The organism is Streptomyces blastmyceticus, from assembly GCF_039521185.1.
In the GTDB taxonomy this organism is placed as follows: Bacteria; Actinomycetota; Actinomycetes; order Streptomycetales; family Streptomycetaceae; genus Streptomyces; species Streptomyces blastmyceticus.
This window is the reverse complement of sequence record NZ_BAAABW010000008.1, coordinates 113,307-170,977: the sequence shown is the minus strand read 5'-3', so window position 1 is coordinate 170,977 and position 57,671 is coordinate 113,307. Positions and strand designations below refer to the sequence as shown.

General features: G+C 71.9%; 47 protein-coding genes and 1 tRNA gene (2 of these 48 cut by a window edge). 30 read left to right on the top strand and 18 right to left on the bottom strand.

Translation table 11 applies throughout. The features are described from left to right. The 5 genes from ABD269_RS07015 to ABD269_RS06995 all read left to right on the top strand — a co-directional run. Positions 1–512, top strand: the 3' portion of a protein-coding gene (locus tag ABD269_RS07015; RefSeq protein WP_344116978.1) for a resuscitation-promoting factor. 979 nt of this gene lie to the left of the window's left edge; only the last 512 of its 1,491 coding nucleotides appear in the window; the start codon falls outside the window, past its left edge; the stop codon is at positions 510–512. Then, positions 509–1,381 carry a 16S rRNA (adenine(1518)-N(6)/adenine(1519)-N(6))-dimethyltransferase RsmA gene (gene rsmA / locus ABD269_RS07010; protein WP_301886915.1) on the top strand — a complete coding sequence of 291 codons (873 nt, stop codon included), beginning with the start codon at positions 509–511 and terminating at the stop codon, positions 1,379–1,381. Before ABD269_RS07015 ends, rsmA begins: the two co-directional genes overlap by 4 nt. A 380-nt stretch (positions 1,382–1,761) precedes the next feature. Further along, entirely contained in the window at positions 1,762–2,676 is a 915-nt protein-coding gene (locus ABD269_RS07005; RefSeq protein ID WP_344116977.1) for a 4-(cytidine 5'-diphospho)-2-C-methyl-D-erythritol kinase, read from the top strand. A 108-nt stretch (positions 2,677–2,784) separates the two neighbouring features. Then, on the top strand, positions 2,785–3,594 hold the full coding sequence (locus ABD269_RS07000; RefSeq protein ID WP_344116975.1) for a helix-turn-helix domain-containing protein: 810 nt from the start codon (positions 2,785–2,787) through the stop codon (positions 3,592–3,594). Beyond that, positions 3,591–3,782 carry a DUF397 domain-containing protein gene (locus ABD269_RS06995; RefSeq protein ID WP_344116973.1) on the top strand — a complete coding sequence of 64 codons (192 nt, stop codon included), beginning with the start codon at positions 3,591–3,593 and terminating at the stop codon, positions 3,780–3,782. The genes ABD269_RS07000 and ABD269_RS06995 overlap by 4 nt, the downstream gene beginning before the upstream one ends. 55 nt (positions 3,783–3,837) lie before the next feature. On the opposite strand, the gene ABD269_RS06990 is transcribed toward ABD269_RS06995, so the two are convergent. Together ABD269_RS06990 and ABD269_RS06985 are read right to left on the bottom strand one after the other, a co-directional pair. Further along, the gene (locus tag ABD269_RS06990) at positions 3,838–5,634 is read right to left on the bottom strand and encodes an ABC-F family ATP-binding cassette domain-containing protein (RefSeq protein ID WP_301886920.1); all 1,797 of its coding nucleotides are present in this window, start codon (positions 5,632–5,634) and stop codon (positions 3,838–3,840) included. A 219-nt stretch (positions 5,635–5,853) separates the two neighbouring features. Further along, complete coding sequence (locus ABD269_RS06985; RefSeq protein ID WP_344116972.1) at positions 5,854–8,364, bottom strand: ABC transporter permease; 2,511 nt, start codon at positions 8,362–8,364, stop codon at positions 5,854–5,856. A gap of 399 nt (positions 8,365–8,763) precedes the next feature. On the opposite strand from ABD269_RS06985, the gene ABD269_RS06980 reads away from it, so the two are divergent. Further along, positions 8,764–10,521: an outer membrane protein assembly factor BamB family protein gene (locus tag ABD269_RS06980; protein WP_344116971.1), complete on the top strand. Its 1,758-nt coding sequence runs from the start codon at positions 8,764–8,766 to the stop codon at positions 10,519–10,521. A 322-nt stretch (positions 10,522–10,843) separates the two neighbouring features. Continuing rightward, on the top strand, positions 10,844–11,584 hold the full coding sequence (locus ABD269_RS06975; RefSeq protein ID WP_344116970.1) for a response regulator transcription factor: 741 nt from the start codon (positions 10,844–10,846) through the stop codon (positions 11,582–11,584). Here ABD269_RS06975 and ABD269_RS06970 read toward each other — a convergent pair. Together ABD269_RS06970 and ABD269_RS06965 are read right to left on the bottom strand one after the other, a co-directional pair. Next, positions 11,541–11,774: a hypothetical protein gene (locus tag ABD269_RS06970; RefSeq protein ID WP_301886924.1), complete on the bottom strand. Its 234-nt coding sequence runs from the start codon at positions 11,772–11,774 to the stop codon at positions 11,541–11,543. The two genes, ABD269_RS06975 and ABD269_RS06970, sit on opposite strands and share 44 nt — an antisense overlap. Positions 11,775–11,790: 16 nt before the next feature. Next, entirely contained in the window at positions 11,791–13,461 is a 1,671-nt protein-coding gene (locus tag ABD269_RS06965) for a sodium:solute symporter family protein (RefSeq protein WP_344116969.1), read from the bottom strand. Between the two features lie 116 nt (positions 13,462–13,577). Here ABD269_RS06965 and galT point away from each other — a divergent pair, with 116 nt between their 5' ends. The 4 genes from galT (at position 13,578) to ABD269_RS06945 (ending at position 17,825) form a co-directional block, all read left to right on the top strand. Then, positions 13,578–14,621 carry a galactose-1-phosphate uridylyltransferase gene (gene galT, locus ABD269_RS06960; RefSeq protein WP_344116968.1) on the top strand — a complete coding sequence of 348 codons (1,044 nt, stop codon included), beginning with the start codon at positions 13,578–13,580 and terminating at the stop codon, positions 14,619–14,621. Beyond that, positions 14,618–15,580, top strand: a complete 963-nt coding sequence (galE, locus tag ABD269_RS06955) for a UDP-glucose 4-epimerase GalE (RefSeq protein ID WP_301886927.1) — start codon at positions 14,618–14,620, stop codon at positions 15,578–15,580. The genes galT and galE overlap by 4 nt, the downstream gene beginning before the upstream one ends. Next, positions 15,577–16,731 (top strand): galactokinase, encoded by a 1,155-nt coding sequence (gene galK / locus ABD269_RS06950; protein ID WP_344116967.1) that lies wholly within the window; start codon positions 15,577–15,579, stop codon positions 16,729–16,731. The genes galE and galK overlap by 4 nt, the downstream gene beginning before the upstream one ends. A 317-nt stretch (positions 16,732–17,048) precedes the next feature. Continuing rightward, complete coding sequence (locus tag ABD269_RS06945) at positions 17,049–17,825, top strand: response regulator transcription factor (RefSeq protein WP_344116966.1); 777 nt, start codon at positions 17,049–17,051, stop codon at positions 17,823–17,825. On the opposite strand, the gene ABD269_RS06940 is transcribed toward ABD269_RS06945, so the two are convergent. Beyond that, a complete protein-coding gene (locus tag ABD269_RS06940) occupies positions 17,784–18,281 on the bottom strand; it encodes a MarR family winged helix-turn-helix transcriptional regulator (RefSeq protein WP_301886931.1) in 498 nt (165 codons plus the stop codon). The genes ABD269_RS06945 and ABD269_RS06940 overlap by 42 nt on opposite strands. Positions 18,282–18,441: 160 nt before the next feature. Here ABD269_RS06940 and ABD269_RS06935 point away from each other — a divergent pair, with 160 nt between their 5' ends. Further along, the gene (locus ABD269_RS06935) at positions 18,442–19,266 is read left to right on the top strand and encodes a trans-aconitate 2-methyltransferase (RefSeq protein ID WP_344116965.1); all 825 of its coding nucleotides are present in this window, start codon (positions 18,442–18,444) and stop codon (positions 19,264–19,266) included. Positions 19,267–19,383: 117 nt separating this feature from the next. Here the strand turns inward: ABD269_RS06935 and ABD269_RS06930 are convergent, their stop codons facing one another. Beyond that, a complete protein-coding gene (locus ABD269_RS06930) occupies positions 19,384–20,076 on the bottom strand; it encodes a TetR/AcrR family transcriptional regulator (protein WP_162890253.1) in 693 nt (230 codons plus the stop codon). Then, entirely contained in the window at positions 20,073–21,053 is a 981-nt protein-coding gene (locus ABD269_RS06925) for an acyl-CoA desaturase (protein WP_344116964.1), read from the bottom strand. Before ABD269_RS06925 ends, ABD269_RS06930 begins: the two co-directional genes overlap by 4 nt. Positions 21,054–21,265: 212 nt before the next feature. On the opposite strand from ABD269_RS06925, the gene ppc reads away from it, so the two are divergent. Further along, a complete protein-coding gene (gene ppc / locus ABD269_RS06920) occupies positions 21,266–24,019 on the top strand; it encodes a phosphoenolpyruvate carboxylase (RefSeq protein ID WP_301894451.1) in 2,754 nt (917 codons plus the stop codon). A gap of 77 nt (positions 24,020–24,096) precedes the next feature. Here ppc and pth read toward each other — a convergent pair whose 3' ends face one another. The 6 genes from pth to ABD269_RS06890 all read right to left on the bottom strand — a co-directional run bounded on the left by pth (position 24,097) and on the right by ABD269_RS06890 (position 28,940). Continuing rightward, positions 24,097–24,687 (bottom strand): aminoacyl-tRNA hydrolase, encoded by a 591-nt coding sequence (gene pth, locus ABD269_RS06915; protein ID WP_301886934.1) that lies wholly within the window; start codon positions 24,685–24,687, stop codon positions 24,097–24,099. Positions 24,688–24,769: 82 nt separating this feature from the next. Beyond that, positions 24,770–25,345, bottom strand: coding sequence for a 50S ribosomal protein L25/general stress protein Ctc (locus ABD269_RS06910; RefSeq protein ID WP_344116963.1), 576 nt, complete (start codon positions 25,343–25,345; stop codon positions 24,770–24,772). A 182-nt stretch (positions 25,346–25,527) separates the two neighbouring features. Then, on the bottom strand, positions 25,528–26,505 hold the full coding sequence (locus ABD269_RS06905) for a ribose-phosphate diphosphokinase (protein WP_116212181.1): 978 nt from the start codon (positions 26,503–26,505) through the stop codon (positions 25,528–25,530). Between the two features lie 74 nt (positions 26,506–26,579). Continuing rightward, on the bottom strand, positions 26,580–28,046 hold the full coding sequence (gene glmU / locus ABD269_RS06900) for a bifunctional UDP-N-acetylglucosamine diphosphorylase/glucosamine-1-phosphate N-acetyltransferase GlmU (RefSeq protein WP_344116962.1): 1,467 nt from the start codon (positions 28,044–28,046) through the stop codon (positions 26,580–26,582). Positions 28,047–28,161: 115 nt separating this feature from the next. After that, positions 28,162–28,233 (bottom strand) — tRNA-Gln (locus ABD269_RS06895). A 29-nt stretch (positions 28,234–28,262) separates the two neighbouring features. Then, the gene (locus tag ABD269_RS06890; protein ID WP_344116960.1) at positions 28,263–28,940 is read right to left on the bottom strand and encodes a hypothetical protein; all 678 of its coding nucleotides are present in this window, start codon (positions 28,938–28,940) and stop codon (positions 28,263–28,265) included. A gap of 155 nt (positions 28,941–29,095) precedes the next feature. Here ABD269_RS06890 and ABD269_RS06885 point away from each other — a divergent pair, with 155 nt between their 5' ends. Continuing rightward, positions 29,096–30,466 (top strand): sensor histidine kinase, encoded by a 1,371-nt coding sequence (locus tag ABD269_RS06885; protein ID WP_344116959.1) that lies wholly within the window; start codon positions 29,096–29,098, stop codon positions 30,464–30,466. Between the two features lie 99 nt (positions 30,467–30,565). On the opposite strand, the gene ABD269_RS06880 is transcribed toward ABD269_RS06885, so the two are convergent. Further along, a complete protein-coding gene (locus ABD269_RS06880; protein WP_344116958.1) occupies positions 30,566–31,072 on the bottom strand; it encodes an SUKH-3 domain-containing protein in 507 nt (168 codons plus the stop codon). A 4-nt stretch (positions 31,073–31,076) separates the two neighbouring features. Beyond that, positions 31,077–31,616, bottom strand: coding sequence for a YwqJ-related putative deaminase (locus ABD269_RS06875; protein ID WP_116212176.1), 540 nt, complete (start codon positions 31,614–31,616; stop codon positions 31,077–31,079). Positions 31,617–31,981: 365 nt separating this feature from the next. On the opposite strand from ABD269_RS06875, the gene ABD269_RS06870 reads away from it, so the two are divergent. From ABD269_RS06870 to ABD269_RS06860, 3 genes are all read left to right on the top strand, one after another. After that, on the top strand, positions 31,982–32,959 hold the full coding sequence (locus ABD269_RS06870) for an HNH endonuclease (RefSeq protein ID WP_301886941.1): 978 nt from the start codon (positions 31,982–31,984) through the stop codon (positions 32,957–32,959). 7 nt (positions 32,960–32,966) lie between these two features. Continuing rightward, positions 32,967–35,639: an SUKH-4 family immunity protein gene (locus tag ABD269_RS06865; protein WP_344116957.1), complete on the top strand. Its 2,673-nt coding sequence runs from the start codon at positions 32,967–32,969 to the stop codon at positions 35,637–35,639. Between the two features lie 260 nt (positions 35,640–35,899). Continuing rightward, positions 35,900–36,727: a coiled-coil domain-containing protein gene (locus tag ABD269_RS06860; protein WP_344116956.1), complete on the top strand. Its 828-nt coding sequence runs from the start codon at positions 35,900–35,902 to the stop codon at positions 36,725–36,727. Positions 36,728–37,028: 301 nt separating this feature from the next. Here the strand turns inward: ABD269_RS06860 and ABD269_RS06855 are convergent, their stop codons facing one another. Beyond that, a complete protein-coding gene (locus ABD269_RS06855; RefSeq protein ID WP_344116955.1) occupies positions 37,029–38,750 on the bottom strand; it encodes a lytic transglycosylase domain-containing protein in 1,722 nt (573 codons plus the stop codon). Positions 38,751–39,248: 498 nt separating this feature from the next. Between ABD269_RS06855 and ABD269_RS06850 the strand changes: the two genes are divergently transcribed. The 6 genes from ABD269_RS06850 (at position 39,249) to mfd (ending at position 48,055) form a co-directional block, all read left to right on the top strand. Further along, positions 39,249–40,037 (top strand): ABC transporter ATP-binding protein, encoded by a 789-nt coding sequence (locus tag ABD269_RS06850; protein ID WP_301886946.1) that lies wholly within the window; start codon positions 39,249–39,251, stop codon positions 40,035–40,037. Beyond that, positions 40,034–42,598 (top strand): ABC transporter permease, encoded by a 2,565-nt coding sequence (locus ABD269_RS06845; RefSeq protein WP_344116954.1) that lies wholly within the window; start codon positions 40,034–40,036, stop codon positions 42,596–42,598. The genes ABD269_RS06850 and ABD269_RS06845 overlap by 4 nt, the downstream gene beginning before the upstream one ends. 839 nt (positions 42,599–43,437) lie before the next feature. Further along, positions 43,438–43,707 (top strand): hypothetical protein, encoded by a 270-nt coding sequence (locus tag ABD269_RS06840; protein WP_344116953.1) that lies wholly within the window; start codon positions 43,438–43,440, stop codon positions 43,705–43,707. A 61-nt stretch (positions 43,708–43,768) separates the two neighbouring features. Next, positions 43,769–44,128 carry a hypothetical protein gene (locus ABD269_RS06835; protein ID WP_301886950.1) on the top strand — a complete coding sequence of 120 codons (360 nt, stop codon included), beginning with the start codon at positions 43,769–43,771 and terminating at the stop codon, positions 44,126–44,128. Then, positions 44,121–44,384, top strand: coding sequence for a hypothetical protein (locus tag ABD269_RS06830; RefSeq protein ID WP_116212166.1), 264 nt, complete (start codon positions 44,121–44,123; stop codon positions 44,382–44,384). Before ABD269_RS06835 ends, ABD269_RS06830 begins: the two co-directional genes overlap by 8 nt. 140 nt (positions 44,385–44,524) lie before the next feature. After that, complete coding sequence (gene mfd / locus ABD269_RS06825) at positions 44,525–48,055, top strand: transcription-repair coupling factor (protein ID WP_344116952.1); 3,531 nt, start codon at positions 44,525–44,527, stop codon at positions 48,053–48,055. A gap of 6 nt (positions 48,056–48,061) precedes the next feature. On the opposite strand, the gene ABD269_RS06820 is transcribed toward mfd, so the two are convergent. Both ABD269_RS06820 and ABD269_RS06815 read right to left on the bottom strand, forming a co-directional pair. Then, positions 48,062–49,528 (bottom strand): DUF2079 domain-containing protein, encoded by a 1,467-nt coding sequence (locus tag ABD269_RS06820; RefSeq protein ID WP_344116951.1) that lies wholly within the window; start codon positions 49,526–49,528, stop codon positions 48,062–48,064. Between the two features lie 228 nt (positions 49,529–49,756). Then, the gene (locus ABD269_RS06815; RefSeq protein ID WP_344116950.1) at positions 49,757–50,449 is read right to left on the bottom strand and encodes an Rv1352/Rv1906c domain-containing protein; all 693 of its coding nucleotides are present in this window, start codon (positions 50,447–50,449) and stop codon (positions 49,757–49,759) included. Between the two features lie 193 nt (positions 50,450–50,642). Between ABD269_RS06815 and ABD269_RS06810 the strand changes: the two genes are divergently transcribed. The 7 genes from ABD269_RS06810 to ABD269_RS06780 form a co-directional block, all read left to right on the top strand. Further along, positions 50,643–52,733, top strand: a complete 2,091-nt coding sequence (locus tag ABD269_RS06810) for an N-6 DNA methylase (protein WP_344116949.1) — start codon at positions 50,643–50,645, stop codon at positions 52,731–52,733. Positions 52,734–52,867: 134 nt separating this feature from the next. Continuing rightward, positions 52,868–53,638, top strand: a complete 771-nt coding sequence (locus tag ABD269_RS06805; RefSeq protein WP_344116948.1) for a hypothetical protein — start codon at positions 52,868–52,870, stop codon at positions 53,636–53,638. 56 nt (positions 53,639–53,694) lie between these two features. Then, positions 53,695–55,182, top strand: a complete 1,488-nt coding sequence (locus tag ABD269_RS06800; protein WP_425572857.1) for a serine/threonine-protein kinase — start codon at positions 53,695–53,697, stop codon at positions 55,180–55,182. 116 nt (positions 55,183–55,298) lie between these two features. Next, positions 55,299–55,922 carry a SurA N-terminal domain-containing protein gene (locus tag ABD269_RS06795; RefSeq protein ID WP_301886960.1) on the top strand — a complete coding sequence of 208 codons (624 nt, stop codon included), beginning with the start codon at positions 55,299–55,301 and terminating at the stop codon, positions 55,920–55,922. A gap of 58 nt (positions 55,923–55,980) precedes the next feature. Continuing rightward, positions 55,981–56,940, top strand: coding sequence for a nucleoside triphosphate pyrophosphohydrolase (locus tag ABD269_RS06790; protein ID WP_344116946.1), 960 nt, complete (start codon positions 55,981–55,983; stop codon positions 56,938–56,940). 64 nt (positions 56,941–57,004) lie between these two features. After that, positions 57,005–57,439, top strand: coding sequence for a DUF6479 family protein (locus tag ABD269_RS06785; RefSeq protein ID WP_301886962.1), 435 nt, complete (start codon positions 57,005–57,007; stop codon positions 57,437–57,439). A gap of 134 nt (positions 57,440–57,573) precedes the next feature. Beyond that, positions 57,574–57,671, top strand: the 5' end (the start) of a protein-coding gene (locus ABD269_RS06780) for a cytochrome P450 family protein (protein WP_344116945.1). The gene runs 1,156 nt beyond the window's last position; 98 of the gene's 1,254 nt are visible here — the first part of the coding sequence; its start codon is at positions 57,574–57,576; its stop codon lies off the right edge, out of view.

The following is a 57,671-nucleotide window of genomic DNA, read 5'->3' as shown; positions in this document are numbered from 1 at the left end:
TCTCCGTCATGCGGATCACCGGGAGCGAGGAGGTCCGCGAGACCCCCATCGAATTCGACACCGAGCGCCACGAGGACCCCACGCTCTACAAGGGCACCGAGGTCGTCACCCAGCGCGGCGAGGAGGGCGTCGAACGCACCACGTACGCGCTGCGCATCGTCAACGGCGTCAAGCAGAAGCCCAAGAAGATCGGCGCCGAGACCGTCCGCGAACCCCGCACCGAGATCGTCAAGGTCGGCACCAAGCCCCGCCCCACCGGCGTCCAGGGCGCCGAGGGCCTGAACTGGCACGGGCTCGCCCAGTGCGAGGCCGGCGGGCGGCCCGACGCCGTCGACCCGTCCGGCACCTACGGCGGCCTCTACCAGTTCGACGTCCACACCTGGCAGTCCCTCGGCGGCGCCGGCCGGCCCCAGGACGCGCCCGCCTCCGAGCAGACCTTCCGGGCCAAGAAGCTGTACGTCTCCCGGGGGGCGAGCCCGTGGCCCGTGTGCGGCCGTAAACTTCACGGGTGAGCTCCAGCCCCAGCACAGACGATTCCGGCGCCCTGCTCGGCCCCGCAGACATCCGCGAGCTGGCCGCAGCCTTGGGGGTACGCCCCACCAAGCAGCGCGGCCAGAACTTCGTGATCGACGCCAACACGGTCCGGCGCATCGTCCGGACCGCCGAGGTGCGGCCCGACGACGTCGTCGTCGAGGTCGGACCCGGGCTCGGGTCGCTGACCCTCGCCCTGCTGGAGGCCGCCGACCGGGTCACCGCCGTGGAGATCGACGACGTGCTCGCCGCCGCCCTCCCTGCGACCATCGCCGCCCGGCTGCCCGCCCGTGCCGACCGCTTCGCACTCGTGCACAGCGACGCCATGCAGGTCACCGAGCTGCCCGGCCCCGCGCCCACCGCGCTCGTCGCCAACCTGCCGTACAACGTCGCCGTCCCCGTCCTGCTGCACATGCTGGCGCAGTTCCCCAGCATCGAGCGCACCCTCGTCATGGTCCAGGCCGAGGTCGCCGACCGCCTCGCCGCCGCCCCCGGCTCCAAGGTCTACGGCGTTCCGTCGGTGAAGGCCGCTTGGTACGCGCATGTGAAGCGGGCCGGGTCCATCGGGCGGAATGTTTTCTGGCCTGCGCCGAATGTCGACTCCGGGCTTGTGTCTCTTGTGCGGCGTGAGAAGCCGATCGAGACGACGGCGAGCCGGGCGGAGGTCTTCGCGGTGGTGGATGCGGCGTTCGCGCAGCGGCGCAAGACGCTGCGCGCAGCGCTGTCCGGCTGGGCGGGGTCCGCTGCGGCGGCGGAGGCGGCGTTGGTCGCCGCCGGTGTTTCGCCGCAGGCGCGCGGCGAGGCGCTGACGGTGGACGAGTTCGTGGCGATCGCGGAGCACAAGCAGTAGCCGTCGGGTGCGGGTGTGTCGTGCTTTCGGTGGGGTGGCCTCAATCGCCGGCCGGGCTGGGGTGGTGGCTGGACCGGGGGCGGGTCCTCCGGGCCGGGAACCTGGAACGCGGTGCGTGTGCGGTGAGGCGTATTGCGTGCCGTGACGACGCACCGCGTTCCAGAACCCCACCCTCCGGCCCCACCCCCTCCGCCGGATCCAGCCCGTCCGGCGATTGAGGACGCGCCCGCAGGGCGCTGGGGGTCCGGGGTCTCCCCGGTTTCGGGAAGGGGCGGGGTGGGGGAAAGCCCGCCGCAGGCGCCAACCCACCCGCACCCGAACGGGCCGGCCCCCAGGGGCCGTCGTAACATCGCCACGCCACCGACCCGAGGAGCCCACCCGTGACCGTCACCGTCCGCGTACCCGCGAAGGTCAACGTCCAGCTCGCCGTGGGCGGCGTGCGCCCGGACGGATTCCACGACCTCGCCAACGTCTTCCTCGCAGTCGGCCTGTACGACGAGATCACCGTCACCGAGGCCGACGAGCTCACGATCACCTGCGCGGGACCGGACGCGGCGCAAGTTCCCCTCGACGCCACCAACCTCGCGGCGCGCGCGGCGCTCGCCCTGGGCGCGCGCCACGGCCGCGAGCCCAGGGTGCACATCCATATCGCGAAGGACATCCCCGTCGCGGGCGGCATGGCGGGCGGCAGTGCCGACGGCGCGGGCGCGCTGCTCGCCTGCGACGCGCTGTGGGGCACGGGCGCGCCCCGAGAGGAACTGCTCGACATCTGCGCGGAGTTGGGCAGTGACGTGCCGTTCAGCCTGGTCGGCGGGGCGGCGCTCGGGCGTGGCAGGGGCGAGATCCTCACGCCCCTCCCCGTGGGCGGCACTTTCCACTGGGTCTTCGCCGTCGCCGACGGCGGGCTCTCCACGCCGGCCGTCTACGCCGAGTGCGACCGCCTGAGGGTCGCCTCCGGCACGGGCGCCACGTCGGCCGACGTGCCCGACCCCGAGCCCTCGCCCGCCCTCCTCGAAGCCCTCCGCACGGGCGATCCGCTGGCCCTCGCAGCCTCCGTCTCCAACGACCTCCAGGCCGCGGCGGTCTCCCTGCGCCCCTCCCTGACCGCGACGCTGTCGGCGGGTACGGAAGCGGGCGCGCTGGCCGCGATGGTCTCCGGCTCGGGCCCGACGACGGCATTCCTGGTACAGGACGCCGAATCCGCGGAGAAGGTGGCTGCCGCGCTCAGCGCCTCCGGTACGTGCCGGGCCGTACGCGTTACGTCCGGACCGGTGGCGGGTGCGACCGTGCTGTAACCCCGTTCACCCGTGCGGGGAGAATTCCTTCGAATTGGGCTTGTATGCGGCTTGCCCGGCCTAGCCTCCGTTGGTACCGACAGAGGTACGAAGGGCAAGGGTGCCGTGATGGGCGAACTCTCCCAGCCGCCGATGGCGTGGCGGCTGTCCGGAAACCAGGTCAAGCTGTGGCGGACCGAAGCGAATGTCTCTCGCGAGGAGCTCGCGGAAGAGGCGGGGTACGGGCCGGAAACCATCAAGTCCATGGAGCAGGGGAGGCGGCGGCCGACCAGGCATCTCCTTGAGATCGCCGACGAAATGTGCGGCGCGAAGGGGAAGTTGGTGGCCGCGCATCCGTATCTGGAGCCGGATCGGGCTCTGGTGCGCACGGACGAGTACATGGCCATCGAGGCTGAAGCGATCGCATTCGACTGGTACGAAGTGCTACTCATCCCCGGCCTGTTGCAGACCGAGGAGTATGCGCGCGTTCTCATGTCCAGTCACTGCCCGCCTGTGGACGACAACACTGTCGAGGCGCGAGTGGTTGCCCGTCTGGAGCGCCGGGAGCTGCTGAAGAAGACGACGACGCTGTTCAGTTTCGTGATCCACGAGGCTGCGTTGAGGGGCATGGTGGGTGGCCCCGAAGTGATGAGGGGGCAACTCCACCACCTCGTGGGAGTCGGCGAGTTGCGCAACGTATCGATCCAAGTGCTGGGCATTGGGCAAGGTGCCGTCCCGGGGATCGATGGCCCGTTCATCCTGCTGGAGACTTCCGACCACAGGCATTACTGCTACGGAGAGGCGCAGGTGGGCAGCATGCTGCACGCGGACCCGGAGAGGGCGAGTGCGCTGAGGAAGCGCCATCCCATGATCCGCATGCGCGCTCTCGACGAAGTGGACTCGGCCCGATTCATCAGAAGGGTGGCAGAAGAACTATGAGCACCGAGCTGGCATGGTTCAAATCCAGCTACAGCGGCACCGAGGGCAGCGTGTGCGTCGAAGTTGCCGCCCTCTCCCACGCCGTCCACATACGTGACTCCAAGCGCAAGGACGGCCCCAGAATCACCATAGGCCCCCACGCCTGGGAAACCTTCATAACCTACGCCGCCACCACGGCCGGAGCGTAGGCCGCCGCCTTCGGTGCGGGTGCGGACCCGCACCCGCACCCACTCCGGCAAAAAACTACGCGTCCTCCGCCAACTCCAGCCAGCGGAGCTCCAATTCGTCGCGCTCCCCCGCCAGCTCGCGCAGCTCCGCGTCGAGCTTCGCCACCGCCGAGAAGTCCGTCGCCTGCTCCGCGATCTTCGCGTGCAGCTTCGTCTCCTGGTCGCTGATGCGGTCGAGGCGGCGCTCGATCTTCTGGAGCTCCTTCTTCGCCGCGCGGGAGTCACTGGCCGAGGAGACCTTCTGGGGCACCGGAGCGGCAGCGGGAACCGCAGCCTCGATGACCCGCTGCCGCCGCTCGAGGTATTCGTCGAGGCCGCGCGGCAGCATCCGCAGGGCCTGGTCGCCGAGCAGGGCGTAGACGCGGTCGGTGGTGCGCTCGATGAAGTAGCGGTCGTGGCTGATGACGACCATGGAGCCGGGCCAGCCGTCGAGGAGGTCCTCGAGCTGGGTCAGCGTCTCGATGTCGAGGTCGTTGGTGGGCTCGTCGAGGAAGAGGACGTTGGGCTCGTCCATCAGCAGGCGCAGGATCTGGAGGCGGCGGCGCTCACCGCCGGAGAGGTCGCCGACGGGCGTCCACTGCTTCTCCTTGGTGAAGCCGAACTTCTCGCAGAGCTGCCCGGCCGTCATCTCCCGGCCCTTGCCGAGGTCGACGCGGTCCCGCACCTGCTGGACGGCCTCCAGGACCCGCTTGGCGGGGTCGAGTTCACCGACCTCCTGCGAGAGGTAGGCGAGCTTCACCGTCTTGCCGACGACGATCTTCCCGCCCGCGGGCTGCCGCTCGCCCTGCGTACGGGCCGCCTCGGCGAGCGCGCGCAGCAGCGAGGTCTTGCCCGCGCCGTTGACGCCGACGAGACCGATGCGGTCGCCGGGGCCGAGCTGCCAGGTCAGGTGCTTGATCAGCTCCTTGGGCCCGGCCTGCACGGAGACGTTCTCCAGCTCGAAGACGGTCTTGCCGAGCCGGGAGTTCGCGAACTTCATCAGCTCTGCGGTGTCGCGCGGCGGCGGCACGTCGGCGATCAGCTCGTTGGCCGCCTCGATGCGGAACCGCGGCTTGCTCGTACGCGCCGGGGCGCCGCGCCGCAGCCAGGCGAGCTCCTTGCGCATCAGGTTCTGCCGCTTGACCTCCTCGGTCGCGGCGATGCGCTCGCGCTCGGCCCGGGCGAAGACGTAGTCGCTGTAGCCGCCCTCGTAGTCGTGGACGTCACCGCGCTGCACGTCCCACATGCGGGTGCAGACCTGGTCGAGGAACCAGCGGTCGTGGGTGACGCACACCAGCGCCGAGCGGCGGGCCCGCAGGTGGGAGGCCAGCCAGGAGATGCCCTCGACGTCGAGGTGGTTGGTGGGCTCGTCGAGGACGATCATGTCCTGCTCGGCGATCAGCAGCTTCGCGAGCGCGATCCGGCGCCGCTCACCACCGGAGAGCGGGCCGATGACCGTGTCCAGACCCTGCTCGAAGCCGGGCAGGTCCAGCCCGCCGAACAGCCCCGTGAGCACGTCGCGGATCTTGGCGTTGCCCGCCCACTCGTGATCGGCCATGTCGCCGATCACCTCGTGCCGGACGGTGGCCTTCGGGTCGAGGGAGTCGTGCTGCGTGAGCACGCCGAGGCGCAGGTGTCCCGCGTGGGTGACGCGGCCCTTGTCGGCGGTCTCCAGCTTGGCGAGGATGCGGATGAGCGTGGTCTTGCCGTCGCCGTTGCGGCCGACGACGCCGATCCGGTCACCCTCATTGACACCGAGGGAGACGCCGTCGAGGAGTGCACGGGTGCCGTACACCTTTTCGACGGCTTCCAGATTGACGAGGTTGGTGGCCATTCCGCTCCTGCTCTTGCGCTTATGGGTGATCGGCTTCCCAGGGTAGTCGGCGCCGTCTGGTGCGGGTCCGTCGCGCCTGCGGCGGGCTTTCCCCCACCCCGCCCCTTCCCGAAACTGGGGCTCCGCCCCAGACCCCGGTCCTCAATCTCCCCCAGCTACCGCTGGGAGGTGCCCCCACGGGCTGGAAATTCAGCCCGTCCGGCGATTGAGGACGCGCCCCTACACGCCCGCCGCTTCCACCGGCCGGGAACGAAGCGCCACCCACGCCGGCACCAGCGTCGCGACCAACGTCACGCCGAGCCCCGAAGCGACCACCGTCATGAAGATCGACGCCGGGCCCGACGGGAGCCAGGATCCCGACACCGCCATTCCGAAGGGAACCAGCGTCGTCGCCGCCGCGACGGTCCCGAGCAGCAGCCCGACCACCGCCACCAGCGCACCCTCCACCGTCATCATCCGCAGCACCTGCCCCCGCGTCGCGCCCGTGAGGCGCTGGAGGGCGAACTCCCCCTTCCGGGAGCCCACGGCGACGGCGGTCGTGTTCACGACGGAGAGCACCGTGTAGCCGACGAGCATCGCGATGATCAGGTAGTTGACCGACGCCTGGGTCCGGCTGTCGTGCGCGTGGGCCGTGGTCACCGCGTCGCGGCCGCTGATCTTCATGCCCGGCCCCGCCACGGCGGCGAGGTCCGCTCCGGCCCCGCCCCGGACCAGGATCTGCGTGGGCAGCCCCGTGGTCGTGTGCGGAGCGAGCAGTTCCGCGCTGGTGAGCGCCGTCTCGAAGCCCTCGCGGCCCTTGAAGAGGGCGACGACGCGTACGTCCACGACGGCCCCGTCGCCCAGCTGCAGCCGCATCGCGTCGCCCACCCCGCGGTGGATCCGGTGCGCGACGCTCTCCGGCAGCGCGACCGCCGCGCCACGCAGAGCGGTCAGGCTGCCCGCGCTCGGGGTGATCGCGAGGGTCTGTGCGACGCCGTCCGCGCTGACGCCCTGCAGGGGCAGGCCCTTCTTGGGCTCGTCGCTGTCGTGCGGTTCGGTGTAGCCGGTGCCGGTGACGTACGCGCTCGCCGCGGTGACACCCGGCAGTGCGCGCACCCGGTCGAGCAGCGCCGGGTCCACGCCGCCCGCCGCCGAGGTGATCACCGCGTCGGCCCGCAGGTTCTCCGTGAACGCCTTGTCGGTCGCGGCGGCCGTGGTGGTCTGGAGGTAGAGCATGCCGGTGGCGATGCCACTGGCCAGCATGACCGGGGTCGCGACCGCCGCCATCCTGGCCGCACGGGCACGGCAGTTGAGCGCCGCCAGCCTGCCGGGGGCGCCGGTCAGGAGGCGTACGGGCCAGTGGAGCAGCACGGTCACCGCCTTGGTGAACCACGGGCCCAGCAGGGCCAGCGCGATCGCGCAGCACATCACCGTCGGTCCCGCCGTGCTGGCGGCCATCGGGCCGTGCAGGACGAGCGAGGTGACCAGGGCCAGCGCGGCCGTTCCCGCGAGGAACAGCAGCCCGGCGACGACGCGTACGGGATGCAGCCGGTCCTTCTGCACGGCCGCCTCGCCCAGCGCCTCCACCGGCTTGGCCTTGACCGCCCGCGCGCTGCCGAGGAGCCCGCCGGCCACGGCGGTCAGCAGCAGCGCCCCGTACGCGGGCATGGCCGGGATCCAGCCCTGGCTGAATTCGACGGTCTCGGCGATCATGCCGCTGTCGACCAGCGTGTCGTAGAGCCACCGCCCCGCGACCGGTCCCGCGGGCCAGGCCGCCGCGGCGGCGAAGGCCATGACCATGAGGGTCTCGCCCAGCAGCATGCGCCGCAGTTGGCGCGGGCTCGCGCCGATCGCCCGCAGCAGGGCGAGTTCCCGGCTTCGCTGCTGTGCGGACAGGGCGACGGTTCCGGCCACGACGAACGCCGCGACCAGCACGACCAGTCCGCCCACGGCCCCGGAGAGCGCGATCAGGTCCTCGCCGCCCTGGAGCACCTCGGGGTGCTCGACGGCGCCCCGGTCGTCGCCGGTCAGCAGGGTGACGTGCTGACCCGCGAGGGCCTCGGCGACGCCCTTGCGTACGGTGCCGAGGTCCGCGCCGGGCGCGAGGGTGACCGCGATGTCGGCGACGGAGTCCGCCCGGCCGGAGAGCGCGGCCGCGTCCGAAGCGGAGAAGAACAGCGTGGGCCGGGGCACGTTTCGCGCGGTCGCGACACCGCTCACGCGGTACTCGGCGGAGCCGCCGTGCGCGACGATCCGTACGCGGCCCCCCGGGCCGACCCCCGCGCGGCGGGCGAGCCCGGCGTCGAGGGCGACCTCTCCGCCGGCCGGCGCGCGGCCCGAGGAGAGCGCGTACGGCGTGAGCGCCGCGGACTCCCACCCGTGCGCTTCCGCCTTCGCGGGCTCCCCGCCGCCGAGCACCGCCGCGTCGAAGGTGCGCTCCCCGACGGCCGTACGCACCCCGGGCACGGCCCGCACCTTGTCGGCCGACCCGGCCGGAAGCCCGACCCGTTCGGGGAGCGGCGTGGTCTTCTTCTTGTGCTTCTTGCCCGTCTGCACCACATGCGTACGGTCACCGGTGACGAGGATCTGCGCGCCCGCGAGGCGCTGCGGCGGGACGTTGTTGCGAATGCCGGTCTCCATGAGACCGCCGCACGCCATGACCAGCGTGGCGCCGATGAAGAGCGCGAGGAACGTGGCGGTGAAACCACCGATCCGATACCGCAGCGAACGCGCTGCGAGCTTCCCCATCATCGACGGCCACGCCCCTTTTTCCCACTGTCCGGGTTACGGCTCCACGCTAGGGAGACACGACGCTCCGTGACATGGGAGCAGCGGGTCGATGGGGGGTGGGGCTATCCCTACCTCTTCCGCTGGGTGCGGTTGTTCTGTCGGGTGCGGGCTCGTCGCACCTGGCCGGAAAGCGCCGCAGAAGAGCAGCGCGCAACGGTCTCGTCACGGCCTGCCGCAAACCCCCAATCCGCGTCTGTCACCTCGGAATCTGGTGATACAAAAGACATCCGCTCGCCTGCCGCCCGACTGGCGGGATGCGCGTCCGATTCGCTCCTTCCCGGTGGATTTTCGGTCATTTTCGGCCACCGGGAGCGCGGGGGAGACCGGCCGGACGCCGCACCCGCGTAAAGAGGAAAGCTGATGTCACAGCCGCCCCAGCCGCCCAACCAGCCGCCAGGGGTTCCCCCGGCGCCGCCGGGCGGAGGCTTCGGAGCGCCGAACCCCTCGTACGGCTACCCGCCCCAGCAGCCGCCGCAGGTCCCGCCGCCGGGGTACGGCTACCCGCAGACCCCGCCGCCCCCGCCGGGGGCACCGGCGACCCCGCCGCCCCCGCAGGGCGCACCCCAGGGCCCGCCGCCCGGCTACGGCTACCCCGGCCGGCCCGGCCCCGCCCAGCCCGGTCAGGGATTCGGCGCGCCCGGTCAAGGCTTCGGCGCGTACCCGCCCGGTCCGCCCAGCCCGGCTGGCCCCGGCAGCGGCAACGGCCGTGGCAAGCAGCGCATGGCGATCATCGTGTCCGCGGCCGTCGCGCTGGCGCTCGTCGTCGGTGGTGGCATCTGGTACGCCACCTCGGGCGGCGGCAAGGACGACACGGCCGGCAAGGACAGCAGCAACACCCAGGGCGGCGGCAAGGGCGGCGACAGCGGTCCCAAGCCCAAGGCCGTCGACGGCAAGCTGCTGTTCAGCGTGCCCCAGCAGGACGTCAAGGACATGGTCAGCGCCAAGGGCCTGTGGGCCACCGACCAGGTCGTCGCCAAGGCGGACGTCTACAAGGTCACCGGCTACGGCCTGTCCGGCGGCAAGAAGTGGGAGATCCCGGTCGACGGGGCGATCTGCTGGGCCAACCCGCAGGCCACGGCCGACGGCAAGGCCGTCATCCTGGTCAGCGACGGCAAGCAGACCGACGACAAGCCGTACGGCGGTCCCTGCACCCAGGTCGTCGCCCTCGACCTGAACAAGGGCACCAAGCTCTGGCAGAAGTCCGCCAAGACCGGTGACAAGGACCTCACCTTCAGCGAGGTCACCATCGGCGGCGGCACCGTCGCCGCGGGCGGCATCGGTGGCGGCGCCGCCTGGTCGCTGGACGACGGCAAGGAGCTGTGGAAGCCCAAGGCCGACGGCGACGACTGCAAGGATGCCGGTTACGGCGGTGGCGGCAAGCTCGTCGCCGTGCGCCGCTGCGGCGACTACCAGCGGCCGCAGCTCAGCATCCAGACCCTCGACCCCAAGTCGGGTGCGGTCAAGTCCGAGTACAAGATGCCGTCCGGCCTCAACTACCCGCACATCGCGTCCACCGACCCGCTGATCGTGGCCGTCTCCGCGGGCGACTCCACCGGCAACGGCGCCTCGGACTTCATGGTGATCGACGACAGCGCCAAGGAGGGCAGGCTGAAGTCCAAGATCTCCACGGGCAACGGCACCTACGAGCCCAAGTGTCCGGCCACCGAGGTCGAGGGCTGCACCAAGGTCTCCATCACCAAGGACGCGCTCTACCTGCCGACCAAGCAGCACGCCTCCGGCGACTCCGACCAGCCCGGCCAGGTCAACGAGATCGTCGCCTTCGACCTGGCCAGCGGCCAGACCAAGGGCAAGACCGAGGGCGTGCCCGGTGCCCAGCTGACCCCGCTCGGCACCGACAAGGACGGCTACGCGATCGGCTACCAGAACGCTACGTACAAGGGCGGCGGGCAGGTGCTGCGCATCGACCCGAAGACGTACAAGGCCGATGTGCTGCTGAAGAACGCCGACGACTCGGCCAAGTTGGAGCAGGACCTCTCGCCGCAGTTCAAGGAGGGACTGTGGGCGCAGGGCCGGCTCTTCCTCGGCTCGGACTACGTCCACAAGCGGTCGCTCGGCCTGGACCGCGAGAATCTGCTGGGCGTCTTCGGCGGGAACTGATCCCACCGTGCGGAACGGCCGGTACCGGAAGTTGACGCCGGTACCGGCACCCACGCGGCCGACCCGCTGGCGTCGTGTTGACGCCGTAGCCGTTTCCGACCGGTTGACGCACGATGAAGCACGCCGAAAGTCGTATCCCTGCCCGTCACGCCTCCGTGCCTGAACGATCCGTTTCAGTCTCGAAGTACACGTGATTGGCAGGGATTTCGGCATTCCGGGGGACTTCTCACCGGTAAGGGGCGCGGAACGTCGAACAAGCGTGTAGCTTCCGGGGAACAAGAGGGCCGATGAGAGACGTACGCGGGCGACAGGGGGCAAGCGCATGGGCGTGCGGCTCATGGTGGTCGACGACCACCGACTGCTGGCCGAGGCGCTCGCCTCGGCGCTGAAGCTGCGCGGGCACCGGGTGCTGGCCGCCGCGGCGCCGAGCGCGGGCGCGGCCGACCTGGTGGTCAGCCGCGCCCCCGAGGTGTGCCTGCTGGGCACCGCCACCCCCGCCGAGCCGGGGGCCTTCGACCCGGTCGTCCGGATCAAGCGCGAGCGCCCGCAGGTGGCCGTCGTGGTGCTCGGCCCCGTGCCGAGCCCGCTCGGCATCGCCGCAGCCTTCGCCGCGGGAGCCTCGGGCTATGTGCGGCACAACGAACGCATCGAGGGCGTCGAGCGGGCCATGATGAAGGCCCGCGCCGGAGAGGCCGCGGTCGACCCGCAGCTGCTCCAGGGCGCCTTCGCCGAGCTCCTCAACCCCGCGGCGCAGCCCGACGACGAGGGCGCCCGGCTGCTCCAGCTGCTCACCCCGCGCGAGGTCGAGGTGCTCGTGCGGGTCGCCGAGGGCGAGGACACCCGGCTGATCGCGGCGGGCATGGGAATAGCTCCCAGCACCGCGCGCACGCACGTGCAGCGCGTCCTGATGAAGCTGGGCGTGGGCTCCCGGCTGGAGGCGGCGGCCCTCGCGGCCCGTACGGGACTGCTCGACCGCGCCGCGGGCGCCGCGGCCGCGGCCACCGCCGCCGCGGCCCGCGTCATCGCTCCCCGCCCTCCGGCGGGTCCGCAGGGCGGAGCCTGAACCACAGCAGGAAGAAGGCCCCGAGCGCGAGCATGCCCAGGCCCGTCCAGAGGTTGATGTTGATGCCCTGGGCCTTCTCCAGGTCCGCGTCAGAGGCGGCGATCCCGGCGCCGGTGACGATGACGCCGTACACCGCGAACAGCGCGCCGATGATCAGCCGCAGGTCGAACAGCCGGTGCTTGCCTTTCACGACAACTCCCTGGAGATCAGAAGGAGAACGGGACGTAGCAGACGGCCGCGAGGACGACCGCGCCCCAGCCGAGCAGCGCGGGCCTGCGGTACCACGCGTCGTCGCCCTCGGCGGGCGGCTCCGCGGCGCCGGGCGCGGCCGTGCCGTAGACCAGCCCCGCCAGCGAGGCGACGGGCTTGGGCGCGGTCGCGTACGAGACGGCGACCGTCACCACCGCGCCGACGGCGAACGCGACGATCGCGGAGACGAAGTTGGCGCCCTGGTCGGAGGGGATCGCGACGACTCCCTGCTTGTACAGCCAGAAGTAGTTGACCATCGCCGCGACCGTGCCGGACAGCAGCCCCCAGAAGCCCGCCGCGGCCGTGGCCCGCTTCCAGAACATGCCGATGATGAACACGCAGAACAGGGGCACGTTGAAGAAGGAGAACAGCGTCTGGAGGTAGTTCATGATGTTGCCGAACGACGAGGCGATGAACGCCGTCCCCATGCCGGCCAGCACCCCGATCGCCGTGACCCACCGCCCGGTCGCCAGATAGTGCGCGTCCGGGCGGTCCTTGCGCACGTAGGCGGCCCAGATGTCGTTGGTGAACACGGTGTTGAAGGAGGAGATGTTGGCCGCCATGCCCGCCATGAAGGCGGCGAGCAGCCCGGTGACCGCGAGCCCCAGCACGCCGTTCGGCAGCAGGTCGCGCATCAGCACCGGTATCGCGTCGTTGTAGCTCAGGCCGCTGCCCGCCCGGCCCAGCGCCGGTTCCATGGCGACCGCGATCAGGCCCGGCAGCACGACGGCCAGCGGGATGAGGAGCTTGGGGAACGCGGCGATGAGCGGGGTGCGCCGGGCGGCGCCGAGGTTCTTCGCGGACAGCGCGCGCTGCACCTCCGCGAAGTTGGTGGTCCAGTAGCCGAAGCTGAGGACGAAGCCCAGCCCCAGGACGATGGTCAGCCAGTTGGCGCCCAGCGGATTGGCGTGGCCGATGCCCGTGCCGCCCCAGGCGCTCAGGAAGTCGTCGCCGTGGCTGTCCGAGAGGGTGTGGGACAACCCGTGCCAGCCGCCGACCCGTTGGAGGCCCACGACCGTCAGGGGTATCAGCGCGGCGAGGATGACGAAGAACTGCAGCACCTCGTTGTAGATCGCCGAGGAGAGCCCGCCGAGGGTGATGTACGCGAGGACGAAGAGGCCCGCCACCACGATCGCCACCCACTGCGGCCACCCCAGCAGCGCCTGGAGCACCAGCGCCAGCGCGTAGAGGTTGACCCCCGCGATCAGCACGGACGACACCGCGAAGATGACGGACGACAGCAGGTGCGAGGACGGCCCGAAGCGGTGCAGCAGGAACTCCGGCACGGAGCGCACCTTCGAGCCGTAGTAGAACGGCATCATCACCAGGCCCAGGAAGACCATGGCCGGTATCGCGCCGATCCAGTACCAGTGGACCGTGTAGGCCCCGTACTGTGCCCCGTTGGCGGCCATGCCCAGGATCTCCGTGGCGCCGAGGTTGGCGGCGACGAAGGCGAGGCCGGTCACCCAGGCGGGCAGCGAACGGCCCGAGAGGAAGAAGTCCAGGCTGGTGCGGACCGTGCGGCGGGCCGCGACCCCGATGCCCAGGACCACGGCGAAGTACAGGACGAGGATCGTGTAGTCGAGCCCGTTGACGGGAAGGCGCAGCCCTTCGGCCAGTTCGCGCATGGGTCTACCTCATCGCTCGCTGTTGACGGCGTTGTTGGGTCATGCTTCCTTGTGTTGAGTTGTGTGTGAAGGTGTCTGGTAAAGGTGTTCGGACTGTTCGGTGAGAGAGGTTCCGGATGAAGCGGACGGCTACCCGGCTCGCGGACGGGCGCGAGCTCTTCTACTACGACCTCCGCGACGACACCGTGCGCGACGCCCCCGACCTCCGGCGCCCCGCCCCCGTCGCCACCACCTCCGAGGTCCGCAGGGACCCCCTCCTCGGCGACAGCGTCGTCATCGCCTCCCACCGCCAGGGGCGGACGTACCACCCGCCGCCCGACGACTGCCCGCTGTGCCCCTCGCGCGCCGGCCGGTCCACCGAGATCCCCGAACCCGACTACGACGTCGCCGTGTTCGAGAACCGCTTCCCCTCCCTCGCCGGGGACTCCGGCCGCTGCGAGGTCGTCTGCTTCACCCCCGACCACCACGCCTCCTTCGCCGACCTCGACGAGGAACGCGCCGCGCTCGTCCTCGCCGCCTGGACCGACCGCACCGCCGACCTGGCCGAACTCCCCACCGTCGCCCAGGTCTTCTGCTTCGAGAACCGCGGCGCCGAGATCGGCGTCACCCTCGGCCACCCGCACGGCCAGATCTACGCCTATCCGTTCACCACCCCGCGCACCGAGCGCATGCTCGACTCCGCGGCCGGGCACCACCGGCGGACCGGCGGCGAGAACCTCTTCGACGCCACCGTGGCCGCCGAGCGCGCCGACGGCCGCCGCGTCGTCCTCGACACCGCCCACTGGACGGCCTTCGTGCCGTATGCCGCGCACTGGCCGTACGAGCTCCACCTCTACCCACGGCGCCGGGTCCCCGACCTGCCCGCGCTGGACGACGCCGCGCGCACAGAGTTCCCACAGGTCTACCTGGAACTCTTGCGGCGCTTCGACCGGATCTTCGGCCTGCCGGAGCCCACGCCGTACGTCTCCGCCTGGCACCAGGCGCCGTTCCGTCACCCCCACAGGAGTGAATTCGCCCTTCATCTGGAGCTTTTCACCGTCCGCCGGGCTCCCGGCAAGCTGAAGTTCCTCGCCGGTTCCGAATCCGGCATGAGTGTGTTCATCAACGACGTGCCGCCCGAGGCCGCGGCCGAGCGACTGCGAGAGGTAGCGAGCACATGAGCACATACCTGGTCACAGGCGGTGCCGGATACATCGGGAGCGTGGTGACCGCGCACCTGCTGGCCGCCGGGCACACCGTGACCGTCCTCGACGACCTCTCCACCGGGCACCGCGCGAGCGTCCCCGACGGAGCCCGCTTCATCGAGGGCCGCGTGCAGGACGCCGGGCAGTGGCTGGACAGCTCCTACGAGGCGGTGCTGCACTTCGCCGCGTACTCCCAGGTCGGCCAGTCCGTCGCCGACCCCGAGCCGTACTGGCGCAACAACGTCGGCGGCACCGCCGACCTCCTGGCCGCCATGCGCGACGCGGACGTGCGCACCCTCGTCTTCTCCTCCACCGCCGCGACCTACGGCGAGCCCGCCACCGTCCCGATCACCGAGGACGCCCCCACCGACCCCACCAATCCCTACGGCGCCACCAAGCTCGCCGTCGACCACATGATCGGCGGCGAGTGCGCCGCCCACGGCCTCGCGGCCGTCTCCCTGCGCTACTTCAACGTCGCCGGCGCCTACGGGCACCACGGCGAGCGGCACGCGCCCGAGACCCACCTCGTCCCGATCGTCCTCCAGGTCGCGCTGGGCGAGCGCGAGTCCGTCGCCGTGTACGGCGACGACTACCCCACCCCCGACGGCACCTGCGTCCGCGACTACATCCACGTCGCCGACCTCGCCGAGGCCCACCTCCTCGCCCTGTCCGCGGCCCGCGACGGCGAGCACCTGATCTGCAACCTCGGCAACGGCAGCGGCTTCTCCGTCCACGAGGTCATCGAGACCGCCCGCAAGGTCACCGGCCACCCCGTCCCGCAGACCGCCGCCCCGCGCCGCCCCGGCGACCCCGCCGTCCTCGTCGCCTCCGCCGCGCGGGCCGCCGAGACCCTCGGCTGGCGGCCCCGCCGCACCGAACTGGCCGAAATCATCGCGGACGCCTGGGAGTTCGCCCGCCGGGCCGCGGCCGAATGAGCGCCGGCGCCTCGGCCGACGCCTTCCGGCAGGCCTTCGGCCACCCGCCCGCCGGGGTCTGGGCCGCCCCCGGCCGGGTCAACCTCATCGGTGAATACACCGACGTCAACGAGGGGTTCGTGCTCCCGCTCGCCCTCCCGCACGCCGTACGGGCCGCGGTCGCGCCCCGCGCCGACGGCCTGCTGCGCCTGCACCGGGGCGACGACCCGCGCGCCGGATGGCTGGAACTCTCCGGCGCCGACCTGCGACCAGGACAGACCGAGGGCTGGGCCGCCTACCCCGCCGGCGTGCTGTGGGCCCTGCGCGAGGAGGGCCACGACCTCGGCGGCGCCGACCTCCGGATCGACGGAGACGTGCCGCAGGGCGCCGGACTCTCCTCCTCGGCCGCCCTGGAGTGCGCCGTCGCGCTCGCCCTCACCGAGGCGGCCGGCCTCGCGCTGTCCCGGCAGGAGATCGCCAGGATCTGCCGGCGGGCGGAGAACGACTTCGTGGGCGTCCCCTGCGGGATCATGGACCAGACCGCGTCCGCCTGTTGCGTCACCGGGCACGCCCTGTTCCTGGACACCCGCGACCTCGCGCGGCGGCACGTACCACTGGACCTGGCGGCCGCGGGGCTGCGGCTGCTGGTCGTCGACACCCGCGTGAAGCACGCGCTGGCCGACGGCGCGTACGCGCAGCGGCGCGCCGGTTGTGAAGCAGGGGCACGCGCGCTGGGCGTACGCGCGCTGCGCGATGTGCCCCACAACCGGCTGGGGGACGCCCTCGACCGGCTGCCGGACGCGGACGCACGGGCCCTGGTGCGCCATGTCGTCACCGAGAACGAGCGCGTCCGCCAAGTCGTCGCGCACCTCGACGCGGGCGACATCCGGGCCGTCGGCCCCCTCCTCACGGCCGGGCACGCCTCGCTCCGCGACGACTTCCGGGTCTCGTGCCCGGAGCTGGACCTGGCGGTCGCGGTTGCGAATTCCTCGGGCGCGCTGGGGGCGCGGATGACCGGGGCGGGGTTCGGGGGATCGGTGGTGGCGCTGGTGCCGTCGGAGCGGGCGGCGGCCGTGGAGCGGGCCGTCACGGACGCCTTCGCGGCGGCGGGGTTCGCGCGGCCGCGGGTGTTTCCGGTGGTCGCGGGTCCGGGCGCGCGCCGTGAGGCCTAGGCCCGGCCTCAAAACCGGCGGGTACATGGACAACATCGAGTCGTTCCGTGTCGTTCACTGCCCCAATACTGAACAGAAAGCTCACCATAAACACGCGGGTCAGGCAGTTTTGCCAATCGGCTCCCGTCGCCGGACCCCCGCCGTACGCTGATGCACAGCGCCGGTGGGGGCCGACGCTGATCAGGGGGCGAGACAGTCAGGTACGACGCCCGGGGGCGGGGTAGTTGTCATGGCACGGCGGCGGCCGTGCGCGCGTGGCGACCCCGGCACCGGGCGCCGTACCCGCACTGCCCGCCTCCCGGAATATGGGGGTGGCTGTGGCACGAATTCGGGTTCTGGTGGTCGACGACCACCGCATCTTCGCCGAGTCGCTCGCCGCTGCCCTCGCGGCCGAGCAGGATGTGGACGTCTCGGCGGCCGGCAGCGGTCCGGCGGCGCTGCGCGCCCTGGAGCGCGCGGCGGGCGAAGGGCGCCGCTTCGACGTGCTCCTGGTCGACGCGGACCTGGGCACGGTGGCCGCGGACGGCGTGCCGGGGCAGCGCGTGCCCGTCCACGACGGCGCGCACGCCGAGGGCGTCGTCGACGGGATCTCCCTGGTGGCGGGCGTCCGCACCGGCCAGCCCGCCGTGCGGACGGTGGTGCTCGCCGAGCGGGACGACCCCAGACGGGCCGCCGCCGCGCTCCAGGCGGGCGCCAGCGGCTGGGTGGCCAAGGACTGCTCGCTGTCCCGGCTGCTGGCCGTCATCAGGGGCGTGCTGAGGGACGAGACGCATCTCCCGCCGGCCCTGCTGACCGGGGTGCTGCGGGAGCTCACGGCCGCGCGCAAGCACCGCACCGAGAGCGAGCGGCTCGTGGAGTCGCTGACCCCGCGCGAGCGCGAGGTGCTGCGCTGCATGGTCGCCGGGCTCGGCCGCAAGGCCGTCGCCGAGCGCCTCTACCTCTCCCCGCACACGGTGCGCACGCACATGCAGAACGTGCTGGGGAAGCTGGGCGTGCACTCCACGCTCGCCGCGGTCGCGCTGGCCCGCCGGGCCGGGGTGGGGCCGGTCGACCTAGCCGGGCACATTGTCGAACGGGGCGGTCAACTGACGTAGCAGATCGGCCAGTTCGCTGCGCTGTCCGCCCGACAGGCGGGCGAGGATGGCGCGCTCCTGGGCGAGCAGTCCGGCGAGCGCCTCGTCGGCGCGGTCGCGCCCCTCGGCGGTGAGCCGCACCAGCACGCCCCGGCGGTCGTTGGGGTCGGGCAGCCGCTCGACGAGGCCGCGCTTGGCGAGCCGGTCGATGCGGTTGGTCATGGTGCCGGAGGTGACCAGTGTCTGGGTGAGCAGCTGGCCGGGGGAGAGCTGATAGGGGTCGCCCGCGCGGCGCAGGGAGGTCAGCACGTCGAACTCCCACGGCTCAAGCTGGTGCTCCGCGAAGGCCAGCCGCCGGGCCCGGTCGAGGTGGCGGGCGAGTCTGCTGACGCGGCTGAGCACCTCGAGCGGTTCCACGTCGAGGTCCGGGCGCTCGCGGCGCCACGCTGACACAAGTCGATCGACCTCGTCCTCCATGGCGATCAGTGTAGTTGGTCTGTCGACATGAAGTCTCTTGACGTCAAGATAGTTGGGGTGGATGCTGGATGTACAGGCGCGCGCATCCTGTAAGCGCCGGCCGTCGGGCGCCCTCCGACCCGGCCCGCGCGCCCCGCCGTCCCCCAAGGAGGCTCCACCGATGCACAGTGCACCCACGGCGACCGGCTGGGACCCGCGGCAGTACCTCCGCCACTCCGGCCACCGCACCCGCCCCTTCCACGACCTCCTCGCCCGCGTACTTGAGCCGCCCCGCGGCCCCGCCCGCATCGTCGACCTCGGCTGCGGACCCGGCAATGTCACCGCCCTCCTCGCCGAGCGCTGGCCCGACGCCCACATCACCGGCCTCGACAGCTCCGCCGAGATGCTCGCCGAGGCCGCGGCCCACGCCGGGCCCACCGCGGCCGGCGGCCGGCTCGACTTCGCCCGCGCGGACCTCACCGGATGGGTGCCCGAGGAGACGTACGACCTGATCGTCTCCAGCGCCACGTTCCAGTGGGTCCCCGGGCACGCCGAGCTCTTCCCGTCCTGGACGGCCGCCCTCGCACCCGGTGGCACCTTCGCCTTCACGATCCCCGGCAACTTCACGGCCCCCAGCCACGTACTGCTCCACGAGCTCTGCGAAAGCCCCCGCTGGCGCGACCGCCTCGCGGGCCTCTACCGCGCCGGCCACATCCTCGAACCCGCGGGCTACCTCGAACTGCTCGCGGGCCTGGGGCTCACGGTGGACGTCTGGGAGACGACGTACATGCAGCTGCTGAGCGGCACGGACCCCGTCCTCGACTGGGTGAAGGGGACGGCACTGCGGCCCGTCCTGACGGCGCTCGCGGACGACGCGTCCGCGACGGCGGAATTCCTCACGTCGTACGGGGCGCTGCTGCGCGAGGCGTATCCGGTGCTTCCGGCGGAGCCGGGGGGCACGGTCTTCCCGTTCCGCCGCGTCTTCGCGGTGGCGCGCCGCGACTGATCTTGTCGGTTCCTGGGTGCGGGCCGGTTCGCCGCCTGCGGCGGGAGCGGCCTGCGGCCGCGTCCTCAAACGCCGGACGGGCTGAAAGCCGCAACGTACCCGCACTCGGGGCGCGAGCTAGGCGCGCCTGTGACCCACCAGGCGCGGCTTCGGCTCCAGGCCGTCCAAGCCGTGCCACGCCAGGTTCACCAGGTGCGCCGCCACCTCCGCCTTCTTCGGCTTGCGCACGTCCAGCCACCACTGGCCCGTCAGGGCGACCATGCCCACCAGTGCCTGGGCGTAGAGCGGGGCCAGCTTCGGGTCGAAGCCGCGCGCCTTGAACTCCAGGCCCAGGATGTCCTCGACCTGGGTGGCGATGTCGCTGATCAGGGAGGCGAAGGTGCCCGTGGACTGCGCGACGGGCGAGTCGCGGACGAGGATGCGGAAGCCGTCCGTATACGTCTCGATGTAGTCCAGCAGGGCGAAGGCCGCCTGCTCCAGCAGCTCCCGGGGGTGCCCGGCCGTCAGCGCGCCCGTCACCATGTCGAGCAGCTGGCGCATCTCGCGGTCGACCACCACCGCGTACAGCCCCTCCTTGCCGCCGAAGTGCTCGTAGACCACCGGCTTGGAGACCCCGGCCTTCGCCGCGATCTCCTCCACCGAGGTGCCCTCGAACCCCCGCTCGGCGAAGAGCGTGCGACCGATGTCCAGCAGCTGCTCACGGCGCTCCGCGCCGGTCATCCGCACCCGGCGGGTGCGACGGGTCCCCGAAGCAGAGGCCCGGTTCTTGTCACTGGTGGAATTGCTGTCGATCGCCACGCTGTCAATCATGCCGCGTGAACGGCAGTTTCCTTCCGTCGGGAGTCGATGCGGTCCGCATCCGGCCAGCGCACGTCGTACGCCCAGCCGGCCTTCTCGCACCAGCGGATGATCCGGGCACTCGAATCCAGCTGCCCCTTCAGCACACCGTGGCGGGCCGAGGTCGGGTCGGCGTGGTGCAGGTTGTGCCAGGACTCGCCGCAGGACAGCACCGCCAGCCACCACACGTTGCCCGACCGGTCCCGCGACTTGAACGGGCGCTTGCCCACCGCGTGGCAGATCGAGTTGATCGACCATGTCACGTGGTGCAACAGCGCCACCCGCACCAGTGAACCCCAGAAGAACGCCGTCAGCGCGCCCTGCCATGACCACGTCACCAGTCCGCCGACCAGCGGCGGCAGCAGCAGCGACACCGCCGTCCACAGCACGAACTGCCGCGACACCCGCCGGATCGCCGGATCCTTGATCAGATCAGGCGCGTACTTCTCCTGCGGCGTCTGCTCCTCGTCGAACATCCAGCCGATGTGCGCCCACCACAGCCCCTTCAGCAGCGCGGGCACCGACTCGCCGTACCGCCACGGCGAATGCGGATCCCCCTCGGCGTCCGAGAAGCGGTGGTGCCGGCGGTGATCCGCCACCCAGCGCACCAGCGGCCCCTCCACCGCCATCGACCCCATGATCGCCAGCGCGATCTTCAGCGGCCTTTTCGCCTTGAACGCCCCGTGCGTGAAATGCCGGTGGAAACCGATCGTGATGCCATGGCAACCGATGTAATACATCGCCACCAGCAGCCCGAGATCGAGCCAGCTCACCCCCCAGCCCCACGCCAGCGGAACGGCGGCGAGCAGGGCGATGAACGGGACGACGATGAACAGCAACAGCGCGAGCTGCTCCACGGAGCGCTTGCTGTCGCTGCCGAGAGTGGCGGACGGGAGTGGGGTTTCCTGGGCCATCGGCGCTTCTTCGATCACGTCGGGGCTTGCAGTCATGAGATCCCTCAGGGGGCTCGGGACACGGCTACGGGACCGTAACCTACGGCTTCGTAAGTATGGCAGGGCAAAGCTCCGGAGCAAGAGGGCTGTGGACAACCGCGCGTCGGGCGGCGACCTATGCTGGTGACCGTCGGACAGCGCGGTCCGCAAACCCTCCAGACGTGCCAGAAACTCTGCAAGGAGCCGCACCTGTGAGCAGTGCCGACCCCATCAGCCTCGCCGCCGAGGAAACCCCGCGGAACGACGCCGAAGCACAGCGCAGCGCCGCCCTGCGCGCCGACATCCGGCGCCTCGGCGACCTCCTCGGCGAAACCCTGGTCCGCCAGGAGGGCGAAGAGCTCCTCGCCCTCGTCGAGCGCGTCCGGGCCCTCACCCGCACCGACGGCGAAGCCGCCGCCCGGCTCCTCGGCGAGACCGACCTGGAGACCGCCGCCAAGCTCGTCCGCGCCTTCTCCACCTACTTCCACCTCGCCAACGTCACCGAGCAGGTGCACCGCGGCCGTGAGCTCCAGGCCAAGCGCGACGCCGAGGGCTCGATACTCGCCCGCACCGCCGACCAGCTCAAGGACGCCGACCCCGACCACCTCCGGCAGACCGTCGAGAACCTCGGCGTACGCCCCGTCTTCACCGCCCACCCCACCGAAGCCGCCCGCCGCAGCGTCCTCAACAAGCTCCGCCGTGTCGCCGAGCTGCTCGACGCGCCCGCCGCCGCCACCGGGGACAAGCGCCGCACCGACCTGCGCCTCGCCGAGAACATCGACCTGCTCTGGCAGACCGACGAACTCCGCGTCGCCCGCCCGGAGCCCACCGACGAGGCCCGCAACGCCATCTACTACCTGGACGAGCTGCACGCCAACGCCGTCGGGGACGTCCTGGAGGACCTCGCCGCCGAGCTCGACCGCGTCGGCGTCGCCCTCCCCGCCACCACCCGCCCCCTCACCTTCGGCACCTGGATCGGCGGCGACCGCGACGGCAACCCCAACGTCACCCCCCAGGTCACCTGGGACGTCCTGATCCTCCAGCACGAGCACGGCATCACCGACGCCCTCGAACTGGTCGACCTCCTCCGCAGCGCCCTCTCCAACTCCATCCGCAACAGCGGCGCCACCGAGGAGCTCCTCTCCTCCCTCCAGCGGGACCTCGAACTCCTCCCCGAGATCAGCCCCCGCTACAAGCGCCTCAACGCCGAGGAGCCCTACCGCCTCAAGGCCACCTGCGTCCGGCAGAAGCTCGTCAACACCCGCGAGCGGCTCGCCCGCGACACCCCCCACCAGGAGGGCCGCGACTACCTCGGCACCGGCGAGCTCCTCGCCGACCTCCAGCTGATCCAGGACTCCCTGCGCGCCCACCGCGGCCGCCTCATCGCCGACGGCCGGCTGGAGCGCGCCCTGCGCACCCTCGCCGCCTTCGGCCTCCACCTCGCCACCATGGACGTCCGCGAACACGCCGACGCCCACCACCACGCCCTCGGCCAGCTCTTCGACCGGCTCGGCGAGGAGTCCTGGCGCTACGCCGACATGCCGCGCGACTACCGCCGCAAGCTCCTCGCCAAGGAGCTCCGCTCGCGCCGCCCGCTCGCGCCCATGCCGGCTCCCCTGGACGCCGACGGACAGAAGACCCTCGGCGTCTTCCACACCGTCCGCCAGGCCCTCGAACGCTTCGGCCCCGAGGTCGTCGAGTCCTACATCATCTCCATGTGCCAGGGCGCCGACGACGTCTTCGCGGCGGCGGTGCTGGCGCGCGAGGCCGGGCTGATCGACCTCCACGCCGGCTGGGCCAAGATCGGCATCGTCCCCCTCCTGGAGACCACCGACGAGCTCAAGGAAGCCGACCGGCTCCTCGACGAGATGCTCGCCGACCCCTCCTACCGCCGCCTCGTCGCCCTGCGCGGCGACGTCCAGGAGGTCATGCTCGGCTACTCCGACTCCTCCAAGTTCGGCGGCATCACCACCTCGCAGTGGGAGATCCACCGCGCCCAGCGCCGCCTGCGCGACGTCGCCCACCGCTACGGCGTACGGCTGCGCCTCTTCCACGGCCGCGGCGGCACCGTCGGCCGCGGCGGCGGCCCCACCCACGACGCGATCCTCGCCCAGCCCTGGGGCACCCTCGAGGGCGAGATCAAGGTCACCGAACAGGGCGAGGTCATCTCCGACAAGTACCTCATCCCGGCGCTCGCCCGCGAGAACCTGGAACTGACCGTCGCGGCCACGCTCCAGGCCTCCGCGCTGCACACCTCGCCGCGCCAGTCCGACGAGGCGCTCGCCCGCTGGGACGCCGCCATGGACACCGTGTCCGACGCCGCCCACGACGCCTACCGGCGGCTGGTCGAGGACCCGGACCTGCCCGCGTACTTCTTCGCGTCGACGCCCGTGGACCAGCTCGCCGAACTCCACCTCGGCTCCCGCCCCTCGCGCCGTCCCGACTCCGGCGCCGGGCTCGACGGACTCCGCGCCATCCCGTGGGTCTTCGGCTGGACCCAGTCCCGCCAGATCGTCCCCGGCTGGTACGGCGTCGGCTCCGGCCTCAAGGCCGCGCGCGAGGCCGGGCTCGGCACCGTCCTGGACGAAATGCACGAGCACTGGCACTTCTTCCAGAACTTCCTCTCCAACGTGGAGATGACGCTCGCCAAGACGGACCTGCGCATCGCGCAGCACTATGTCGACACGCTCGTCCCGGAACCGCTGAAGCACGTCTTCGACACGATCAAGGCGGAGCACGAGCTGACCGTGCAGGAGGTTCTGCGCATCACGGGGGAGGGGGAACTCCTCGACTCCAGCCCGGTGCTGAGGCAGACGTTCCACATCCGGGACGCGTACCTGGACCCGATCTCGTATCTGCAGGTGACGCTGCTGCATCGGCAGCGGCTCGCCGCGGAGCGGGGTGAGGTGGCGGATCCGACGCTGTCGCGGGCGCTCTTGCTCACCGTGAACGGTGTGGCGGCGGGTCTTCGCAACACCGGCTGACGCAAACGCCGGACGGGCTGAATACTCAGCCCGTCCGGCGTTTGAGGACACCGCGCGTCAGCGCGGTCCGGGGTCCGCTACGAGTTGTACGTCCCCTGCGCCCGCTCCAAGCCGTCCACAATGAGCGTCTCGACCGCGTCCGCGGCCCGGTCCACCTCGAACGCCAATTCCTTGCGCTCGGGCGACGAGAAGTCCTTCAGGACGAAGTCCGCGACCTGCATACGACCCGGCGGCCGGCCGATGCCGAAGCGCACCCGGCAGTAGTCCGGGCCCATCGCCTTGGTGATCGACTTGAGGCCGTTGTGGCCGTTGTCGCCACCGCCCAGCTTCAGCCGCAGCTGGCCGAAGTCGATGTCCAGCTCGTCGTGGACCGCGACGATCCGCTCCACCGGCACCTTGTAGAAGTCCCGCAGCGCGGCCGTCGGTCCGCCCGACAGGTTCATGAACGACATCGGCTTCGCGATGACCACCCGGCGGCTCGACGGCCCCGGTGCGCCCAGCCGGCCCTCGACCACCTGGGCCCGCGACTTGTGCGCCTTGAACTTCGCCCGCATCCGCTCCGCCAGCAGATCGGCCACCATGAAGCCGACGTTGTGGCGGTTCGCCGCGTACTCGGGGCCCGGGTTGCCCAGGCCCACGATCAGCCAAGGGCTCGTATCGTCCGTCATCCGAACATTCTCCTCCATAGCCAACCGCCGCCCCACTCGGGAAGAGCGGGACGGCGGCAGGAAAAAACGAGGGAAGCCTGGATCAGGCCTCGGTGCCCTCGGCCTCGGCCGGAGCCTCGGTCTGGGCGCCCATCACCTGGAGGACGACGGTGTCGCCGTCGACGGCCAGGGTGGTGCCGGCCAGCAGGACGACGTCCTTGGCCAGCACGGAGGCACCGGCCGACAGGCCCGCGATGTTCGCGACGACGGCCTCGGGGAGGTGGGTGGCCTCGGCCTCGACGGTCAGGGTGTTCAGGATGTGCTCGAGCAGGTTGCCGCCCGGGGCCAGCTCGCCCTGGGTCTGCACCGGAACCTCGACCGTGACCTTCTCGCCCTTGGCGACGACCAGCAGGTCGACGTGGACCAGGAAGCCCTTGAGCGCGTCACGCTGGACGGCCTTGGGGATGACCAGCTCGGTGCGGCCCTCGATGTCCAGGGAGAGCAGGACGTTCGGGGTCTTGAGCGCCATCATCATGTCGTGGCCCGGCAGGGTCACGTGAACCGGCTCGCCACCGTGACCGTAGACAACGGCCGGAACCTGACCGGCGACACGGGCGCGGCGGGCGAAGCCCTTGCCGAACTCGCGGCGGATCTGTGCGGGGATCTTGACCTCGGACATACGCACTCCTCGTAGGAAGAAAAAGGATCTGACGGCCGTTACCCGGCCCACGACAGACCTGCTACGAAGAGCGCGTCGATAACGGACCGCCGCACCAAAAAAGTGCGACCTCCCTCGCCGAGCAACTTGTGCAGTGTACCCGGCGGGGGAGGCCGCCCAGAAATCGATCAGTCAGGCCGTGACTACGCCTGCTCCTCGAAGAGGCTCGTCACCGAACCGTCCTCGAAGACCTCGCGCACCGCGCGCGCGATCGTCGGGGCGATCGACAGCACCGTGATCTTGTCGAGCTCCAGCTCACCCGGCGTCGGCAGGGTGTTGGTGAACACGAACTCGCTCACCTTGGAGTTCTTCAGACGGTCCGCGGCCGGGCCCGAGAGCACACCGTGCGTGGCCGTCACGATGACGTCCTCGGCACCGTTGGCGAACAGGGCGTCCGCGGCGGCGCAGATCGTGCCACCGGTGTCGATCATGTCGTCGACCAGGACGCACACGCGGCCCTTCACGTCACCGACGACCTCGTGCACCGTCACCTGGTTCGCGACATCCTTGTCACGGCGCTTGTGGACGATCGCCAGCGGCGCGCCCAGACGGTCGCACCAGCGGTCGGCCACGCGCACGCGGCCGGCGTCCGGGGAGACGACCGTCAGCTTGTCGCGGTCGACCTTCGCGCCCACGTAGTCCGCGAGGATCGGCAGCGCGAAGAGGTGGTCCACCGGACCGTCGAAGAAGCCCTGGATCTGGTCCGTGTGCAGGTCGACCGTCAGAATCCGGTCCGCACCCGCCGTCTTGAACAGATCGGCGACCAGGCGCGCCGAGATCGGCTCACGACCGCGGTGCTTCTTGTCCTGACGGGCGTAGCCGTAGAAGGGCACGACCACGGTGATGGAGCGGGCCGACGCGCGCTTCAGCGCGTCGATCATGATGAGCTGCTCCATGACCCACTTGTTGATGGGAGCCGTGTGGCTCTGCATCAGGAAGCAGTCGGCACCGCGGGCCGACTCCTGGAAGCGGACGTAGATCTCGCCGTTGGCGAAGTCGAATGCCTTGGTCGGGACCAGGCCTACGCCCAGCTGGTGCGCGACCTCCTCGGCAAGCTCGGGGTGGGCGCGGCCGGAGAAGAGCATCAGCTTCTTCTCGCCGGTCGTCTTGATCCCGGTCACAGCACAGTCTCCTTGGATGTCGCTTTGTGTGCGCTTATCACGGTACGCCCCGCACGACGCGGCCCGTGTCACGGTCACTGTTCGGCGTCGGTCTCCCGACCGTCCTGCTGAGCGTCGGAAGCGGCCTGTGCGGCTGCGCTTCCCGGGCGCTTACGAGCCACCCAGCCCTCGATATTCCGCTGCTGTCCACGTGCGACGGCCAGCGAACCCGGGGGCACATCCTTGGTGATGACCGAGCCGGCCGCGGTGTACGCGCCGTCCCCGATCGTGACCGGAGCCACAAACATATTGTCCGAGCCGGTGCGGCAGTGCGAGCCGATCGTCGTGTGGTGCTTGTTCACACCGTCGTAGTTCACGAAGACGCTCGCAGCGCCGATGTTGGTGAACTCGCCGATCGTGGCGTCGCCGACGTAGGAGAGGTGCGGCACCTTGGTGCCCTCGCCGATCACGGCGTTCTTCATCTCGACGTACGCGCCGGCCTTGGACTTCGTCCCCAGCTTCGTGCCGGGACGCAGATAGGCGTACGGGCCGACGTTCGCGCCCTCGCCGATCAGCGCGCCGTCCGCGACGGTGTTGTCCACGACCGCGCCCGCGCCGACCGTGGTGTCCTTCAGCCGGGAGTTCGGGCCGACCTCGGCGCCGGTGGCGATGTGCGTCGCGCCCAGCAGCTGGGTGCCCGGGTGGACGACCGAGTCGCGCTCGAACGTCACCGTGACGTCGACCAGCGTCGACGCCGGGTCCACGACCGTCACGCCGTCCATCATCGCCACATGCAGCAGCCGCTCGTTGAGCAGCTTGCGCGCCTCGGCGAGCTGGACGCGGTTGTTGATGCCCAGGATCTCCCGGTGGTCACCCGCCACGGCCGCACCCACCCGGTGCCCGGCCTCGCGCAGGATGCCCAGGACGTCCGTCAGATACTCCTCGCCCTGGCTGTTGTCCGTACGGACCTTGCCCAGCGCGTCGGTGAGCAGCTGCGCGTCGAACGCGAAGACACCGGAGTTGATCTCCCGGATCGCGCGCTGCGCCTCGGTGGCGTCCTTGTGCTCGACGATCGCCGTCACGGCGCCGGTGGCCGCGTCCCGCACGATGCGGCCGTAGCCCGTGGAGTCCGGGACCTCGGCGGTCAGCACGGTGACGGCGTTGCCGTCGGCGGCGTGGACGTCGCTGAGCTTGCGCAGCGTCCCGCCGGTGAGCAGCGGGGTGTCGCCGCAGACGACGACCACGGTGCCGTCCAGCACGACGCCGCTGTTGCCGAGCTCCTCCAGCCCCATGCGCACGGCGTGGCCGGTGCCGTTCTGCTCGTGCTGCACGGCGGTGCGGACGGCCGGGTCGATCTCCGCCAGGTGCGCCGAGACCTTGGCGCGCTCGTGGCCGACGATCACCACGAGGTGCTCGGGGTCCAGCTCGCGGGAGGCGGCGACGACGTGCCCGACGAGGGAGCGGCCGCAGATGGCATGGAGGACCTTGGGGGTCGCCGACTTCATGCGGGTGCCCTCACCCGCTGCGAGGACGACGACGGCTGCCGGGCGGTTGGCGCTCACGGGTGTGCCCTTCGGCTTCGGGTGGTGGACATCCGAAGGATACCGGTGCGTTTGAAGGCCGAAACGCGGGCGGGTCCTGACCTGGGGGTCAGGACCCGAGTATTCGAACTTTGAGCTCCCCTGCCAGGACTCGAACCCGGAAAGACGGCACCAAAAGCCGCAGTGTTGCCAATTACACCACAGGGGATGGTAAACCGGGCCAAACTGGACATTCCGTCAAGCTGGCCGCTTGGCACACAACACTATGCCGTACCACCAGCCTTCGATGCGACGGTATAGATCGGCGCCCTTCAGGACTCGCACGACGAGGCATCCCCGGTAGTTCTCCCCGACGTTTTTGCGGACGGTCTTCGGGTTGTGTTTCTTGAGCGTGGTTTTGTCGAGGCTCGTGACGTCGATGCCGACAAGGTCCGCCCAGAATTTCTCGGCGCCCGCTACGTCGGCGGACTCGTGGATCATCACGCGGTACCGCAGGCGCTCCGGCTCGATGTGCAGCAGCTCGAGCCATGCGAGGTAGACGGTGATCATGCTGGGGTCGCTGTTGATGAAGACGGTCACTTCCTGGGGCCGGTGCGCTTTGCACTTCGAGCCCTCCGACCAGTACAGCCCGACGCCCACCAGGAACAGCTCCCGGTCGGTCATCCGGCCTATGTCGCGAACCGCGGCCTCTTTCGTCTGCTGGCGCGCCAGATCGCGGGCCTTGCGATGTGGCTCCCATCGTGACTCGTTCATCACCCGCATCTGCTCCGCCGTCTTCTGTGGCTTCGGCGGATCCCTCACCCACAGCGACACCGAACTCTTCGCCACCCCCAGCTCCGCGACGATCTCGTCGTACGTCCTGCCCGCCAGCCGTAGCTCGCGGGCGCGTGCCTGTAGTTCCGTCTTTGCTTGCATGGGGCGAGCTTCGTCGCGTACGCCTCCACATGTACCGAAAACGTGCACGATTCAATAGTTCGAGGGATAACAGTGCATTTCCACCCCCTTCGCACCCGCATCGTGCTGCCGCGCGGACGGGAAAACCGGTGGCGGGCGCCCGTAGTCTGGGTGGTATGACCACAACGGGGGCAATCGCGGAGGCGGGCGCGCGGGGCGCGCCCGGGGGGCCGTGGTGGTGGGGGCGGCGGCGGAGTTTCGTGCTGGATGTGACGCTCGCGCTGTTGTCGGCGCTGGAGTGCGCGACGGAAGGGATCGGCTTCGCGAACGAAGCGGGGCTGCCCGCGGCGGTCGGCTTCGCCATCGGGCTGCCGGCCGGGGCGTCGCTGCTGCTGCGGCGCCGGTGGCCGATAGCCGTGGTGCTGGTGTCGATCGCGATCACACCGGCCGAGATGGGTTTCCTGCTGAGCCTCGTCGGGCTGTACACCCTGGCCGCGTCCGACGTGGCGCGGCGGCTGACGGTGGTGCTGGCCGGGGTGTCGGTGGTGGGCACGTTCGTGGTGACGTTCGCGCGCTTCCACCAGGACATGTCGCAGGACGGCTATCACCCGGGCCTGTGGCTGACCGTGTTCTTCTCGGCGCTGATGGCGCTGGGCCTGTCCGCGCCGCCCGTGCTGCTCGGCCTGTACGTGGGGGCGCGCCGTCGTCTGGTCGAGAGCCTGCGGGAGCGGGCGGACGGGCTGGAGCGCGAGCTGGCGCTGCTGGCGGACCGGGCGGAGGAGCGCGCGGTGTGGGCCCGTAACGAGGAGCGCACGCGGATCGCGCGGGAGATGCACGACGTGGTGGCCCACCGGGTGTCGTTGATGGTGGTGCACGCGGCGGCGTTGCAGGCGGTGGCGCTGAAGGACCCGGAGAAGGCGTCGAGGAACGCGGGCCTGGTCGGTGACATGGGCCGCCAGGCGCTGACGGAGCTGCGGGAGATGCTGGGGGTGCTGCGGACGTCGTCGGACGGCGCCGTGGCCGCGCAGTCGTCGTCGGCGGACTCGCAGCGGCTGGCGGAGGTCGCGGCGGCGGCCTCGGCGCGGGTGTCGGAGAGCGTGGTGGCGGCCGCCGGGGCGGCGGACGAGGCCGCGGTCGGTGACGGGCCGTGTCTGGACGGTCTCGAGGACCTGGTGGGTCTGTCGAGGGCTGCGGGCATGGTGGTGGAGCTGTGCGTGGAGGGCGAGGAGCGTCCGCACGGCCTGCGGGTCGAGAGCACGGCCTACCGCGTGGTGCAGGAGGCGCTGACGAATGTGCACAAGCACGCGCCGGGCGCGAAGGCGGTCGTGCGGGTGGCGCACCGGGAGGGCGAGGTGGCGCTCCAGGTGGAGAACGGCCCTTCGGACGGCGGCGCGGATGTCGGTCTGCCGAGCGGTGGCAATGGCCTGGTCGGGATGCGGGAGCGGGTCTCGGCGCTGGGTGGGGTGTTTGTGGCGGGTGTGACGGATGTGGGTGGCTTCCGGGTCTCCGCGGTGATCCCGTCCGGCGAGGGGTGGATGGCGGCCTGAATTAGGCCGGTTCCCGCCCTGTCTTTGGCTGATTCCCGACCTTGTCGGGCGTGGCCCGGCGCCGCCGGGGCCGGGCGCCCCGCGGTGCCCGGGGCCGCGCTACGCGCGCGGTCCCGCCGAGAGGCGGGAGGGGCGGGCGCCGGTCACGAGGGCGCCGATGGCGCGGTCGATGTCGGAGCCGAGGTACCAGTCGCCGGTGTGGTCGAGGCTGTAGACCCGCCCGTGCGTGTCGATGGCGAGCAGCGCCTGGCCCTCGGCCTCCTGGCCGAGCGGGCACACCTCGGCGCCCAGCGCGCGGCCGAGGTCGGCGACCGTGCGGGCGAGGTGGAGGCCGTGCAGCGGGTCGATGTGGAACGGCGTCGGCGCGATGTGGCGGCCGGGTCCCGGGGCGGTGATGTGGAGCCCGCCGAATTCGGCCCAGGCCTCGACGGCGGCGGGGAAGACGGTGTGCCGGTGCCCGGCGGGGGAGGTGTGGGCGCGCAGGGCGTCGGCCCAGTTCTCGGCGGCCTTGATGTCCCAGCGGCCGGGCTGCCAGCCGGCCTCGCGGAGGGCGGCGTCGACGGCGACGGGGAAGCGGGTGGCGGCGGTGCGTTCGAAGGCGCGCATGGGGTCAGCCCTTGCCGTTGGTCGGGGCGGCGGGGTCGACGCTCCGTACGCCGAAGTGGGCGAGGAGGGCCGTACAGGAGCGGCAGGGGGGCGCGTAGCCGCCGTGCCGGGGGTCGCCGTCCTCGCGGATGTGCCGGGCGGTGAGTTTGGAGTGTTTCAGGGCGCGTTTCGCCTCGCCGTGGGTGAGCGGTTTGCGGGCGGCACGTTTGCTCCGGCCCGCTTCGAAGGCGCTGAGGTAGCGGGTGAGGAGCACGGCTTCGGGGCAGCGGCCGGTGAAGCGTTCGCGCCGGTCGCTGGTGAGCGTGTCGAGGAAGTCCTGGACGAGCGGGTGGAGCGTCGGCGGCTGGTCGGCCTTGCCCGCGGTGCAGGTCAGGGTCTCGCCGCGGACGGAGAGCGCGGCCGCGACGGCGGGCAGGATGCCGTCGCGGCGGTGCAGCAGCGCGGGCGGTCTGTCCGCGTCGTCGGTGGCGCTCCAGGTGAGCCGGGGGTCTCCGGGTGCGGAGGCGCGTTCGTTCACGGGCTGGCGGTCCTGAGTCGTGTGCATGGTGGTTCTTCCCTCCCGTGCAATCCCCCTGTTGCGGGGATCAGCCTGCCAAATGGGGTGGCGGGTGTGGAAGTCAGGTCGGGGTTGGGTGCGTGCCGTGTGGTGTTCATGTGTCGCGTGATCACTATGGGATGTGCCGCCGGGCGGTGGTCGCCGGGGTCGGGGTGGTGCGGTGCGGCGGGTGTGGTCCGGTGCGCGGAACCCCGCCTTGCGGCACCGCATAGGCTGTGCGCACGGGGTGTTCTCGGCCATGGGGACACCGACCGGCCGGGCCGCCCCGTGGCGCGGCCGGTGGCCCGGTGGCCCGCGGTGTCCGCCGCACTCGTCCGGGCGTCAGGTGACAGAGTCAGCAGGGGGCATCCGCCATGACGACAGGTCGGCTCGGGCAGCACGCCGCGCCACCGAACACGGCCTATGCCGGGCAGGTCGTGCACTTCCCGGATCCGGTCCGTGCCGCGCGCTATCCGAAGGGCGTGCGGGTGGACGAGGACGGTTTTCCGGATTTCTCGCCGTATGCCCGGGCGGCCGCGGAGATCGCCGAGCCGCCGGAGGGTTTCGGCGTCGACGAGCTGCGGCTGACGGACTACGTGTCGGCCAACGCGGCGCAGCACGCGGCCGGGCACGAGCTGTGGGCGAGTCTGCCGAGCGTGGCGACGCCGCACGGCTGGACGTGGCACCACGTCGCGGGCACCCGCCGGCTGGAGCTGGTCCCGGTCGAGGTGAAGGCGCTGCTGCGGCACCACGCGGGGCTGGCGACGGCGGCCGTGGACCAGGACAAGCGGGGCACGCGGCCGCTGCAGGAGACGCGCCCGGTGCACTTCGCGCTGCCGCAGCGGGATCTGGCGGTGACGGAGGAGCAGGTCCAGGGCGTCGAGGAGGACCTCGGCTACCGGCTGCCCGGCGCGTACCGCGCCTTCCTGAAGGCGGCGGGCGGCTGCGCTCCGGTGGGTGCCGCGCTGGACGCGGAGCTGGGGCTGCTGATCGACCAGCCGTTCCTCACGGTGCGGGACGAGGCCGCGGTCAACGACCTGGTCTATGTGAACAAGTGCCTGCGCGACCACTTCACCAAGGACTATCTGGGCGTCGGCTTCGTGCAGGGCGGCGTGCTCGCGGTGAAGGTGAAGGGCGAGGCGCTCGGCACGGTGTGGTTCTGCCCGTTCGACGACGCCCGGGACCAGGACGGCTGGACGGTGCAGGAGCGGGTGGAGCGGCTGCTGCTGCCCTGCGGCGAGGACTTCGACGCGTTTCTCTCACGGCTGGCCGGCGGCCCGCCGGAGCTGGAGACCGTCGCGAACCTGATGGTCGACGGTGGCTTCGCGTACGCCGTCCCGGTGGAGGGGTGAGCGCGGGATGGTGACGTTCGCGCAGGCGCAGGAGCGCGCGGAGCGCTGGGTCAACGGTGATGTGCCGGCGTATCAGCACCGCGAGGTGCGGGTGCGGGAGTTCGATCTGGGCTTCGTGGTCTGGGCGGAGGACCGCGAGGACGGCCCGAGGTCGGACGGCGGCCGGGCCCGCCTGGTGATCGCCCGGGACAGCGGTGAGACGACGCTGTGGCCGGGTCTGCCGGTCGGCGAGGTGATCCGCCGGTACGAGGAGGAGTACGGAGCCGTGGACGAACAGGTGCCGGCGGCGTCGGACGCGCCGCCGAAGCGGCTCGATCTGGAGGCGACGTCCTTCCTGCTGAGCCCGCCGCAGTGGTTGCAGGACGCGGCGGACGCGATGGGCATTCCGGACCGGCGGTCGTCGTCGGGTACGGCTTCCGTGCCGGGGGTTCCGGCCGCGTCGGGCTCGGATTCGTCTGCGGGTGTTTCGGCGAGTACGGGCTCCGGTGAGGTTTCGGCGTGGTCGGACGCGACGTCCGGGCCCGGGACGGACGCGTCCGACGGCAGGGGGACGGCCTCGGCGGCTCCCGCGCCGGGCGCCGCGTCCGACGTCTCCTCCGACGCTTCGGTGTGGCCGGACGCGGGTGCGCCCGCGGTCACGGCGGGCTCCGGCGGGACGCCCGCCTGGCCGGACGCCGACGCGTCGGCGACTCCTTGGGCCGGGGCCGACACGAACGCGGGCGAGGACGACGGCGACCGTTCCGTCGGGCTGCCCGCCACGGTGCTCGCTCCCGCCCTGTCGGGTGCGGACGAGGACGACTTCCCTGCTCCGGGTGTCCAGCCCGAGGCCAAGACGGCGCTGATGCCCGCGGGCAGTGCGCTGCCGCGCACGGCGATCGCCCCGGCGATCGATGACCCGGCGGGCCAGGCCGCGCCGGCCCCGCAGACTCCGGGCGCTCCGGGAACGCCGGGCGCGCCCGGGCAACCTGCGTACGCGCCCGGTGCTCCGAGCGCCGGTGTGCCGCGCCCTCCGGGTGCGCCAGGTGTGCCCGGTGCGCCCGGTCAGTCGCCCCTCGCTCCGGGTGTCCCCGGGACGCCGGGGGCCGGTGGGCCCGTACCGCCTGCGGCTCCGGGTACGCCCGGGGCCGGTGGGGCGCACGCGGCGGCCACGATGCTTGCCGAGCCCGGCGGCCCTGGTGCGCCCGGCGCTCCCGCGCGGCCGGGTGCGGGTGGGGCGCAGATTCCGCACGCGCCCGGTGCGCCCGGTGTTCCGGGGCAGCCTCGCGTTCCCGGTGCTCAGGTCCCGCCCCCTCCGCAGGCCCCCGGCATCCCGGGTGCGCCGCAGGCCCCCGGTGCCCCCGGCGCTCCCCAGCCTCCGGGCGCCCCGCAGGGCCCCGGTGCCGCGTACGCCGCGACGATGCTGGCCACCCCGGGCGCCCCCGGCATGCCCGCCGCTCCGGGTGCTCCCGGTGCGCCGGGACGGCCTCCCGCCGCACCGCAGCCTCCCGGGCAGCCCCCGCAGGGTCCCGGTGGGGTGCACCACGCCGCCACCATGCTCGCCGGGCCCGGTACGCCGGGCGTCGGCGGCGGTTCCGTACCGCACGCTCCCGGTGCTCCGGGCGTTCCCGGGCAGCCGCCCGGTGCCCCCGTACCGCCCCCCGCGCCCGGTGCTCCGCAGGGGCCGGGGCAGGGTTACGGCTATCCGCCGCAGCCGCCGGCCGGGGTGCCCACGGTCGGGCCCGGGTACATGGCGGTGTTGCGCTATCGCGCGGCCGACGGTTCTGAGCAGCAGCTCATCCGGCGCAGCGCGCCGGGGACGCCGCACCCCGAGTGGCAGATCCTGCACGAGCTGCGGGCGATGAACGTGCCGCCGCAGCAGGTGCTGGAGCTGCACACGGAGCTGGAGTCGTGTGATCTGCCGGGTGGTTACTGCGCCCGCATGGTGCGGGAGACCTGGCCGCAGGTGCGGATCAGCCACACCGCCGCGTACGGCCGGGATCTCGCGACCCGTCAGCAGGGCATGCGGCATCTGATTGAGCATCAGGGCGAGCTGCACCAGGTCGCCGACGGCCCGGCGCGGCCCGCGCCGAACCGGGCGCCGATGCCGGCCCCGGCGCAACTGCCGCCGGTCGGGCCGGATGTCGTGGCCCGGGAGCTGGCGGAGTCGTTCGGTCCGCAGAGTGTGTTCCGGTTCGAGCAGCGCGCGGTGTCGCGGCAGGGCGTGCCGGACGTCGTGGCGCAGACGCTCGTCTGGGCGGGGCTTCCGGTGGACTTCGGCCCGTTCTTCTGGGGTCAGGCGCAGCCGGGCCGCCCGGTGCCGACGCTGGCGGAGCTGGCGGCGGAGCGCGGGGTGCGTCCGGCGCCGGATGCGGGGTCGTATCTGGTGATGGGCAGCGACTACGGTCGTCAGCTCTGCGTGCAGTACGGCACGGCGCACATCGTGGCCGTACCGATGGAGGCGGGTCCGGACAGTGGTTCCGTACCGCCTCAGTTCGTCAACACGAGCCTGCCGCAGTTCGTTCGCTCTTTGGCGCTGCTCGGCAAGATGTGGCGCTGGCGCTACGGTCTGACGCCGGAACAGGCGGGCCGTTGGACCGCGGACTTCCAGGAGCAGTTGGCGGCGCTGGACCCGGCCGCCATGGCGTCGCCGGAGACTTGGTGGGCGGTGCTGGTGGAGCAGATGTGGGACGGTCTCTTCTAGGGGCCGGCCGATGTGTCGACGGCGCGGGGCGTTCGACCCTTGGAGAAGGGGCGGGCGCCCCGCGCTGTAGGCCGGTGCAACCTTGTGGGAGGAAGCGGGCGGAGTGTCGGGTTCTGGGCACTCGCGTCGTCCAGGAATGATGTGCGCCGGACCGCGTCGCATACCGGTTGTCCGGGATATAAGGGGCTTCGAGGATGAGTTCATCGGTATCTCCTGACGGTTTCACCGTGGTACGGGGCCGTGGTTACCGCCCTGAACAGGTGGAGCGTGCCCTCGCCGAGTGCGCGCGGCGGCGGGACGAGTCGTGGGAGCGCGCGGCGCGGCTGACGGTGCTCGCGCGCGAGATGGAGGACGAGGTCGCGCGCCTGTGGCAGCTGGTGGAGCAGCTGCCGCCGCAGACGTACGAGTCGCTCGGCCACCGGGCGCAGGGCCTGCTCTACACGGCGCAGGCCGAGGCCGCTGGGCTGCGCGAGCGGTCGGAGGCCGAGGCGACGTCGCTGATGGACGCCGCGGACGCGCACGCGCGAGCGGTGCGGGACGCCGCCCACGAGTACGGCACCGAGGTGCGCGCCGAGGCGGAGGACTGGGCCCGGCAGGCCGGGCTGGCCGCGCTCTCGGTCGCCGACGACGTCCGTGCGGTGGGGCAGCGTGAGGCGAAGGCGCGGCGCACCGAGGCGGTGGCCGCGCTCAAGGAGATGCGGGAGCGGACGGCCGACGCGCTCGCCGAGCAGGAGAAGGACCACGCGGAGCGCTGGGACGCGGCGGGCCACGAGATCGCCGAACGCGAGGCCGCTCTCGACATCCGCGTCGCGGCGATGGAGGAGTACGGGCGCAACGCCCTGGCCGAGTCACAGCGCCGCTACGCGGAGGCGGAGGAAGCCGCCCGCCACGGCCAGGAGGACGCGGAGGCCCAGGCCGCCGCACTGATCGCACAGGCCCGGGTGCGCGAGGAGCGCATCGTACGGGACACGGAGCGGGTGCTGCGCGAACACGAGGAACGGCGCGAGGAGCTGCGCTCGCACATGGCGCATGTGCGGCATTCTTTGGCGGCGCTCACGGGTAAGCCGGTGGCTGACGCGGCCGATTGATGGTGCGGGTCCGTTGCGCCTGCGGCGGAGCGCCCTGCGGGCGCGGCCTCAAACGCCGGCCGGGCTGGTTTTGGTCGGCCTTCGTCGTCGGGTGCGGGGCCGTGCCGCTCCGGGGGAGTGCGGGACTGCTTCGCTTTACGTCCCGCACTCCCCCTGCGCGTCCCGCCCCCTCCCGTCACCCCCAGCCCGTCCGGCGTTTGAGGACAGCGCGCGAAGCGTGCTTCGGGGTCCGGGGCGGAGCCCCCCACGCGGCGGAGCCGCAAATCGACACAGCCGGGAAGGGGCGGGGCTGGGGAAAAAATCAGCCCGCAGCCGGGACGGTCGGCTTGGCCGAGGCCGGGTTCTCGGTCACCACATCCAGGCCGAGCTCCAGCAACTGAGTCCGACCGTCCGCCGTGGCGATGCGCAGCGTGAACGACCCCTGCTTCGCGTCCGCGAACAGGTCCGGCAGGGAGACCAGACCCTTCTCGTCCGTCGCCGCGAGAGAGATCGTGCGGACCTTCTTGCCGTTCTCCTTGAAGTAGGGGCCGACGGTCGCGTCCGTCTTGCCGTCGGTCGCCACCACGGTGGCGGTCAGGGCGGCGCCCGCGAGCGGCTTGCCCTTGGCGAGTGCCTGGAGCTGGATCGTGTCGAAGGCGGTGTTGGGCAAGGCCTGCAGGGGCTTGTTGCCGATGCGCCATACGGTGTCCACCTTGGCCGGCTTGACCGTCGCGGCGAAGTCCATGGGCGTGATGTCCCGGCCCTCGACAGTGGCGCGCACGGTGAACTGCCCCGCCTGGTCGTTCGCGATGACTGCCGGTGCGGTGGCGACGCCGTCCTTGCCCGTGGTGGTGGTGAAGACGTTGCCGGTGCCCGGGAAGCGGGCCTTGGTGGCACCGAGGATCACAAAGCTCACGCGCACGCCCGCGGTCGGCTTCCCCGCGTCGGTGAGGGTCCGTACGCGAGCCTGCTCGTGGAACGTCTCGCCCACCGTCGCCGACCACTGCGCGTCCCCGACCCGCTCCAGGCGAGCGGTGGCAGGCGCCGGCGGCGTCGGCTTGTCGCCGCCGCCCGGCTTCCCGGGCTTGCTCGGCTCCGTGGGCTTGCTCGGCTCCGACGGCTTGGGCCTGCTCGGGGTGCCGGGCTTCCGGCTCGGCTGCTGCGAGGGCCGCGACGTGCCGGGAGTGCTGGGCGCACTGGGAGTGCTGGGGGAGTTGCCCGACGGGACGCGCGGCGCGGACGGGTTGCCGGGGGCGTCGGGCAGCGCGGAGACGTCGCCGTTCTGGTACGCGCGCATCCACGCGGTGACGCTTTCGACGTATTTGCGGGAGTTGTTGTAGCTGAGGATCGCCTTGTCGAGATCGCCCGGCTTGTTCAAGTCCCGGCCGCCGGCGCACAGATAGCGGGCGGTGCCGAGGGAGGCGTCGTAGATGTTGTTGGGGTTCTTGTAGCCGCCCTTGCCGTCCGAGCCGATGTTCTTCCAGGTGGACGGTATGAACTGCATGGGGCCGACGGCGTGGTCGTACTGTGTGTCGCCGTCCCAGAAGCCGCCGTCGGTGTCCCTGACGAGGGCGAATTCGCTGCCGGTCAGCGCGGGGCCGAGGATCGGCTTGTCGGTGGTGCCGTCGGGGTTGAGGTGGGTGCCGAAGATGGTGCCGTGTTCGGACTCGACCTTGCCGATGCCGGCGATGAGCTGCCAGGGGATGTGGCAGTTGGGCAGCTCGATGCGCGCCTGGGCCTCGGCCTTCTTGTAGGCGTCGAGGGCGGTGGCGGGGATTCCGGTGGTGCCGTCGGGGGTGTTGCCGCCCGGGCCGGGCGTGCCGGGGAGGCCGCCGGGGGAGTGCGGTCTGAGGTCGGGCAGGGCGAGGTTGGGGGTGCCGTGCGGCCGCGACTGGGGGTTGTCGGGGCCGGGCGTCGGCTCGTCGGCGTCGGCGGTGTTGTGCGGGGGGCTGACGCCGACCGCCGCGGTCAGGCTGGCGACGAGCAGGGCCGTGCACAGGCCCTGTCGGGAGACGCTGGCGGCGCGCGTGGGAAGAATCTTCACGGGCTGCTTCCTTCGGAGACCGGCGGCGGGTTCGAAGGGGGTGGCACGTCGCCCCCTCGCCCATCAATGCCGAACACTAATTCCCTCTGACCGCAATTGTCTTGCCGCGGGTCAGGGTTCACGTATTCTCCGCGCTTCGTTTCCCGTCGGTGACCGATCGATGAGCGATTGTGTTCGCTTTTCTTATGCTTCGTCCGTTTATATGCGCTTGTCGACCCTGAGGGGCCGGGCGCGCGCAACGGCCCGACCCCTAGGGGATGTTCCCGCGCGCCTCCTCCTCGCCCCCGTCCCCCGGTCGTACCGCAGCAGGAGGAACGCCGCCCGATCGCTCCCTAGCCTTTCCAGTGACGGCCGAAGCGCGCCGGGGTGGGGTTAGCCCCACCCCGAAGACACGGACAGCCACCAATGTGGCCGTGGCCGGATTCCAGCAGGCTGAGTACGTACCTCAGTGACGCGCGCACCGGGCGCAGCTGACACAGCAGACATAGGAGACCCACCGTGACAACCGCCGTATCGATTCCCAGGACCGGGGGCAGTGGAGGGCATGCGGCCGTCGCGGCGAGGGCCCGTCAGGTCGTCAAGGCGTACGGCGCGGGGGAGACCCGCGTCGTCGCGCTCGACCACGTCGACGTGGACATCGCCAAGGGCCAGTTCACCGCCATCATGGGCCCCTCGGGCTCCGGCAAGTCGACCCTGATGCACTGCCTCGCCGGTCTCGACACCGTCACCTCCGGCGAGATCTTCCTCGACGAGACCCAGATAGTGGGGCTCAAGGACAAGAAGCTCACGCAGCTGCGCCGGGACCGGATCGGGTTCATCTTCCAGGCGTTCAACCTGCTGCCGACGCTGACCGCCCTGGAGAACATCACGCTCCCCATGGACATCGCGGGCCGCAAGCCGGACCGTGCGTGGCTGGACCGGGTCGTGCAGACCGTGGGCCTGGCGGGCCGCCTCAAGCACCGCCCCAACCAGCTCTCCGGCGGTCAGCAGCAGCGCGTGGCCGTGGCCCGCGCCCTCGCCGCCCGCCCGGAGATCATCTTCGGTGACGAGCCGACCGGAAACCTCGACTCGCGGGCCGGTGCCGAGGTGCTCGGCTTCCTCCGCCAGTCGGTCGACGAGCTCGGCCAGACCATCGTCATGGTCACCCACGACCCGGTCGCCGCCTCCTACGCGGACCGGGTGCTGTATCTGGCCGACGGCCGGATCGTCGACGAGATGTACAGCCCGACCGCCGACGCGGTCCTGGAGCGGATGAAGCACTTCGACGCCCGTGGACGGGTGTCGTGACCATCCTCAAGACCTCCGTGCGCAACTTCCTCGCGCACAAGGGACGCATGGCGCTGTCCGCCATCGCGGTCCTGCTGTCGGTGGCGTTCGTGTGCGGCACGCTCGTCTTCACCGACACCATGAACGCCACGTTCGACAAGCTCTTCGCCTCGACCGCCTCCGACGTCTCGGTCGCCCCGAAGAAGAACGACGACGCCCAGCAGACCGGCAAGCCGCAGACCCTTCCGGCCTCGCTGCTGGCGAGGCTCGGCAAGGTCGACGGCGTCGCCAAGGTCGAGCCGCACGCCACCAGCCAGCAGATCACCGTCGCCGACCGCGACAACGAGAGCATCGGCCCCAGCTCCGGCGCCCCCACCGTGGGCACCAACTGGGACGAGAGCCAGAAGAAGTCCGTCGAGATCACCAGCGGCCACGAGCCGCGCGGTGCGGCCGAGACCGTCCTGGACTCCGACACCGCCGACAAGCACGGGGTGAAGACCGGTGACACGCTCCGCGTGATCGCCGCCCCGGGCGACTTCACCGTCAAGGTCGTCGGCATCGCCACGTACAAGTCGACCAACCCCGGTGCCGCGGTCCTCTACTTCGACACCGCGACGGCCCAGGCCAGGCTGCTGGGCAGCACCACCGAGTACAGCGGCTACGGCCTGACCGCCGCCTCCGGCGTCAGCGACGAGCAGCTCAAGGAGCGCGTCACCGCCGCCGTCGGCACGGGCTACACCGTGCACACCGCCGCGGAGACCAAGGAAGAGAACAAGAAGGACATCGGCTCCGTCCTCGACGTGATGAAGTACGCGCTGCTGGGCTTCGCCGGCATCGCCGTCCTCGTCGGCATCTTCCTGATCGTCAACACCTTCTCCATGCTGGTCGCCCAGCGCACCCGCGAGATCGGCCTGATGCGGGCCATCGGCTCCAGCCGCCGGCAGATCCTGCGGTCCGTGCTGGTGGAGGCGCTGCTCCTCGGCGTCGTCGGCTCGGTCCTCGGCATCGGCGGCGGCATCGCGCTGGCCGTCGGCCTGATGAAGCTCATGGGCTCCATGGGCATGAAGCTCGACATGGGCGAGCTGACCGTCAACGCCACCACGCCGGTCGTGGGCCTCGTGCTCGGTGTGATCGTGACCGTGCTGGCGGCCTTCCTGCCCGCACGCCGGGCCGGGAAGATCTCCCCGATGTCCGCCCTGCGCGACGCGGGCACCCCGGCCGACGGCAAGGCGGGCAAGGTACGGGCCGCGGTCGGCCTGCTCCTGACCGGCCTCGGGGCGCTCGCCCTGGCCGGTGCGGCGGGCGCGGACAAGGCGACCGCGGGCGGCGGCCTCATCGCGCTCGGCATCCCGCTCACCCTGATCGGCTTCGTGGTCGTCGGACCGCTGCTGGCCGGGCTGGTCGTCCGCGTCATCAGCGTGGTCGTGCTGCGGATCTTCGGGCCCGTCGGCCGGCTCGCCGAGCGCAACGCGCTGCGCAACCCGCGGCGCACCGGAGCCACCGCCTCCGCCCTGATGATCGGCCTCGCGCTGGTCGCGGCCCTGTCGGTCGTCGGCTCCTCGATGGTCGCCTCTGCCACCGACCAGCTCGACAAGTCGGTGGGCGCGGACTTCATCATCCAGGACCAGGGCGACAACCCGATCACCCCGGCGACGGAGAAGGCCGTCATGTCGGCCGGTCACATCGACCACTTCACCCGCTACGTCGGTGTCATCGCCAAGGTCACCACGCCCGACGGGAAGACCGCGACGCAGCGGCTCAACGCGACCGACCCCACCTACTCCGAGGACCTGCGCTCGGAGACGGTCCAGGGCAGGCTGAAGGACGCGTACGCCAAGGACGCGATGTCCGTGCCCGAGGGCTACGCCAAGGACCACGGCATCAAGGTCGGCGACCGGCTCACCGTCGTCATGACCGACGGCCGCCCCGCGAAGCTCAAGGTCAACGCCATCACCTCGGACGACACCAGCATCGACAAGGGGGCGATGTACCTCGACATCGCCACTGCGAAGAGCTACCTGCCCGCCGACAGGATGCCGCTGACCGGCATGATCCTCGCCAAGGCCGCCGACGGTCAGACGAAGGAGGCCGCGGCGTCGCTCAAGGCCGCCGTCAAGGACTACCCGCAGATCAAGGTCCGCGACCAGTCCGACTACAAGAAGCTCATCAAGGACCAGGTCGGGCAGCTGCTCAACATGATCTACGGGCTCCTCGCCCTCGCGATCATCGTGGCGGTCCTGGGCGTCGTGAACACCCTCGCCCTGTCGGTCGTCGAGCGCACCCGGGAGATCGGCCTGATGCGCGCCATCGGCCTGTCGCGCCGTCAGATGCGTCGCATGATCCGCCTCGAATCGGTGGTCATCGCCCTCTTCGGCGCCCTGCTCGGCCTCGGCCTGGGCATGGCCTGGGGCATGGTCGCCCAGAAGCTGCTGGCGCTGGAGGGCCTCGGGGTGCTGGACATCCCCTGGCCGACCATCGGCACCGTCTTCATCGGCTCCGCGGTGGTGGGCCTGCTGGCCGCGCTCGTCCCGGCGTTCCGGGCGGGCCGGATGAACGTCCTGAACGCGATCGCGACGGACTAGCGGACCGCTGCCCCTGCGACGGGGTACGGCCGGTACGGGTCGGGGGGCCCGGAACCGGCCGTACCCCCACCAAAGGGCCCGGCCCGTACGTGCCACGGGGGTGCGCGTACGGGCCGGGCCTTTTTCCACGCCTTCACGTACTTCGCGGACCCCGTCACGGCGGCCGACTTCGCGAAGGTCGATACGGTGAGCGCTTCCTCCCGGAGGACAAGTGCCCGTCCCGGAAAGGTGGTTCGCGTCAGAAAGAGTCACTTCGCGGCCCGTGAGTCGCTAGGGTCTCCGACAAGCGCACCGCGGTGCGCTCCCCTCCCAGAGGAGTTCCCCTGAGCTCGGGCTTCTCGCCCAGGGGGCCCGATCCGGGTCTCCTCCGGAGCGGCCGTCGGCTACGGTCGCACCCGCTGGAGGGGAGCGTCCATGGCGCGCCACCGCAAGAAGCCTCTGCACGAGCGGATCGCCTCGGTGATCCGGGAACTGTGGAGGTGGATGCGGGGCCGGTGACTAATAAGGACTAGCCCGCCCCCAGAAGTATTAGGGGCGGACTGACAGTCCCGGCTCGGTCCTCGCTCGGGAATTAGCCTCCCGGGCGGGGACCAGTCTTTCTCTACGGAAGCACCCTGCGCTCTCCCGTGTGAGCCGGTAGCCGGCCCGCCCCCCGTTGGACTAGGGGCGGACTGACAGTCCCGGCTCGGTCCTCGCTCGGGAATTTGCCCTCCCGGGCGGGGACCAGTCCTTACGGTAGCGCCCCGCGCCCCCTCGCGTCAGCCCGTACCCGCGTATGGCCGCCTGCCGCGCGTCCCCTAGGGAAGAGCTCATCCGCCGGGTCGGGCCACCGGTGCACGGTGAACGTCGAGGTGCTGGTGCCCCGCACGGTGGCCGTCGACCTGCGGACCAGCGGCGGCGACGTCACCGAGACCTTCACCGTCACCCCGGACCGGGCGGAGGGCCGCACGAGCGGCGGCGACGTCAAGATCCACGTGCCGCGCGACTCCTACGCGGTGGAGGCCTCCACATCGGGCGGCACCCGCAAGGTCACGGTCCCCACGGACGACCGCTCGCCGCGCAGGATCACGGCGCACACGCAGGGCGGGGACGTGACGGTGGCGTCCTGAGAAGCGCACACCGGCCCGCACCCGGTTGCCGTACGGTGATCGGGGACCCTTGGGAGGACTCATGACCACGCAGCCGGTTCACGACGGTGGGGCGCTGATCCCCAGACCCGAGAAGACGTTTCCCGCGCTGCGGGCGGCTCTCGCGCAGGTCGCGCCGTCGCGGCTGGCGGAGATGACCTCGGAGCGGGACACGGTCTTCACGATGGCCACCCAGTCCAACAGCTTCGGGCCGATCGCCATGTTCCAGCTGAAGTGGGCCACGGTGATCGAGATCGAGCGGTACCCCGGCGTGGCCCGGCGGCTGCGCGCGGCCGAGCACGCCGCCCAGACGCTGGACCGCGAGGACCCCGCGTGGCGGGCGGCCATGGACGAGATCCGGGAGATCATGGACACCGCCCGCGCGCAGGTCACCGGTGGGTGACTGGGGCTGGGAGTACGACCCCGACGCCCGGCACGTCATCGGTGACACCCCGAACCTCGCCTTCGTCGCGCGGGTGGAGGAGCGCGCCGACGAACTCGTCCGGGCCGCGGCCGCCCTCTATCTCGACGGCACGGCGTATCAAGGGCCGTCACCCGGTGTGCGGGAGGAAGTCATCCCCGCCGGGATGTTCCAGTACCTGACGGTCGTCCGGCAGCAGCGCCTGTACATCGTCCAGGTCACCGCCTGGCCCCTCTGACCGCGGGCGTGCGGGACATTCCGGGGTGACCGCGGTCCGGCCGCGGCTGTCGGTGCCCCGTCGTACGCTGGGACCCAGCCCCGGCCCGTATCCACGCGTCGGGTCGTTCGCGTTGCCCACCCCCGGGACGGAAGCTCTTCATGAGTCTGCACGGTCTGCTCGACGCCGTCGTCAATGATCCGGCGCTCGCCGAAGCGGTGAAGGCCGCCGCCGACGGTCACCGGCCGCATGTCGACCTGGTCGGTCCGCCCGCCGCGCGTGCCTTCGCCGTCGCCGCCCTCGCCCGCGAGGCCCGGCGGCCCGTGCTCGCGGTGACCGCGACCGGGCGGGAGGCGGAGGATCTGGCGGCGGCCCTGCGGTCGCTGCTGCCGCCGGACGGCGTCGCGGAGTATCCGGCCTGGGAGACGCTGCCGCACGAGCGGCTGTCGCCGCGTTCGGACACGGTGGGCCGGCGGCTCGCCGTGCTGCGCCGGCTGGCGCACCCGAGTGCGGACGACCCGGCGGCGGGTCCGGTGAGCGTGGTCGTCGCGCCCGTGCGCTCCGTGCTCCAGCCGCAGGTCAAGGGGCTCGGTGACCTGGTGCCCGTGAGTCTGCGCACCGGGCAGAGCGCCGACCTCGGCGAGGTCACCGAGGCGCTGGCCGCCGCCGCGTACGCCCGGGTCGAACTGGTCGAGAAGCGCGGCGAGTTCGCGGTCCGCGGCGGCATCCTGGATGTCTTCCCGCCCACGGAGGAGCACCCGCTGCGGGTGGAGTTCTGGGGCGACGACGTCGAGGAGATCCGCTACTTCAAGGTCGCTGACCAGCGGTCCCTGGAGGCCGCCGAGCACGGCCTGTGGGCGCCGCCCTGCCGCGAGCTGCTGCTGACCGGGGGCGTTCGCGAGCGGGCCGCCGCGCTCGCGGAGGAGCACCCTGAGCTGGGCGAGCTCCTCGGCAAGATCGCCGAGGGCATCGCGGTGGAGGGCATGGAGTCCCTCGCCCCGGTCCTGGTGGACGACATGGAGCTGCTGCTGGACGTCCTCCCGGCGGGCAGCATGGCGGTCGTCTGCGACCCGGAGCGGGTGCGGACCCGGGCCGCCGATCTCGTGGCCACCAGCCAGGAGTTCCTGCAGGCGTCCTGGGCGGCGACGGCGGGCGGCGGCGAGGCGCCGATCGACGTGGACGCGGCGTCGCTGTGGGGCATCGCGGACGTCCGCGACCGGGCGCGCGAGCTGGGCATGATGTGGTGGTCGGTCAGTCCGTTCGCGGCCGACGAGGAGGGCGACGGCGACACCCTCAAGCTGGGCATGCACGCCCCGGAGAGCTACCGCGGCGACACCGCCCGCGCCCTGGCGGACACCAAGGGCTGGCTGGCCGACGGCTGGCGCACCGTCTTCGTCACCGAGGGCCACGGCCCCGCGGCCCGTACGGTCGAGGTGCTCGGCGGCGAGGGGATCGCGGCCCGGCTGGATGCCGACATCGACGCTCTCGCGCCGTCCGTCGTGCACGTCTCGTGCGGCAGCCTCGACAACGGCTTCGTCGACCCCGGCCTGAAGATCGCCGTGCTGACGGAGACGGACCTCTCCGGCCAGAAGTCGGTGAGCAAGGACCTGGGCCGGATGCCGGTCCGCCGCCGCAAGACCATCGACCCGCTGACGCTCCAGGCCGGTGACTACATCGTCCACGAGCAGCACGGCGTCGGCCGCTACGTCGAGATGGTGCAGCGCACGGTCCAGGGCGCCACCCGGGAATACCTGCTGGTGGAGTACGCGCCCGCCAAGCGCGGCCAGCCCGGCGACCGGCTCTACATCCCCACCGACCAGCTGGAGCAGGTCACGAAGTACGTCGGCGGGGAGGCGCCCACGCTGCACCGCCTGGGCGGCGCGGACTGGACGAAGACGAAGGCGCGGGCGAAGAAGGCGGTCAAGGAGATCGCCGCCGACCTGATCAAGCTGTATTCGGCGCGGATGGCCGCGCCCGGCCACACCTTCTCCCCGGACACCCCCTGGCAGCGCGAGCTGGAGGACGCCTTCCCGTACGCGGAGACGCCCGACCAGCTCACCACCATCGCCGAGGTCAAGGAGGACATGGAGAAGTCCGTCCCCATGGACCGCCTGGTGTGCGGCGACGTCGGTTACGGCAAGACGGAGATCGCGGTCCGCGCGGCCTTCAAGGCGGTGCAGGACGGCAAGCAGGTGGCGGTGCTGGTGCCCACCACGCTGCTGGTGCAGCAGCACTTCGGCACCTTCTCCGAGCGCTACTCCCAGTTCCCGGTCGTGGTGAAGGCGCTGTCGCGCTTCCAGACGGACACCGAGGCGAAGGCGGTGCTCGAGGGGCTGCGGGACGGCTCGGTCGACATCGTCATCGGCACGCACCGGCTGTTCTCGTCGGAGACGAAGTTCAAGGACCTGGGCCTGGTCATCGTCGACGAGGAGCAGCGCTTCGGCGTCGAGCACAAGGAGCAGCTGAAGAAGCTGCGTGCCAATGTCGACGTGCTGACGATGTCCGCGACGCCGATCCCGCGCACGCTGGAGATGGCCGTCACCGGCATCCGCGAGATGTCGACGATCACGACCCCGCCGGAGGAGCGGCACCCGGTGCTGACCTTCGTCGGTCCGTACGACCAGAAGCAGATCGGCGCGGCCATCCGGCGCGAGCTGCTGCGCGAGGGCCAGGTCTTCTACATCCACAACCGTGTGGAGTCCATCGACCGGGCGGCCGCGCGGCTGCGGGAGATCGTGCCGGAGGCGCGGATCCAGACGGCGCACGGGCAGATGGGGGAGAGCGCGCTGGAGCAGGTCGTGGTCGACTTCTGGGAGAAGAAGTTCGACGTGCTGGTCTCCACGACGATCGTGGAGTCGGGCATCGACATCTCCAACGCCAACACCCTGATCGTGGAGCGCGGCGACAACTTCGGCCTGTCGCAGCTGCACCAGCTGCGCGGCCGGGTGGGCCGCAGCCGCGAGCGCGGTTACGCCTATTTCCTGTATCCGCCGGAGAAGCCGCTCACCGAGACCGCGCACGAGCGGCTGGCCACGATCGCCCAGCACACGGAGATGGGCGCGGGCATGTACGTGGCGATGAAGGACCTGGAGATCCGCGGCGCGGGCAATCTGCTCGGCGGGGAGCAGTCGGGTCACATCGCGGGTGTCGGCTTCGACCTGTACATCCGGATGGTCGGCGAGGCGGTGGCCGACTACCGCGCTTCGCTGGAGGGCGGCGTGGAGGAGGAGGCGCCGCTGGAGGTGAAGATCGAGCTGCCGGTGGACGCGCACGTCCCGCACGACTACGCGCCGGGCGAGCGGCTGCGCCTCCAGGCGTACCGGGCGATCGCCTCGGCGAACACCGAGGAGGACATCCGCGCGGTCCGCGAGGAGCTCACCGACCGCTACGGCAAGCTGCCGGAGCCGGTGGAGAATCTGCTGCTGGTCGCGGGCCTGCGGATGCTGGCGCGCGCCTGCGGGGTCTCGGACATCACCCTCCAGGGCACGAACGTGCGGTTCGGCCCGGTGGAGCTGCGGGAGTCGCAGGAGCTGCGGCTGAAGCGGCTGTATCCGCGTACGGTCATGAAGCCCGCGACGCACCAGATCCTGGTGCCGCGCCCGGCGACCCGCCCCATCGGGGGGAAGCCGCTGGTGGGCCGGGAGCTGCTGGCGTGGACGGGCGAGTTCCTGACGACGATCCTGGGGTCGTGAGGCCGGTCACTGCGCGGTCGGCTGCGCCCGCTGGAGTACGGCGTAGCCGCCGTCGCTGCCCAGGAGGGTGTAGCGGGCGCCGGGGTGCAGCTTCTCGGCGTCGGCTATGAGGTCGGCGGGCGTCCGGCCGTCGAGGACGTGCTGGGCCACGTAGTCGGGGGTGATGCCGCGGGTGTCGCCGATCCAGAAGACGCGGCAGCGGCCCGCGAGCCGGCTGATGGGGCCGACGTCGGATTCGACGGTGGCGTCGTCGGGGATGCGGCCGAGGAGCTGCTCGGCGGCGCGCACGCTGTCGGGCACGCGGTAGGTGCCGCCCTGGGTCAGGGAGTAGAGCGGCAGCGAGGCGGTGAGCGCGAGCGCGGCGGCGAGGACGGCGCCGGGCAGGTGGTTCGCGTACGAGCGCAGCCACGGCCGGCGGCTGCGGCCGGCGCCGGTGAGCGCGTCGGTGAGGGCGATGAAGACGATGGGCATGAGGACGGCGCTGTAGTGCCAGTCGGTGCCCCAGTAGTGGTCGTCGTGGGAGACGAACCGCCAGCCGAGGGTGGGCAGGGCGACGATCAGCAGGGGTGAGCGCAGGGCCAGCAGCCCGGTGGTGGGCAGCAGGGTCCACAGCAGGGTGCGCACCGCGGTGTCGAGGGGGATGACGGGGGCGGGGCCGTCGCCGCCCTTGAGCTTGTCCCAGTAGTCGTACGCGCCGCCGCTGTTGAAGCTCGGGATGATCACGCCGAGGGTGAGGGCGGTGGCGGCGAGCCCGAAGGCCAGCAGGCCCACGGCGAGGGCGGTGGCGCGGGTGTCGCGCTGTTTTCCCGTGCGCAGCCGGACGAGGACGAGCGCGCCGATGGCGGCGGCGGTGATGCCGAGGTCCTCCTTGACGAGGACGAGCGGCGCGGCCCACCACACCGCGGCCTTCCACCGCTTGCGGACGACCGCCTCCAGGGAGAACGCCAGCAGCGGCATGGCGAACGCGATCTCGTGGAAGTCGAAGTCGACGGCGCGCTGGACCCCCCAGGACAGTCCGTACGCGATACCGATGGCCAGCCCCCGCTTGCGGCCCAGCAGCCCGGCCGCGAGCCGGGCCACCGGTATCGCGGACAGGGCGAACAGCGCCGCCTGGACGACGAGCAGGGTGACGGGGGAGGGGAAGAGCCGGTAGAAGGGCGCGACGAGCGCGGTGACCGGGCTGAAGTGGTCGCCGAGGATGTTCGTGCCGGGGCCCTTGAGGTCGACTATGGGCGCCTGGAGGTGGGCGTAGCCGCGTATCGCCTGTTCGAAGATGCCCAGGTCCCAGGACATGGTGAGCATGTGGCGGTGCCGGCACACGGACAGCGCGGTGAAGAGGACGAAGAGGGCGCCGGCCAGCCAGTACGGGTCGAGCCGGGGTGCGCGCAGGTTCGTGCCGGGCCGGGCGCGGGGTGCTTCCTCGGCCGCTCGCCGGGCGGGTGCCGGTCCGGTGGCGGCTGCGGCCGAGTCCATGCGGGTGTCCTCTTCTTCTCTGGCTTCTGCTTCTGCGGGGCTCCGGGGGTCTCCGGGGCCTCAGTGAAGTGTCCAGGATGCGGCGCGCCCCTGTGGCGGCTGTCGGAAATCTCCGCGCGGACACGGCCTCGGGGTGCCCGGCCCCTGTAGAGGGACGAGTGGCGGCCCTGTGAGGTTCAACCCGAATCGGCCGCTCTTCGGGCGACCCTGCCGCTGCGCCGGCCGGCGTCAGGCGGTCTTCTTCCAGTCCGCGCAGCCGTTGGTCTTGAAGTACGCGTCCTGCGGGGTGATCGTCACGATGCCGCTGCCGGTGACGTTCTCGTTGGCCTCGATGGAGTCCGTGCCGTGCAGGGCGTCCTTGTCGCGCTCCCAGTAGCAGCCGGACTTGTTGCCGTCGGCCTTGTAGGTGCCGGGGGCGATGTCGACGCCCACGCGGTACATGCCGTTGCCGGACACCTCGCTCTTCGGGGTGCCGGTCTTCTCGTCGGTGACGAGGTTCCAGCCCTTGCAGTCGCGGGTCTTGAAGACCTTGTCGTCGGCGGCGATCGTCACATAACTGGAGCCCACGACGTTGTCGTTGGCGAGGATGGAGTCCAGCTCGCCCTTGGAGTCCTTGGCCCGCTCCCAGTAGCAGCCGAGCTTGTTGCCCGTGGAGCGGTAGGTGCCGGGCTTGATGTCCTTGCCGACCTGGTAGGTGCCGCTGCCGGACATGTCGGCCTTCTTCTTGCCGCCGCCCCCGCCCTTTTCCGCGGTGTTCTCCGCGCCGCCGGCGGCGGTGGGCTTGTCGTCCCCGTCCCCGCTGCCGCCGCCGACTGCGGCGCCGACGGCGATCACCGCGACGATCGCGCCGGCCGCGGTGAGCACCTTGTGCCGGGCGAACCAGTTCCGCTGCTTGGGCTGGTGGTGGGCGTGGTGAGCCATGACTGACACCTTTCGGCGTGGAGGAGTTCGTGAACCGATGGGTCAATAACAACAGACGCCGTGAACCGAGTCAACACGGTTCACGGGGATTGATTAGTTCACGCCTGTGAAGGGGTCCGCCCCACCCCCGCGGGTATGCTCGGCACCACAGCGAATGGCTCGAAAAGCGATGGGAACGAGGGGGAGGAGCCCGGTGCCGGACAGCGCAGCCGAGGTGACCGCGGCCGGAATCGCCCGGCTGGCCGGAGTGGGCCGGGCGGCGGTCAGCAACTGGCGGCGCCGCCACGCCGACTTCCCCCAGCCCGTCGGCGGCACCGAGACCAGCCCCGCCTTCGCCCTCGCCGAGGTCGAGGACTGGCTGCGCCGCCAGGGCAAGCTCGCCGAGGTGTCCCCGGACGAGCGGACCTGGCAGCAGCTCACGGCCCACCCCGCCGGAGCGGCCACCGCCCTCCGGCACGCGGGCGCCGTCCTCCTCCTCGTCCGCGACCGGCCCACCACCTGGCTCCAGCTGGCCGCGCTCACCGACTCCAAGCTGGCCGCGGAACTGCCCGCCGCCCTGGACGCCGTGCTCACCGCCCGGCTCGGGCAGGGTCACCCCGTCGCCCTGCCCACCGCCGGCGCACTGGCCGCCTCCACCGCCCTCGTGCGCGGCGCCGCCGAACTCGCCGCGCACCGCGGCGCCGACGGGGTCTACGAGTTCCTGCTCGGCCGCCACCTCGACGCCAACCCCCGGCAGTACACCCTCACCCCGCAGGGCCCCGCCGAGCTCATGGCCGACCTCGCCCGCGGCACCGGCCACCGGACGCGGGGCACCGTCCTCGACCCCGCCTGCGGCACCGGCGGCCTGCTGCACGCGGCGGCCGCGCCCGGCGTCACCCTCCACGGCCAGGAGACCGACCCCGACCTCGCCGCCCTCACCGCGCTCCGCCTCGCCCTGCACACCGACGCCCCCGTACGCGTCCACGCGGGCGACAGCCTGCGCGCCGACGCCTTCCCGGAGACGGCCGCCGACGCGGTCCTGTGCCACCCCCCGTTCAACGAGCGCAACTGGGGCCACGACGAGCTGGCCTACGACCCCCGCTGGGAGTACGGCTACCCCGCCCGCACCGAATCCGAGCTCGCCTGGGTCCAGCACGCCCTCGCCAGGCTGCGCGACGGCGGCACCGCCGTCCTGCTGATGCCCCCGGCCGCCGCCTCCCGCCGCTCAGGCCGCCGGATCCGCGCCGACCTGCTGCGCCGCGGCGCGCTCCGCGCCGTCATCGCCCTGCCCGCCGGTGCCGCCCCGCCCTACGGCATCCCCCTGCACCTGTGGGTGCTGCGCAGGCCCGGCGCCCACCAGTCGCCCGCCCCGCACGTCCTCCTCGTCGACACCACGGGCACTGCCGCCGGCGCCACCGGCACCCCCGGACCGGCGCCCGCGGGCCGCGACAAGCTGCCCTGGCAGGCGGTGCGGACCGCCGTCCTCGACGCCTGGGCGGACTTCGACCGCGACGGCATCGTGCCGGAGAAGCCCGGAGCCTGCCGCTCCCTGCCCGTCATCGACCTGCTCGACGACGACGTGGACCTCGCCCCCGCCCGCCACCTCCCGCCGCCCGCCCCCGGCGGCGGCACCGCCGAGCTCGCCGACGTCCACGACCGGCTCACCCTCGCCCTGCGCCGCACGGCCGACCTCGCCCCCGCGCAGCCCGCCGCCCCCGCCGACCCGGCCCGCTGGCCCACCACCACCGTCGGCGAACTCGCCCGCGCCGGAGCCCTGGTGCTGCGCGCCGGCGGCCCCGGCGCCGTGCCCGGCCCCGGCGAGGCCGCGCCGCCCGTCCTCACCGACCACGACGTGAAGTCCGGAGGCGCGCCCTCCGGCACCCTCCCCGAGGGCCCCGCCGAGGAACCCGTCCTCCTCCAGCGCGACGACGTCGTCGTGCCCGTGCTCGGCGACGTCACCGCCGCCCGCGTCGTCGACGAGGCCACCGCGGGAGCCGCACTCGGGCGCGGGCTGTTCCTGCTGCGCCCCGACCCGGCCGCCCTCGACCCCTGGTTCCTCGCCGGATTCCTGCGCGGCACCGCGGGCCGCCGCCAGGCCAGCAGCTACGCCTCCACCGCCACCCGCCTCGACGTGCGCCGCCTCCAGGTCCCCCGGATGCCCCCGGCCGACCAGCGCCGCTACGGCGAACGCTTCCGCGCGCTCGCCGCCTTCGAAGAGGCACTGCGCACCGCCGAACGCCTCGGCGAGCACCTCGTGCAGGGGCTCTACGACGGGCTGACGGACGGAACGGTCCGGCCGGAGTGACCTGTTACACCGTCTGATCCGTACAACTGGGGCAGCCGTGCCGGAGTCGGTAGATAGGCTCAGGTACAACCAGGACCCCAGGAGCAGCAATGAACGGCCCCGGCCACACGCCGCCTCGGCGACCCAGCAGGGAGATGGTGATCACCATTCGGGTGGTCGTCATCGTGCTCACCGTGGGCCTGGTGGGGATCCTGTGCTGGGTGCCGGTGCTCCGGCTCGCGATCGTGCGCCGACGGGCCCAGGACTGGGCGCTGTTCTGGGCCGTGCTGGTGGCGTCCTTCGGACTGCTGTCGATGATGCGCTCGTCCCTGAGCGGCACCGGCTGGGACAGCGCGGGCATGGCCGGCCTGATGCTCCTCGCCGCGGCCACACTCACCCACTACATCCGCAGCGACGTGAAGATCCAGCGGGAACAGGGCGGCGGGCCGCCGGCCGCGGCCGCCCCGGCGTTCCCGAACGCGCCGTACGACGGCGGTTACGGCTACCCGCAGCCGCAGCCGCACCTCCAGTCGCAGCCGCAGCCGCACCCCCAGCCGTACGCCCCGTACGGCCAGGCGCCCGGACCGGACCTGCACCAGCAGCTGACGCAGCCTCAGCACATGACGCGGCCTCAGCCCGCGCCCGCCCCGGGGTACATGGACGGCCCGCAGTACGCGCCGCCCCAGCCGCCCCCGGCCCCGCGCCGCCCCAGGCACGCGCGGCCACAGCCCTCGCCCGAGTCGGCGCAGGCCGTGACCGCTGACCAGGCGCCGCCCGTGCCCCGGCGGCCCGGGCCCCCGCAGCCCCCGCCCGGCCACCGGCCGCAGGCGCGGCCCCAGCGCATCGACCAGGTGCGCGCGGAACTCGACGAACTCAGCGATCTGCTCCGCAAGGAGCCCCGGGACCACAGGGAGTACGGGCAGTGAACGGCCGCGTCATCGCCGACCGCTACGAACTGTCCACCGTCATCGGCCAGGGCGGCATGGGCCAGGTCTGGACGGCCTACGACCGCCGCCTGGACCGCCGCGTCGCCGTCAAGCTGCTGCGCCCCGACCGGATGGCCGGGACCGAGGGCGCCGACGAGATGCGCCGCCGCTTCGTCCGCGAGTGCCGCGTCACCGCGCAGGTCGACCACCGCGGACTGGTCACCGTCCACGACGCGGGCAGCGACGGCGAGGAGCTCTACCTCGTCATGCAGTACGTCGAGGGCGCCGACCTCGCCGACCACCTCGCCGAGCACGACCCCTACCCCTGGCAGTGGGCCGTCTCGGTGGCCGCGCAGCTCTGCTCGGTGCTCTCCGCCGTGCACGCCGTGCCGATCGTCCACCGCGACCTCAAGCCCCGGAACGTCATGGTCCGCCCGGACGGCTCCGTGCTCGTCCTCGACCTCGGCGTCGCGGCCGTCCTCGACGCCGACACCACCCGCCTGACCCGCACCGGATCCCCCATCGGCAGCCCCGCCTACATGGCCCCCGAGCAGGCCATGGGCGGCGCCGTCGGCCCGTACACCGACCTCTACGCGCTGGGCGTGCTGCTGCACGAACTCCTCAGCGGCGACGTGCCGTTCGCCGGGTCCACGGCCCTGGGCGTGCTGCACCGCCACCTCTACGAGCCGCCGATACCCGTGCGCAGGCTCCGCCCGGAGGTGCCGCAGGCGCTCGAAGAGCTCGTCCTCCGGCTGCTCGCGAAGGACCCGCTGCACCGCCTCGCCGACGCGCAGGAGGCCTACCGCGCCCTCGCGCCCCTGCTCCCCGTGCCGGGCCGGACCGACGGTGCGCTCGGGCCGATGAACCCCACCCGCCCCTTCCTCCTGCCGCACGCGCCCTGGCCCGAACGAGCCGCCGCCGCCTCCGGCCCCGTACCGCCCGCCGCGACCGCGCTCGTCGGCCCGCCGCCCCCGGCCCCCAGCGGCCCCGACGTCGCCGAGGCCGTCGAGGAGGTCAAGCGCCTGCTCGACCAGGGCGGCATCACCCAGGCGGTGGACCTCCTCGGCTCCATCCTCCCGGCCGCCGCCGCGGAGCACGGCGAGCGCTCCACGGTCGTACGCACCCTGCGCAAGCAGTACGCCGCCACCTTGATGGACGACGGCCAGTACCGGCGCGCCCTGCCCGAACTGCGGCTGCTCGCCGAGGAGTACGCGGCCGAGAGCGGCCCGCACGCGGCCCGCCAGGTGCTGCGCTTCCAGTACGACGCCGCCCAGTGCCTGGAGCAACTCGGCGAGGCCGTCGCCGCGCTGACGGAGTACCGGGCGCTGCTCCCGCTCTTCGAGCGCCACCCCGACGACCCCGCCACCCCGCTGGAGATCCGCCGCCGCGTGGGCCATCTGCTGCTGTCCCTCGGCGACCGGCAGGCCGCGCACGACACGCTGGCCGCCCTCCTCCACGACGCGGAACGACTGCACGGACCGCACCATCCGCTGCCCGCCGAGATCCGGCACACCCTCCAATGGCTGGGCCAAGTGAGGGCCTGAACACCTCAACCACCCGCGAATCGTTGGTCGTACGGGTGGCCCGGACCACACGGACTCCCTAACATCGATCACCACCAGGTCCAGGTACCGTCGCACGATCTCTGCCGGGAGGCTCCATGATCCGCCGAAGGACCGCGCTCTCCGTCTCAGCCGTCGCCCTCCTCGCCGCGGCACCGGCCCTCACCGCCTGCGGCTCGGCCGCGCACCCGGGCGCCGCGGCCGTCGTGGGCAAGGACCGGATCACCGTCACCCAGCTCCAGAGCCAGGTCTCGGACGTACGCGACGCGCAGCGGTCCTCCCCGCAGGGACAGCAGCTCATGGCGAACAGCGCCCGGCTCGGCCAGGACACCCTCATCCGGCTCATCCAGTACCGCATCGTCGAGCGGGCCGGCAAGGACAACGGCATCGAGGTCACCCGCCGCGAGCTCCAGGAACAGCGCACGGCCGTCGAGCGCGCGAACGGCGGCACGGCCGCGGTGCGCAGCCGCTTCCTGACCCTCGGCATCGCCCCCGACCAGATCGACCAGGCCCTGACGATGGACCTCACCCGGGCGAAGCTGGACGCGAAGTTCGGCACGGCGCGGACGAACGAGATCCTGATGAAGACGTCCGACGCGATGCGGGTGGATGTGAACCCGCGCTACGGCGTCTGGGACGCGAAGCGGGGAACGGCGCAGCCGTTGCAGGAACCGTGGCTGCGTACGACCCCGACGGCGCCGGAACCGGGAAGCGGCGCCTGACCCCGGAACAAGCCTGCCGCAGACGCGACGGTTCCGGCCACGACATACCCTCGGGAGCGTGAACGACTTCGGCCGCATCATCCTGCTCACCACCAGCCACCGCGTAGCCCCCGGCCTCCTCTCATGGCCCGCCTGGAAGGCGATGCGCGAAGCCGATCGCATCCTCTGCTCCGACGAAGCGCACCCGCAGCTCCCCTACCTGCGGGAGGCCGGGATCGACGTCGAGCACGCCTCGGCCACCGCCCGCGAGCTCGTGGACCACTGCGCGGCCGGTGGCCGGGACGTCGTCGTCCTCACCTCCGCCGAGGGCGACTCCGCGCTCACCGACGGACTGGCCCGGCTCGCCGGCTCCGGCCGCGAGAACATGCCGGCCCTGGAGCTGCTCCCCGGCGCGTACGACCTGCCGGGCGCCCGCCTCCTCGACCTGGTGCAGGTCATGGACCGGATCCGCCTCGCCTGCCCGTGGAGCGGCATCCGCACCCACGAGGACCTGGCGAAGTACGGGCTGGAGGAGACGTACGAACTCCTGGAGGCCATCGAGACCGGCGACCGGGAGTCGCTGCGCGAGGAGCTGGGCGACGTGCTGCTCCAGGTCGTCTTCCACGCCCGGATCGCGCAGGACGACCCGGACGAGCCGTTCTCGATCGACGACGTGGCGGGCACGATCGTCGACAAGCTCATCCACCGCCACCCGCACGTCTTCGGCGAGGAGTCCGCGGAGACGCCGGAGGACGTCAAGGCGCACTGGCTGCGGAAGAAGGCGGACGAGAAGCGCCGCGACTCGGTGACCGAGGGCGTGCCGCTGGGGCAGCCCGCCCTGGCCCTGGCCGCGAAGCTGGCCTCGCGGGTCCGGACGGCGGGCATCGACGTCACCCTCCCGTCCGGCGACGGCGTCGGCTACGACCTGCTCGCGCTGGCGGCCCGGGCGGAAGCGGACGGGGTGGACCCGGAGACGGCGCTGCGGGCGGCGGCCCGCGTCTATCGCGACGCGATCCGCTCGGCCGAGGGCGCGGGATAGCGGTCGGGCACCCGTTCGGCCTATAAATCGACTTTTCCGGGGGGTCGGCGGGTACCCGAGTCCCATGCGCATCGAGCACACCTTTCTCGCCGCCCCCGACTGGCTCGGGGGTATCGCCCAGTTCATCGTCGGCATCTGTGTCGTCGCCCTGCTGATCGTCGCCGTCGTCGTCGGCTTCCGGAAGCGCGACAAGGAGCCGCCCCCGCCGTCCCAGCCCCAGCGGCGCTCGGGCGCGTGGCAGACGCGGCAGGAATACGACACGGGCCCGATCTCGCCCGACCACGGCCCGGGCCACAACGACGACGAGGAAAACGTGGTCGGCTATGTCACCGAGCACCGCGAATCCGACGAGCTCCACCCCGAGGCGGAAGGGGAACGCGTCCTCCCGCACGAGGTCAAGAACCCCGGCAGCCACGCGGAGGAGCTCAGCGAGGAACGCAAGAAGTGGAACCCGGGCGGCAGCGGCGGCTTCGGCAGCGGTGGCGGAGGCCATACGTGAGCTGTGCGTTGATCATGTGCGGCACAACCAGCCCGTCCGGCGTTTGAGGACCGGGGTCCGGGGCGGAGCCCCGGCAACGGACCTCAGCTCACCGGACGGCGTGCACCCCCAGCGCGCCCGGTAGCGTCAAAGACGTGCAAGACGAGACCACCCCCACCCCCGTCCCCACCCTCTTCACCTGGGAATTCGCCGCCGACCCCTACCCCACCTACGCCTGGCTCCGCGAGAACGC

Excerpts from the sequence above, each read along its gene's own strand:
- ABD269_RS06890 (WP_344116960.1), bottom strand. The coding sequence starts at position 28,940 with ATGCAAGCAAAGACGGAACTACAGGCACGCGCCCGCGAGCTACGGCTG.
- ABD269_RS06865 (WP_344116957.1), top strand. The coding sequence starts at position 32,967 with ATGGTGACGTTCGCGCAGGCGCAGGAGCGCGCGGAGCGCTGGGTCAAC.
- ABD269_RS06875 (WP_116212176.1), bottom strand. The coding sequence starts at position 31,616 with ATGCACACGACTCAGGACCGCCAGCCCGTGAACGAACGCGCCTCCGCA.
- ABD269_RS06870 (WP_301886941.1), top strand. The coding sequence starts at position 31,982 with ATGACGACAGGTCGGCTCGGGCAGCACGCCGCGCCACCGAACACGGCC.
- ABD269_RS06985 (WP_344116972.1), bottom strand. The coding sequence starts at position 8,364 with ATGATGGGGAAGCTCGCAGCGCGTTCGCTGCGGTATCGGATCGGTGGT.
- ABD269_RS07000 (WP_344116975.1), top strand. The coding sequence starts at position 2,785 with ATGGGCGAACTCTCCCAGCCGCCGATGGCGTGGCGGCTGTCCGGAAAC.
- ABD269_RS06925 (WP_344116964.1), bottom strand. The coding sequence starts at position 21,053 with ATGACTGCAAGCCCCGACGTGATCGAAGAAGCGCCGATGGCCCAGGAA.
- galE (WP_301886927.1), top strand. The coding sequence starts at position 14,618 with ATGAGCACATACCTGGTCACAGGCGGTGCCGGATACATCGGGAGCGTG.
- ABD269_RS06990 (WP_301886920.1), bottom strand. The coding sequence starts at position 5,634 with ATGGCCACCAACCTCGTCAATCTGGAAGCCGTCGAAAAGGTGTACGGC.
- ABD269_RS06800 (WP_425572857.1), top strand. The coding sequence starts at position 53,695 with ATGGGCCAGGTCTGGACGGCCTACGACCGCCGCCTGGACCGCCGCGTC.
- ABD269_RS06785 (WP_301886962.1), top strand. The coding sequence starts at position 57,005 with ATGCGCATCGAGCACACCTTTCTCGCCGCCCCCGACTGGCTCGGGGGT.
- ABD269_RS06980 (WP_344116971.1), top strand. The coding sequence starts at position 8,764 with ATGTCACAGCCGCCCCAGCCGCCCAACCAGCCGCCAGGGGTTCCCCCG.
- ABD269_RS06815 (WP_344116950.1), bottom strand. The coding sequence starts at position 50,449 with ATGGCTCACCACGCCCACCACCAGCCCAAGCAGCGGAACTGGTTCGCC.
- ABD269_RS06935 (WP_344116965.1), top strand. The coding sequence starts at position 18,442 with ATGCACAGTGCACCCACGGCGACCGGCTGGGACCCGCGGCAGTACCTC.
- pth (WP_301886934.1), bottom strand. The coding sequence starts at position 24,687 with ATGACGGACGATACGAGCCCTTGGCTGATCGTGGGCCTGGGCAACCCG.
- ABD269_RS06820 (WP_344116951.1), bottom strand. The coding sequence starts at position 49,528 with ATGGACTCGGCCGCAGCCGCCACCGGACCGGCACCCGCCCGGCGAGCG.
- ABD269_RS06885 (WP_344116959.1), top strand. The coding sequence starts at position 29,096 with ATGACCACAACGGGGGCAATCGCGGAGGCGGGCGCGCGGGGCGCGCCC.
- ABD269_RS06910 (WP_344116963.1), bottom strand. The coding sequence starts at position 25,345 with ATGTCCGAGGTCAAGATCCCCGCACAGATCCGCCGCGAGTTCGGCAAG.
- ABD269_RS06835 (WP_301886950.1), top strand. The coding sequence starts at position 43,769 with ATGACCACGCAGCCGGTTCACGACGGTGGGGCGCTGATCCCCAGACCC.
- ABD269_RS06795 (WP_301886960.1), top strand. The coding sequence starts at position 55,299 with ATGATCCGCCGAAGGACCGCGCTCTCCGTCTCAGCCGTCGCCCTCCTC.
- ABD269_RS06965 (WP_344116969.1), bottom strand. The coding sequence starts at position 13,461 with ATGCGCGAACTGGCCGAAGGGCTGCGCCTTCCCGTCAACGGGCTCGAC.
- ABD269_RS06940 (WP_301886931.1), bottom strand. The coding sequence starts at position 18,281 with ATGGAGGACGAGGTCGATCGACTTGTGTCAGCGTGGCGCCGCGAGCGC.
- galK (WP_344116967.1), top strand. The coding sequence starts at position 15,577 with ATGAGCGCCGGCGCCTCGGCCGACGCCTTCCGGCAGGCCTTCGGCCAC.
- galT (WP_344116968.1), top strand. The coding sequence starts at position 13,578 with ATGAAGCGGACGGCTACCCGGCTCGCGGACGGGCGCGAGCTCTTCTAC.
- ABD269_RS06930 (WP_162890253.1), bottom strand. The coding sequence starts at position 20,076 with ATGATTGACAGCGTGGCGATCGACAGCAATTCCACCAGTGACAAGAAC.
- ABD269_RS06975 (WP_344116970.1), top strand. The coding sequence starts at position 10,844 with ATGGGCGTGCGGCTCATGGTGGTCGACGACCACCGACTGCTGGCCGAG.
- ABD269_RS06995 (WP_344116973.1), top strand. The coding sequence starts at position 3,591 with ATGAGCACCGAGCTGGCATGGTTCAAATCCAGCTACAGCGGCACCGAG.
- mfd (WP_344116952.1), top strand. The coding sequence starts at position 44,525 with ATGAGTCTGCACGGTCTGCTCGACGCCGTCGTCAATGATCCGGCGCTC.
- ABD269_RS06880 (WP_344116958.1), bottom strand. The coding sequence starts at position 31,072 with ATGCGCGCCTTCGAACGCACCGCCGCCACCCGCTTCCCCGTCGCCGTC.
- ABD269_RS06805 (WP_344116948.1), top strand. The coding sequence starts at position 52,868 with ATGGTGATCACCATTCGGGTGGTCGTCATCGTGCTCACCGTGGGCCTG.